The organism is Leptospira interrogans (assembly GCF_900156205.1).
Classification (GTDB): domain Bacteria; phylum Spirochaetota; class Leptospiria; order Leptospirales; family Leptospiraceae; genus Leptospira; species Leptospira interrogans.
The window spans coordinates 57672-108488 of the sequence record NZ_FTNA01000013.1 but is presented as its reverse complement, the minus strand read 5'-3'; the positions used below and the strand labels follow the sequence as shown (position 1 = coordinate 108488).

The window sequence follows — 50817 nt, the reverse complement described above, 5'->3', positions numbered from 1 at the left end:
CTCGCTCTTTACGAATCGCTCGGGATAACTCAATGCCTCGCTCTTTACGAATCGCTCGGGATAACTCAATGCCTCGCTCTTTACGAATCGCTCGGCAGGTTTTGGGACACGTTGTAAATTCAAAATTGTTCTATTCAGGTTTAATAGAATATTCTAATTTTATTTAGATTTTATCGAACATAAGTTTGACCTTTCTAAAATTAGAAAGAGCGTCTGCTTCTTAAATACTTTATATTTTTTGAATGTACTATTTGAAAAAATTATACCGGACTATATAAGCTTACTCCGGATTATATAACAGAATATTCAATCCAATAGATTACACATCAATAATAGAGTTTTTGAAAAATAAATTCTCCATTTGTTTTATGAAAACGATTGATGGAGGTAATCTTATTAATCACCACTTTCAATAATCCTAATATAACTTCAGTATACGAAAATAGGCGCATTGCTGGACCATACTTTCAACTCCGATCAACAATTTGAGGGACAAAAAAATTTCCTGATTTCAATTTGTTATAGAACGTGATCCGTAGAAGTCCCCACAAGTATTTGGATCTCAATATAAATCTGTCGAAATTACCACAAATCCTGTGTAAAGCTTACATTCCACAACACGATCTGTCAAACGACCAATAGAAGAGAGACGCTGAGCTTGAAAGAGGCTATACTTCAATCGCTTTTGCATTGAATTATATCGAACTAACGTTAATCGACACTTTATCACAACATTTATGGGAACTCAATTTTATAGGGGACAGTAATATCTTTTAAAGTTATATATAAAATTTATAAAGTTCTAAAGTATCACTCATTCTAAAAAATGAGATTGAGAGTTTATTGAAAAAGAAAACAAACTACTTTTCACACAATTCTTTGAGAGATTTTAAAGCCTTAGGCCACATTTCTTCGAACATGGATTTATATTCTTCGATCGTTTGCATTTCTATAATCAACTTTGTTTTTCCATTGGATTCTTCTTGAAACGTATAGTTTTCAAAAGCGGGGGTCCATTTTTTTACTTCCTCGCTTTCGGTATCGATTACCCCGCCGGATATAAGCCCGATATGTTCTATAGAAATAAATTGATAAGGTATATTTTCCCGAATCTTAGCATACATTCCTTGCGGCTTATCATTCTCATCCTGGGCCAAAAAACGGATTTCACTTTCTTTTTCCCAACTTCCTTCGAAATAGGAACCTTCATGAAACTCTTTAGCCCAAATTCTGTAACTCGAATCCTCAAGCATTTTATGCCAAACGGTTTTTACGTCTGCGTCAATTAAAATAGAAAAACGAATAGTTTCCATACATCACTCCATAGATTCAATTATCTTTTAGTGTCTATAAAATCTTTATAAACTTAAGAACAACAATCTTAAAATAAAATTTTTATATAAAAATTTCATTACAATAGATACCTTTGAATAAAAATTTATTTTATATAAAAAAAAATTATAATATTTATCTATAAAAATATATATTAACTTTATATTTTTATATGAGCTATAACTTTTAGAGTTTTTGAAAAATGAATTCTTCATTTTGTTTCATGAAATGGTTGTTTGAAGCAGTTCTATTAATCGCCGCTATGAAATTTTTCAACAACTCCACTATAAAAATCCACTGCGTTTTTTATTCGAAACTATAAACAAAGTACTAATATTCCGCACTCAAACAGTTCTTTACGGTAAAATTTTTACTGCTCAAATTTTATAAGTTAATTAACGAAATCACCAACTTTAATTGTTTTCAGATCTTATAGTTAAGTTCTTAGAATTTAACTTTCAAACCTCTAATAATTTCGCTTCTGTCATGTTTCCTTTTTCAAATGCGATTGTATAAGGTGTTTGTCCTTCGGAACTGATCAACTTTTTATCCGCTCCTTTTTTTAAAAGTAATCGTATAATATCTACGCTTCCGGATCGACTTGCGGCGATATGCAAAGGTGTAATTTCTCCCGGATTTTGAAGCGAATTTGAGTCCGCCCCTTTTTCCAAAAGAAGTTCCACGACTTCTTTTTTTCCGGTCGCTACCGCAGAATGTAACGCAGTATTTCCATAAGACAACTTACTCTTAGAAGTAAGACTAAGATCTGCTCCTGAAAATATTAAGAATTTTGCAATTTCTAAATGACCGAAATAAGAAGCGAGATGTAACGCAGACCAACCATCTGCAGATAGAAAATTGACCACATCCGTTGATTTAGAAATCAATCTTTTTGTTTCTTCTAAATCCCCCAAAGCTACTGCTTCGAAAAGGTTTCTACTGGGACTGATTTCGTAAATTTCTTTAGAAATATCTAATTTTCCATAATAAAGAGAGAATAAAACGGGAGTGATTCCTTCTTCGGTTAAACTCTGAAAAAGGTTAGGATCTCTTTTTAATAGTCCGATCACTTTCGCCTTTTGACCGCTCGCTATCGCCTGAAAAATTTCCTGCATAGATTACCTTTTCTTTTTTGAAAGAGGATTAGACCTAATTTTTGGAAAAAATTCAAGTGAATTCTTACTCAAGTACATGAAAATAGTATCAGAAAATGAATGAGCGATTTTACAAAGACGCAGAAATTTTCAAAAAATTATATCTAACCTGAAATCACCGGCTTTTTTATATGAGATCCAGCATTTTAAAATTTGAAACAGGTTCAGAATAGTATTATTTTCACGTCCCCGAGTAGGAATTCAACCTGGTTAAAAAACTGTGGAAAAAATTTATTTCGTTTCTCTGAAATGGTCTTTTTCAAAAGAATCAAATTTGTTTTTATAAAATCTAATTTTAGAGAAAAAATAAAACGGATCTATTTCGCCTAACCTGCGTTCCATCTAAGTAAAAGTATATACTTTATCGAATGTAATTTTTAAATCTTAAATCAATTGTATGAGTTCTTACACTTTCCGATTTTACTCAATAACTTATCATAAAGTATTTGTATTTTGCTTTAAAACAGTGTTTTATAATAAGAATTTACGACGCTCAATTTTATAGAGATGAGTAACTCTGATTAAAATCGCTTATAAATAGTAGACGTAAATCTTTTAAAAACTATACTACTTTAGATTTTCAATTTATTTTAATTCTATAATATCGTAGGGCTGAAGATCGACCGAAATCGGAGTGGGAGTCAACAATCGATTCCCTCTTTCGGTATCGAACATAGTCACTCCCGGTTGTTGAAACTGTGTATTCCCCACATATAAAATTTGATCCGAGGCCAATAGAACACTGGAAAGACTCGCGTCGTAACTTGTAGGAATCGTAAGTAAGGTAGAAATTTTTTCCCCCGTACTAGGATTGAATGCCTGTAAGGTTTTAGTAAATCCGGAATCCAATACCGCTACATAACCCATCGTGTCCGATTTAATTTGAACGGATAGTATATCCCCTCCCGCAATCGCCTCTGAATATAAAAATCTAGAAACAAAGGTTCGTGTCGATAATCGAAATGCGCTCACTCCTCCGTCGATCTGACTTTGAAATCCCATTCTAGCGGGAGTCGCAATGACAAGATGGGATTCTCCAAAAAGTTCCACGAGTTGCGGTTTTCCGACCGGATTAGAACTTGGGAAAGTATAAGTTCCGACCACCTGATCCGTAGATACATTCAATTCTAATAAAATAGAACTCGTGTTAGGTGGAAAGTACCCCGAAGGATCGTTCCGATCTAATCTTTGTAAACATACAAAGAGTGAGTCCCCTACTATTTTCAATCCGTTCATTTCCGGAATTCCGTCCGGAGAAGCCCCAAGAGAAAAAGATTCTGCATAACTTCCTAAATCAATAAAACCGGTAATCGTCATATAAGTCGGATCTATGATCATCAATCGATTAGATCCATAAAGACTTACGTAAGCTTTGGATGTGCTTGCAAATTCCATATCCACAGGATTAACTTTGGAACCGAGTGAAAGTTCTGAGGTGGTGATAAATCCGTAATTCGGGTCCAATACTTGAATGCTATCCCGATTCAATCTATTTAACACATACACTTTTCCGTTTCCAAATCGGGCAACCGCATCCGAATGGATCGGAGTCAATCCGGGATAAGCGTAGAAAAGAGTCGGATTGATCACTTTAAACCGCCCACCTCCCCCGAAGTCTGTGGTAACCACTCCTATATTTCCAGGTAAATTTTGAATCAGAAGCAGACTTAAAAATGAAGGCCTTTCAATGTCTCTGCAAAATACATTCAAAAAAAAGAATAAAATAAAAACCTTAAGTTTTGTTCTCATTTTAAAATCTCATACTCAGAGTTGTGTACCAGCTTCTTCCAGGTAGAGGATAACCGATCAAATCGGATATCCTTTTGTCTGTAAAATTTTTGACCTCAAAGGTTAACAGAACCTCTCTCGTTATCTCCTTTGAATTTCCGTTCAAATCGGAATCTTTTGATTCAGAGTAGATTACCCAAGTGAAAAAATAGTTCCAGATCTGTCTTTCCGGTATATAATTGATGTATTCGTTGGTTCTATCTCTGAACACGGCTCCGATATACAACAATTCTATTCCAGTTTCCAGTTTCTTTCCTTTCCAAGAAAACGTGCTGGAAAATTCGTGTCTGGGTCTCAAAGGAAGTATTTTTCCATGTAAATACGGAGAAGAAGAAGTATTGATCGCTTCTTGATACGTATAGTTGAATAAAAACTTAATTCCGTATTTCCAATCTCCTCTATGAGAAAATTCTAATCCTCTAATTTTAGCGGAATCCACGTTTTCCGGCCTGAGTGTAAACTGGGAGTTTGGAAGAAATAGAATCATATCTCTCATATCTTTTTTAAAATAAGAAATGCTCGATTTTGTTTTTAGGAATGAATGATTCGTTTTATATATAAAACCTGCGTCCCCGTTTTCGCTTTGTTCCGGTTTCAAATTAGGATTTGCGACGATACTTCCCTGTTCTCCAAACATTTCTAAAAAAGAAGGAATCCTATACTGTTTGGATATATTTGCTTGAAACTGAACATCCCAACTTTCTTTTTCGAATATCTTCCAAACAAAACCTAATTTAGGATTTGTGAATGTAGTTTTTTTGATATCACCCGAAAGTGGATCTTGTCTTCTATACCAGGGTTCTTCGGAAGGAAAACGATCTTTATAATGATCCCAGGTCACGGAAGGTATCAAAAGTATTTTTGAGTTCCAAATACGGATCTCGTCTTCCAGACGAAAAGAAGAATAAGTTCTTTCTTTTTTAGGCTCCACCCTTCCTACCAAGTTAGAGGAAGTTAACCTCTCTCGATCAAAGGACTCTTTTTCCAAAGACACAAATCCTCTCAAGATCTGATGATAATCAGTTAAATACAAAGTAGGCATGACCTGAAAACCCGCTTGTCTGATCTCTGCTCTGGAATTTGGGGTTCCTTTAGAAAATTCTGAAAGTGGATCGTAAAGGTCATCTTTAGCCGCAGTATAAAAACCTCTGGTTTCCAATCGAAAGGAATCGACAAACAGCCCTTTGGTGTCTGTAGCAAAAGAGCTGGTATTTCTGTCGTATTTTCGATGAACCCTATCCGTTTGATTTGAGCCAGGTCCTGGAAGTCCGTGGATCCTATGATTGAAATCGTTTAAGAATTTTAGTTCCGTTTTTCCGATTTGGTATTTTAAAGATCCAAAAAGCGCCGCCCTTTCAAAAGAAGCGTTTTTTCTTCTATCAATTGTGTCGTCTAATGTGTTTAAAACGACCGTTCCGTGATCGTTTTTGTAGGAAAAATTTTGATCAGACTTTTCACCTAACGCTAAAAAACTGGTTCCAATTCCTTTGTAGTTTCCAGTATGAGAGACACTCGCCTTTCCAGTATTAAACGAACCACCTCCCAGATTGATCCTGGTTTTTGGTTTTTGGGAATCTTTTTTAGTTACCAGATTGACCGAACCTCCGATCGCAGATCCCGAAAAACCAATCGGATTTCCGGATCTATATACTTCCACACTTTCTAAACTATCAAAAGGAAGATCCGCTAAATTTACTTCTCCTCCTTGAGAATTGTTTAGCGGAATACCATCCAAATAGATTCTGGATTGATTTGGATTTGTGCCACGAATAGAAAGAGTGGAATACGATCCCAAACCTCCAAAAGACCGAACCCTAAGACCAGCCTCTCTTTCCAAAACTTCCGGCAATGACGTATAACGCGCCGAAGTTTCGTCTAGTTTAATTGCAGTTTGAAATCCGCTCGGATTGGAACGAAAATTTTGGGAACTGGAGTCTGGAACTTTTCCAATTACCTGAACGGTTTCGGCTTTTGTAGCGGGAACTTGATTCTGTGCGCTTAAAGTCAAAGCAAACACAAGTAAAAATGGAATTACAGAATATTTTAATATTTGAATGTATTGATTTTTTCCCATTTTTAGCCGGAATAAAATGGGAAAGAAAAATCGGAGATTTCAATTAGAAATCTAAAAAACAAAAGCCTATTTTTCAAACCCGACTTTAGCTCCCGAAAGTCCCATTAGTTTGTTTTTTTACTTGTTAGGTCTTCTGGCTTTCGCCGATTTCGCAGCCTTCCCGCGTATTTAACGCAGTGGCATGATTGCGAAATCTCATTCGGCGATTACAGCTGCGGGTTCAGCTCCGGATTTGAACCGGATTCCCTTCCTCATCACGAGAATAAACAAGTTTTCCGTTCCAAGATTTCTAAATAGGACTTCGCAATCAAGAGAATTCTATTGCAAAAAAGGAAAGATTCGGCGAGAAACACTATAATGAATCGGACATGTTTGTAGATAAAAAATGATTTTGTTGAATCCAGGTTTTGATACTTCAAAGGATGATAAAAATCCATTTTTGAATTCTACCTTTGAAACAGAATTAAAAGCAGCGCGTTTAACCGCAACTTGTAACATTCAAAGATCATCGTTTATTACATTAACGTAAACATCTTTGAGGGCGAATTCGTAATTTCCAAATGTTTTTGAAAGTTCGTATAAATAAGTCGTTATTCAAAAATAGATGATAGAACATTTTGGAAGTAACTTTCGAATTCTCTTTTTCTCTTTGACCGAAAGAGAATTCGAACTCAAATCCAACTCTTTTAAATTCCGTAGTTCTCCGATTTCTTTTGGAAGCGTCGTAAGTGAATTGCTCCCTAAACGCAACCATTTTAAATTTTGTAGTTTTCCGATTTCTTTAGGAATTGTCGTAAGTGAATTGTTCTCTAAATTCAACTCTTTTAAATTCCGTAGTTCTCCGATTTCTTTTGGAAGAACGGTGAAAGTGGGACGATTGTCAGATAGATTCAATACTTGTAAATTTTGTAGCCGCCTGATTTCTTTTGGAAGTGTAATGAGAAGGTTCCTGCTTAAACTTAGCTCTTCTAAATTGTGAAGTTCCCCGACTTCTTCAGGAAGGGTTGCCAGCCAGTTTCCAAACAACCACAAACTTTGTAAGTTGCGTAGCCGACCGATTTCTTTAGGAACTGTCGTAAGTGAATTGCTCCCTAAATTCAACTCTGTTAAATTTTGTAGATTTCCGATTTGTCTCGGAAGATTTTTAAATCCTTGACCGTTCAAATGCAGAATACGAACATCCGAAGAATTTTGGAAAGCCTCTATTAAATTTGTGTAAGCTTTTACTTCCACAAGTTGCTCTTGTGCTTCTACCTCGTTGAAGAAAAAAAAGATAGAAATCAAAAGAACCATTCCGATTCGTTTAAAACGAATCTGTGTTGTAAAAAAGTTCATGCGACGGATTTTCCAAATCAAAATTTTATTGCAATGAACAAAAAAGGATACGCGTTGTTTCAGCGAAATATTTTTTTCAATGAAAGAAGTAATTTTACAATACTTTAAGCGATCGCGCTTTTTGTTCCAAGTTCTGAATGCCGAAACATAAGAAGACATCCACACTATTTTTATAGAACTTAGTAAAACGGCTCTCTTCTCCTACGGATCGTGTTCTGGATCTCTACATAGAATCGCTTTCGCATTGGTTAAGGTTCAATGAACTGTGGACAGATTCTAACTTTAAAGTTTGTAGGAAGTTCCCACAAAAATATAAAGGACTGAAAGTAATCTCAAAGATTTCATTTACGCGGGAGTTCCCACAATATTGGAAATTCAACAAAAGCCTTCCATCCACTGATTTTTTAGGAGTTCCTACAAAGATCCAAAAAATCTTGGAGTCACTTCAAAATGTAAGAGTTCCCCACAGTATAAAATAACTCTCAAAAACCTTTTAATATGAGGGAGTTCTCATGTTTTTTTCAACAGTTCTGCTTTTGCAAGAGTTCCCGCAGGAATGAAAAAACTTTCGAGTATAACCAGTTCTTCTTACGAAATCGATATTACCTGGAAAAAACTAAAAACTTGAAAGCTCATGGCTTGATCGTATCAGAAGAGCATTGCTCAACTTTTTCATTTGTGCAATTTTAGGGACGCGCTTTTAGGAATCTGTGGGAACTCTTACTGAAAAATTTCTTCGATGTACAAATCGTGCGGGAACTTCTACAATTTGAAAATAACTTGCGTGAATCCTACGCTTTTTCTCTGCGAACATACAGAACAATTTAAATCGATTTGTTTAAACAAAAATTCAGTATAACCAATGCGAAAGCGATTGTAGCGGAATCAACAAATTGAAATGACAAAAGAATTTCGCGTTTTAAAGAATAGAGTTGTTGAAAAATTCCATAGCAACAATTAACAAAACGCTTCAATCCACCGTTTCCATACAACGAAAACCGATAGAGAATTAATTTTTCAACAATTCTAATCATCCATTTGTTGATTGGAGCAAAAAGCCTCTCAACCGCCAAATTTCTGTAGATTACGTTGAGAGGAACCAAAGATGAAAAAAACTCAACCTTCACTCCCTATAGGTCGTTCGGTGTGCTCCGCTATCTTTGGTTCATTTAGTTCTCTATGGATCGCGTTTTAGGTCGTAGCTCAACTCATGTCACGTTCCCGGAAGAATCGTTCCGTCATCTGCAATTTTTGGTCCCTTGCCCGGAAAATCTTCTTTCGTAAGTTTTTTCATCAAATCGATCGTTTTCTTTTCTGGATCGTATTCTGGAATCGAAGCGGAATCCAGTTGTAACGGTAGGATCTTTCCTTTTACGAACTTTCCTTGAGAATCCACTTCCACTTCAAGAACCAAAGAATAACCTACGATCCCTCTCGAAGATAAGGCTCTATAGCCCATAAAGTTTCCGAGAGAATAAGCGATTAATCTTCCCTTATACAATTCCATAGCTCGCACCAAATGAGGACCATGACCGATCACTAAGTCGGCGCCTGCGTCAATCAGTGAATGACTAAACTCAACTAAGTTCCCTCTATATTCTCCGTAAAAACGTTCCATTTGATTTTTTACGTGTAGGGCCGGTCCACCTTCCGCTCCTCCGTGAAAAGAGATAAAAACGAGTTGCGCCTTTTTTTTTGCTTCCTTAACCAACGCTACCCCTTCTCCGATCTCATTTACGTTGTTATGCGATTTTAAATGAGAAAACCCAATCCAGGCCACGGAAATATCTTTCACGTTCATATACGTGATCATTCCCTTCTTTCCGGTATAACGAATTCCTACGTCCGAAAGATTTTTCTGAGTGTCCACAAAACCCTGTTCGTGAAAATCCAAAGAATGATTATTAGCAATACTTAAAATATCAAATCCTACTTCCTTTAAAACCTTAGCGTAGGCGGGAGGTGTTCTAAATGCAAAAATCATTTTTCTAGAAGTGTCTTTGGAAGTGTTCGGATAATCGGTAAGGGTACTTTCAAAATTTCCGAAAAGTAGATCCGCACCCTTTAAATAACTTTCCACCTTTCCGAATAAAAACGATCTAGGATCTTGTATATTCAACGGTTGAGGAAAATTTGTTCCTGGAACCATATCGCCCACTGCTTTGATCTTAATCGTCTTAGAATCACCTAAAAGCCCAAATGAAAAAAGAAATAAAACGGATAAAATGAATGTTTGTCTCATGTCATTTCATGAGTTTCAATCGGAAGCTGATCGTAAAGCAGAATTTCTATCAAAAGAATTCTAACCCTTCCCGATAGAATAATAGAATGGAAATAATCCCTTGCAACACTTGTGGCTCATCAGAATTCAAACCTCTTTTTTCCAAATCCAATCATAAGAACGAACTTTTTCATATCGTTCAATGTATACGTTGTTCTCTCGTTCAAGTTAGTCCTCAACCTTCTCCTAAAGAAGTAGCTTCTTATTATTCGGAAGAATATTTTTTAAAAAGAAGTGATAGAGGTTACGATAATTATTTTTCGGAAGGAATCAGAAATGAAATTTCCAGAGTGTTCGGCCTTAACTTAAAAGATTTGGATTTTCAAACTTGGGAAAAATCTTTGTCTACCACCAAACGCTGCTTAGACGTAGGTTGTGCCGCAGGCTATTTTGTAGACTATATGCAAAGTAGAGGATGGGATTCCTACGGAATGGATATCGCCCAAGCTCCCGTAAAATTTGCTCGAGATAAACTCAAACTCAAGGTAGAACAAGTAGATTTTTTAGAATGGAAGCCGATAAATGTGGATCAGTTTGACTTAATCACACTTTGGGCTTCGATCGAACATCTCCATAAACCAAAAGAAACATTAGAAAAAATTTATACACATTTAAAGCCTGGAGGCCGGGTGATTCTTTCCACTTGTAGATGGGGAATTTTAGCGAAACTACAAGGACCGTCCTGGAGGTATCTAAACGTTCCCGAACATTTATACTACTATTCTCTTCCTGGAATCGTAAAACTCTGTCGTTCTCTTGGTTTTCAAAAGAAAAAACACATCACTTATGGAAGTGGACTTACTGCCAAAAAGAACTCTTCTTTACTTTATAAAACCTTAAAGTATTTTGCAGATCCTACAGTAAAATTTTTGGATCAAGGTGATATGATGGCTCTTTGTTTTTCTAAATAACTTGAATTTTGAAAAACAAATTTAAAACGTTTTTCGGATTTTTTTAAAGATAGAAAAGATCATATTTCAAAATTATACTCAGAACTATTTAAAGCTAATATTTTGCATTGAAACAGTGTTTTTACGATAAAAATTATAACGATAGTCAATTTTATAAAAATCACCCAAAACAGAAATATGAGACACTTGAATAGAGTTGTTTAAAAATTCCATAGCGACGACTAACAAACCTGCTTCTATCGACCATTTCATGAAACAGAAGAGGGAGAATTCATTTTTCAATAACTCTAATGCAACTTGATCTTTCTGATCTAGTAAAATTCTAATTCTATAAAAATCGTTCTACAAAGTGCCCCAGATTCACCTTTTAAAAAAGAAAATCAAACCAGCATAACTTCACTCTTTACAAACCATCGATTAATTTTAATAAAGCCATAAAAAATTCCAAATCCAAGCGGATATAAAAGAAATTTTTTCCAGATAAAGTTTCGTCCAATTATTTCAGAAAAATTTAAAGTATAAACTTACAAAAACCACAACAACTCAAAAATAACTGCTTTAAATTTTTCCATAGAGGAATCTTAGAACAAACCGTAAACTTTAGTCTTAACAATCTATAAGTATACAGAGGTGGTTTTACAGCTCATTTGTTTTAGAAATTTGGGCTTTGGAATAACAGAATTTTTTCTTACGATTCTCTATTTTTAAGAAAAAAAGATTCAAAAAAAGGAAAGTAATTTTAAGTATATCAAGAAATTGGAATCCAATTTTTCACACAGAAAAGAATAGATGCGAATCGACATGTTTTATAAACTCGTATTATAAGGGTTTAGCTTTCCTTGAATAAAAAGATTTCCAATACTAGACATTTGAGGTATTTCCTTTGAAAAATAAAATTGAAAAGAATATCGTCTATGGATTAATCATAATTCTTTTTCTAAACCTCATCATGACAGGATCTGCATATTATACTCTACAACAATCCTTAGAACTTAGAAAATGGGAAACCCATACTCAAGAAGTTCTTTTAAACCTGGAAGAAACCCTTTCTTCATTCAGAGAAACTCATTCCGTCTTAAGGGCTTATATTTTATATCGAGATAAAGAATTAATAGATTCTTATTTCAAAAACAAAAGAATAGTTTTAGAAAAAATTCAAGAACTAAGAAATAAAACGGTCGATAACCCGGTAGAACAAAAACGACTTTTGAACATAGAATCCAATTTGAAAGAAAAGTTTTCTTATATGGAAGACATACTTTTAATCAAAAAATATAAATCATTTCAGGATTATGTTGAATTGTATCGTTCTCCTAATGGATTTACTTTATCGGAAAAAATCAAGTTCCTACTTCAGGAAATCAAAGACGAAGAACTTAGACTTCTAAACATACGAAAACACAATTCTAAAATCAACATGACCATATCGGTTACTCTTCTTTTTTCCGGAATTGTATTAAATCTTTCCTTTATTCTTCTACAGAACTGGCTTATCTACAAAGAAAGCCAACGTAGGCTAAAAACAGAGGAAATATTAGAAAAATCTAATCAAAATCTCAAACTCTATTCAGAACAATTAGAAAGGTCAAACAGAGATTTAGAAGCCTTTTCCTATTCGGTTTCTCATGACCTTCGTTCTCCCATTCGAGGTATATTAGGATTTTCTAAAATATTGCTTGAGGATCACGGAGCAGAACTCAGAGAAGACAGTCGTAGAATCGTAAACATCATCATTCGAAACTCCGAAAACATGGGGAAACTCATAGACGATCTTTTGGAATATTCAAGACTGGGAAGAAGGGAACCAATGTTCTCTGTCGTAAATATGAAAGTTTTGGTAGAGAAAGTGATTGAAGAAGTTATCAGTTATTATCCGGATATGAAAGCAGAAATTTCCGTCGCAGAACTTCCTTACGCAAATGCAGACACAAGTCTTCTCAAACAACTTTTATTCAATTTGATTTCCAACGCTTTTAAATATTCTCAAAAAAAAGAAATTCCTAAAATCGAAATAGGATCGTATCAAAATGGAGAAGAAACCGTTTTCTTTGTAAAAGATAACGGAGCTGGATTTGATATGAAATATCAACATAAATTATTCAACATATTTCAAAGGTTACATCATACCGATCAGTTTGAAGGAACCGGGGTCGGACTTGCCATCGTCAAAAGGGTAATAGAAAGACACAATGGTAGAGTTTGGGGAAAAGGTAACCTGAACGAGGGCGCTTGTTTTTATTTTACGTTAGGAGTCAATGATAAAAATGTATAATCTTCAGGATGAATTGATAGAGATCTTATATGCGGAAGACAATCCTCAGGATTCTGAACTTACTCTAAGAAGTTTAAAAAAACATAAACTTACAGATCAAGTCAAACACGTCCGGGATGGGGAAGAAGCTTTAGAATATTTATACGCAACCGGACGTTACGCAAATCGGGATAAAACGAGAGTGCCTTCTCTCATTCTTTTAGATTTAAAAATGCCTAAAGTGGACGGGATCGAAGTATTAAGAAGAGTCAGAAACGAAGAAAATACCAAGATGCTTCCGGTAGTGATACTCACTTCTTCTGCCGAAGAAAAAGATATTATAGAAAGTTATAAACTAGGGGTAAATAGTTACGTAGTTAAACCATTTGAATTTGATAAATTTGGAGAAGTAGCCAGTGAAATCGGATTTTACTGGGTCTTAATAAATCAAAGTGTAAGTCGCACTTAAATCGTTCGATCCAAAATATCAAAATCATTTGCACATTAAATTTAAGTTTTTAGAAAAAATTTACGTATTATAAAATTTAAATATTCTAAAATATACAAATTAGTCTTTTTTATTTTAAGAACTCCGTAAGTCAAAACGTAATTCAAAAATGGGTTGTTTAAACTTTCAAAACTTGTATTACCTATTCCTCTTTTTGCTTGTCAATTCCTACAAATGGGTCGAAATCTGTTTTTCAAACGATGAAATTTTACTTTTGGTTTCTTCCCATACTGATTTTTGTTCTAAGATGCGCTACTTATTCCACTTTTAGTTATTCTCAATTTGAACAGGAAAAACTCGTAAATCTGAGTGGTGTTTCTTCCAACAAACTCAGCCTTTTGACCACACGATATTTAAAAAGTAACGATCTATACGATAAATTCGAAGAATCTCCGTTAGTTGTCATCTATGACTTGGATTATGAATTGATGGCGAATAAATCCAGAAATCTCGCCTACTACCTTTCCGAACTCTGTTATTTTACAGGAAACTCACTGGATATGGAAGATCCACAGTTCGCAAAGATGTATGCTTCCGCTTTGGTTTATTCGTATACCTATCTGTTTGATAAAAAGGCAAATCCTACACCCGATCCTTTTTCCGCAGAATTTAGATTTGCTTTGTTTACCTACAATCGTTCTTTAGCTCAACTCGTTCGATTTGCTAAAAAAAATCGTAAGTTAACTAACGTCACCGATCTAAGTCTTCCTCTGGTTCGGGGAACCTTACAGATGTTAGGTGCTGAAGTAGAAACCGCTTGGAAACCTCAAAATTTTCTACAAATAGAAGTTGCTTACGACTATCGTGTCAAAGGATTTTCCAATCATATCAGCAAGTATGGAATCGGAACTCCCGTAATCCTCAACCGTAAATTTCCGGAAAATGAATCTCAGGAAAGAATCAAATACGAATTTATCAACGGAGTAGGACAAGCCTATCCCGCCACTGCCTTTGTAAGTTTGGAAGAATCGTATCTTGAAAATAAGGATCTTCTAAACTTGCCGGCCAAAATCCACGTCTATGATCCTGTCTTTCGGGATCGGATAACATTAGGCGGAATCAGCCTTCCGATGGAAAGTGATACTACTACCCCTCTCGCTTATATGCTTAAGATAGCACAACAAAGAGACAGTATATTAGCTATTTTTGATGGAGAAACGAGTATGTCCAGAAAGGGGCTTTATCTCGTATACCCTTATCACAAGGATAAGATACCGGTTATATTTATTCACGGCCTTGCTTCTTCTCCTTTCATTTGGTTTCCTATGATCAACGAACTTCTTTCCGATTCAGAAATTAAGTCAAAGTATCAATTCTGGGTTTATTGGTATCCTACCGTAAATCCGATCCCTCTAAACGCGGCTGAATTTAGAGATACATTATATGATTTAAGAAAGATCTATGATCCTAAAAACGAACATAAAAGTTTCGACAAAACCGTTTTGATAGGTCATAGTATGGGAGGATTGATTGCAAAACTCGCAGTAACACGAAGCAATAAAGAACAATGGTTAAATACAGCAGAAATTCCGAATTCAATATTCGATACGATGAGCGAAGAAATTAAAAAGGAAATCAGAAGACTTTTCGATTTTGAACCAGTTCCTTTCGTAAAAAGAGTGATTTTTATAGCAACTCCACATAAAGGTTCGAACTTGGCGGAAGGAATTTTAGGATCCATCGCTAGATTTCTTTTTATCATCCCCAAAGAAGTAACTAAAAAATTTGAAGAAGGTTATAAGTATTTAAGCGCGGACTACAAGAATAAAGATATAGTCCCCAAAGTATATGGAGTCGACGGACTGGCGCCTAAAAGTCTTTTTATGAAAGTAACCGGTCGCTATAAGCCGGAAGTAAAATTTCATTCTATCATAGGAAATTCTAAACTAGTGGATTTGGATTGGATCAGTGACACAGTGGTATCGTATGAAAGTTCCCATTTAGAAAATCCAGAATCGGAAATGTTGATTCAATCCGAACATTCCGTCCAAACCCATCTTCCCACTTTCTTAGAAGTAAAAAGAATTTTAAAGGAACACGTTTTAGTACCCGAACATTAAAAAATTCGAATTTATAGGAACTACTATTGACATTAGAACTACTCGAAAGTTCGCAAATTGCCAAATACAATCTAATTTGTAGGAACTACTGTATTTTATTAAAAATTTCTAAAGAAGAATCACGTAAAATACTTTGGGTTTTTAGGCAAGTTCTTAATGAAAAACGGAAGAAAATTAATTTTTCAATAACTCAAATCCATTTATTTAATTTATGATTTAAAAATGTTATTGTTACTTTTGCAATTATTTGTAATGGATTCCAAAATATATTAAAATATAAATCCACAAAAAACTCAGATAGAACAAAAAATTAAATATTTATTTTTTAGAATATTATTTTTTTCTTAACTCTTCTGCTTTATCAATACTTTTCTGACGATTTTCCAACATGGCTTTTTCTACCATCAATCTGGCTTCTTCAAAACCTTTTTCGTCTAAATTTCTAGGAATATAGATCGGTTCTCCGTAGGACACTACAAAGGTGGTAAACGGTTTTGGAATTCTATGTTTATCCCAGGTTTTTTCGGCGATCCATTGACGAGTACATTCGTAATGAAATGAAACGATAGGGACCTGGGAAACCTGAGCCGCAGCAATCAAACCAGGCTGCACCACAAGCGCAGGACCTCTAGGGCCATCGGGAGTAATCGCCGCAGGAAAATTTTTTTTAAGATGAACGATCAGTGCCTTTAAAGCCTTAGAACCGCCTTTGGAAGAACTTCCTCGGATACTATAATTACCAAATCTATGAACGACTTGATTGATAAAATCTCCATCTTTAGATTCCGAAATGAGAACTGCCATCCTCTCATTTCGATTGAGATAAGGAGAATATAAAACATTTGTATGCCAACCAGAAAGTATGTAAGGCTTTTTTTCTTTGCGGATTTTACGAATGCTTTCGTCTCCAATATTGATTCTACGAGAAGTCAACCCAATCAATCTTTGTAAGTTGACCACAAAAAACGGAATCAGCCAAATTAAAAATTTTCTTTTAAAAGATCGTTTTTTACCTTTATGAGATTCAGAATTTTCTTCCATATTAAGCACGAGGGTTTTTAACTTCCAAAATTCATCACCTCTTTTTCTAAACTGAATTCAAGGTAGAATTGCGAAAATATACTTCGTATTTAAAAAATCACAGAAAAAATTTTAGATTGAGAATAGAAAACAAATTCATCTTTCGGTTCTAAATCATCCTATACTATCATTTTCCCTTGAGTAAAAATATCAAAACACCACCAAATAAAACTAAACCGATCACAAAACAAAATAAACAATTTTACAGTTTTTTCCATTTCTTAAAAAAACAGATTCAATCTTGATCCATCAAGTTTTCAGAATTGATTTTAAAAATAATCTATATTACTACCACTCAGAACGATAAGACAGAAATCGAATTCAATAGTTTACATTTCAATAATAGAGTTGTTGAAAGTGGCAAGGATTCAATCGAGCGTTTCCAAAAAACAGAGATGGAAGATTCATTTTTAAACAACTCTAATTTTGTGAATTCAGTGTAGTAAAATTTGGGCAAATCCGGCGCGCTTTTTGCTCCAATTCCTTCGGAATTTTTCAAACTCAATGCTGCTCTCTACGAATCGCAGCATAATAATCGCTTTTGCATTGGATTACGCCGAACTCGTGTTAATCAACTCTTGATTACAATATTTATGATTACTCGGATCCATAAAACCATAAGAATCATAGCATGTATTTTTAAAATCTGCCTTCGAAAAAGACTTTTATGGAATCATAATACAAGAAGTAAAATTGAAAGAATTCAAAAATTCTGTGGACTTACTATCAAAACTACAGTACAAAGTTCGAAACAAAAATAGGTCACAAACAATGGAATCCAATTTGCTAACAACAGTATTTCTTCCTATCGCGTTAGGTATTATAATGCTCGGAATGGGTATGAGCCTTACGGTAGAAGATTTCAAAAGAATTTTCGTTCTTCCTAAAGCTGTTATCACCGGGCTCATTTTACAGCTATTCCTTTTACCTCTGACTGGATGGTTCATTGCGAACGTCTTTAAACTTCCAAGTGAACTATCGGTAGGACTTATGATACTTGCAATTTGTCCCGGAGGAGCCACTTCTAACCTGATCACTCACTTAGCCAAAGGAGACGTGGCGCTTTCCATAACGTTAACCGCAATCACTAGTTGTATCACGGTTCTTTCAATTCCGTTTCTACTTAATATATCTATGCATCATTTTTTAGGATCTGGGCAAATGATCAAATTGAATATTCCTCAAACCATATTACAAATTTTTATGATCACCGTATTACCAGTATCAATCGGAATGATTTTAAACTCTAAAAAACCAGAACTATCCCGCAAATTTGAAAAGACTGTAAAAGTTCTTTCCGGAATTTTTTTAGTACTGATCATCTTAGGCGCAATCGTTCGTGAAAGACAAAACATAATTCCATATTTTATCCAAGTTGGTCCGGCGTCTCTGGCATTGAATCTGATTACTATGTTCTTAGGTTATCTGGGAGCGACTCTGATGAAAGTCACTCATCCACAAAGAACATCGATTACCATAGAAGTAGGAATTCAAAACGGAACCTTAGGGATTACAATCGCAAGTGCAATTTTGAATAACCCTACAATGGCGATTCCGTCCGCGATTTACAGTTTGATCATGTTCGCCACGGGAGCGATTTTTTCCATTTGGACAAATAAAAGTTCCAATCCAACGTAAAACTTCCGTTGGTCTTTACGGATCTCTATAAAATTTATAGTATTCAATTTTATAGAGATCTACGATAGATAAGTGATACTATTTATTTTCATTAATCACTATAAATCGAATATAGTTCATCTTATCGCAAAACACCGTTTCAGTGCAAAATATTGGGTATTTTATTATATAACTTCCGAATAAGTGACTGTGATTGTTCTTTACGAATACAAAAATAAAAGAATAAAAAAGAAAAAATCGGAAACCCATTTATTGATTCGATAGACAAATCAATAAAAATCTTTCTAAAAACTCCCCGAGAACCAGAGATGGATTTTATGGAAGTCTCTGAATCCAAATGGAAACCATTTTTAGGAACTTGTATCGTATTGATAGGAGCAATTTTTTTTTCCGCAAAAGCGATCTTTGTCAAATTAGTCTATCGATACGATATTGATTCTATTACTGCACTCACATTAAGAATGTTATTTGCGATCCCTTTTTTTGCCTGGATCGCCTTTCGTTCTAAAAATACAAAAACCTCTGTAAATCTTACAAAAAAAGATTGGGGACTGATTTTCATTTTAGGTTTTTTAGGATTTTATCTAGCGAGTCTATTTGACTTTATAGGTTTGGAATATATCTCCGCGGGTTTAGAAAGACTTACGTTATTTGTATATCCCACGATCGTTTTAATCATCGGTTCGTTTTTATTCAAAAGAAAAATCAAAAAAGCGGAAGTGTTTGCGATCTTTCTCACGTATTCCGGAATCTTAGTCGCATTTATAGGAGACATTCAAACCGAAGGACCAAACGCTACCAAGGGAGTTTTGTTTGTACTTGCATCTGCAATCTCTTATTCCTTATATTTAGTAGGAAGTGAATCTTTGATTCCAAAACTAGGTTCGGTTCGATTTACCTCTTATCTCATGCTTATTTCCGGTTTGATTGTAGTGATCCATTTTTTCATTGTTCGAAATCCAAAAAATCTAATTCAACCACCTAACGTCTACTTATACGGATTAGCTTTAGGAATTTTAACTACGGTAATTCCTGCTTATCTGACTACGGAAGGAATTAGAATGATAGGCTCAGGACGAGCGGCAATTATCGGTTCAACAGGACCAATCTCTACAATTTTACTCGCGTGGATTTTTTTAGAAGAACCAATCACTTCTTCCGGAATCGCAGGTACAATTTTAGTTTTAACTGGAGTTCTTTGGATCGGTAGAAAAAAAACGGACTTGAAAAACGACTAAATTTGTTGATCATCCAAAAATCAGGCCCACCGTTTAACGTGAGTTAAGTGTAAGAGTTCCATAATTCATTTTTTCTGAAAAAAGTTGAAATCTGAACTTTACAGATCGATTCTTAAATTGTGGGAACTACTACGAATCACGGTTTTACTTAAGAATTAGATAATAAAGTATCAATTCAATAATTTACACATCAATAACGTAAATCCAACGTAAGAAAATCAGGGTAAATCCGGCGTCGCCGGACCGCACGTTCTGCCCCAGTTAATAAATTGTATGAAAGAAACAGAATACAATATCTTGTCTTTAGTTATAACTTATTAGAGTTGTTGAAAAATTAATTTTCTTCCGTTTTTCATTAAGAGCTGGTCCAAAATTCTAAACACCGACCTGTAGAACAACCATAGAAGCGATGTATTGAGTTTAGGAAGATGTTTGCTTGAGTTTTTCGAACGACCCACTCAGCGAATGACCCTCTAAAGATCGGCATTGATGTTACTGAGATTTTCAAAATGTAGAACTCATACGAAATTTGGAATAGAATTGTTGAAAAATTAATTCTCCATTGATTTCTATTTTATGGAAACGGTCGATTGAGGCGTTTTGTTAATTGTTGCTATGGAATTTTTCAACAACTCTAATATAGAAAAGTAGAATGTGATGTTTTTTGCGAGAACATTAAAAACTTCTAAAGAAATATAGTTTATATATTTGTAAATTTTGGAATAAGCTCAAAGTAAATTGTGATCTTTCATAGAACTGTATAAGGTTTGAATTGTTACTTTTAAAATAGCCGCGATCGGAACGGCAATCAACATGCCCACAAGCCCTAAAGCCGCACCACCTACTGTAACCGCACCAACTACCACAATCGGATGTAAAGAAACAGAACCAGAAATTACGATCGGCTGAATCAGAAAATTATCTATCATCTGAGCGACCGCTACCACAATCAAAATCGAAGTCAAAAGTTCCGTAGTCCCGTCCCCACCGATTACAAGAGCAAAAAACAGAGGAGGAATCGCACCCATAATCGGACCAAGATAGGGAACCGAATTAGCAACTCCTAAAAACAAACCAAAGATATAAAAATAAGGAAGTCCTATAAAATAAAATCCAATTCCGGAAACCACACAAATGATCGCACCTTGAATCATTAAACTTTTGAGATAATTTGTAAGTTGTTCGTTGATTTTATACGTAACCATCAAAGCCATTTCGAAATAACGATTGGGAATCAAAGAAATTAAACTTTTATACATTCCGTTTCCGTTGAGTAAAAATAAAAAAGCAAACAAAGGAGTGATGATCAAATAACCGATCAAAGTCGGAATATAAGATACAAATGCCTTCACTTGTTCATGCATTAGTTCCGCAATTTTTTTAATAAGTTCATCCGGGCGAATGGTTTCGTTCCAACTCGATGGGAACTCGTTAAACTGCAAATTGACGGTTACGGTTAAATACTTAAACTTAGCGTCATCCAAATCCTGTTTCCAATTTTTCAAAAGAGGATTTAAAGTAGAAACGATAGGGGGAGCAATCGAGTTGATGAAAAAATAAATCGGAACGCTGATTACAAACATTAAAATCGCGATGGAAAGAATCCTAGGAACTCCTAAACTTTCTAAGTTATTGATCGTTCCGTTAAACGCATAAAAAATCAAAAAGGCCATTACGATCGGAACCGCAAGTAAATGGAGCCCCCACAGAGAAACAACGATCGTAAAAATAACGATCAGAAAAAAACTAGTCCGAATAAAATATTCGGAAAGTTCTCTTCTTTCTCCCTCACGCATTTTTCTGTTTTCCCCGGAAGTACGCTTTTTCCAAAAGTCCGTTGGTTCTATGCAATCTTTCCACGATCACAGTCGATAAACTCATTAGAATTTCGATTCCGATCCTAGGTTTTGTTTCTATAATTTCTTTAAGATCCGGTTGAAAAAAACCAAGTAGAGTCGTCTTTTCAAGAGCAAAAGCACTCGCAGTTCTTCTTTCTTCCGTAAAAAGAGAAAGTTCTCCAAAAAACGCGTGCCTATCTAAATGAGCAAGATCCAATTCAATTCCATCCCGAACGGAACGAATCACTACCGAACCTTCATAAACTAAATAAAAACCGGCTCCTACTTCCCCCTGTCTAAATACGGTTTCTCCTTCCTGATATTCTCGAACGTGAATCATCCTAGCGATTTCGATTAAGGTTCTTTTTTTCATCCTTCCAAAAACAGAAGTTTCCCTGAGAAATCGAATGATCTCTTGATTACTCGCTTCTTTACGAATGAATAATTTTTTCCAGATAGGAAGATCAAGAGCCTTCAAAAAATTATTTCTCCTCTTCTAGTTTCATCGTAAAGATCAAAATCGTAAGACCAATCGTGACACAAGAATCGGCTACGTTAAACGCAGGCCATCTAGAAAACAAAAGGAAGTCAGGCCAATCAAAATCCAAAAAGTCTACGACTCCGATATATTCTCCCATATTAGGTTGAAAACCAAAACGAAATCCTGTTCCCGGAATTTTTACAAAAAATTTATCTAAGAAATTTCCAAAAGCTCCCGCCATCACTAAGTTCCAGCCCCAGGGATTTCCTAAATCGTGATTCTTCCATCTATAACCAATTAGAAACACAATCGCAACTCCAGTAGCGATCAAAGAAGGAATCGCGTTGTCCTGAAACGCACCAAACACAAAACCGGTGTTAAACGTAAGAGTCATTCTAAAAAAACTTCCGAATACTTCTAAATAACGATGGGGTTGAAAGTAAAGAATGACTAAAAACTTAGTCACAAGATCCAATACGATTCCTAAAAAAATAACTCCCAAATAAATAGGGCGATAGACGTCTAAAAATCTTTTTTCAAAATATTTCACAAAGAGGTTCCTTTCTTTTTAAGTTTATTTTTCCAAAATGAATAGATAAGTATAAATCCGAAAATCACAGAAGACGTAAAAAATCCCCAACTTTGAATCTCCATTCCTTTTTCGAGATAATCATTTCCAAAATGAATTCCTGCAATCAAGAATCCAGAATATAAAATCTGATGTCCCAGAATATACATCTTCCGAGTGTGTCTTTCGACTTCCCGAAGTTGAATTCCCTGTTTTCCTCGATTGATGTTCTGGAGTACTTTATAAAATTCTCCCGGAATGGAAAGTGTATTACCTAAAAGATTTTTATCTTCGTTTAACAAAAGAAACTCCAGTCCGCCTTCTTTTCCGGAGGCGACGGTCCGGAACGGTTTTTCTCCGTAGTCTAAAACGGTTCTATAAGGATCCAAAATCGAAGTAATCCCTACCAATAAACCCAGGACACGTTCTAAGAAAATGAAATTTTCAGGAATCTGAATCATTCTAAAAATTTCTTTCAAACTGGAATTGATCTCTTTTAAAAAAAGTTGATCTTCTCGAGTATGAATTTGACCCAGAGAAAGATTTCGGAAGTAGTCCGTATCCGCTACAAACCTTCCCAATTTCTCCAAAGAATAACGAACCACTTCTTCTAATTTATCTCTATCTGCAGAAGCAGACAAAGCCCCCATTTCTTCCAAACCGTCTACTACCCCAAAGTAATCTTTGGCAATCGCACATAGAAATATTTTTTTAAGTGCGTATGCTCCTCCAGAATTGATCTCCCCCACTGCTCCGAAATCTAAAAAACAAAGTTTTTCTTCCGGTGTGTAAATTAGATTTCCTGGATGAGGGTCTGCGTGATAAAAACGATATTGAAAGATCATCAAAACATAAGCGCGTACTAAAAGTTCCACCGGTCTAGACTTTGCCTGACCTTTTAAGACCGGAGTCGCTCTTGTGATCTTGACACCTTCTATAAATTCAGTTACTAAAACACTTTTTCCAGAAAATTGACGAATGACTTTTGGAAAGATATAATCGGGTTCTTCTACAAAAAATTGTCTCATCCTATCGTAAGAATCCGCTTCCAGTTTCAGATCAGTTTCCCTCGTAACCAACCGAGTAATCTCATCGTGAATTTTTTTATATTCAAAACGAAATAGATAACGATTGATTCTTTTTAAAAAAGAACGAATGTTTTTGAGATCGTTTGCGATTAACGTTTCAATTCCAGGATACAAAACTTTAACCGCAACTTTTTGGCCTCCGATCGAAGCCACGTGAACCTGAGCCGTGGAAGCGCTTGCTTCTGGAACGTTGGAAATATCCGGAAAAACTTTTATAATTTCTTTTCCAAACTCAGATCGAAACCTTTCTTCTATTTCCGAAAACGGATGAGGAGGAACTCTGTCTTGAAGATCTTGCAAAGATTCCGTAAACGAGTCTGGAAAAATATGAGAAAGATTCCCTAAGTATTGACCGAGTTTGATATAAACTCCACCCATAGATAAAAAGAAATTACGACAATCTTCACCTAACGTACGAAAGAATTTTTCGTGAGCATCCGTATCTCTATAAGAAGGAAAAAAAATTTTTCCTAATTTAAAAAACCAGAATATACTCCAAATTTTTTTCCAAACAAAAGAATTAGCGTTCCAAAATCTCCAAGAACTACTGTGTAACTTGTAGGACAGGGTTTCCTGAGGTCCGCTTGTTCCGGTTACGAGCATGGATAAAACTTCTAAACCTCTAGGATTCTTTTTTCGGCTTTTCTCCGGATCGTATCCAACAGGGTGAGAATTTGAAGATTCTCTTCTATATCCCCTGTAATCGAGGAAGGTTTTCCAGACAAATGCAGGAAAATAGAATTGTACAAATTAAGAAACGGATTTGAGCCTGCGGAAGATTTTTCGGAAATTGAAATCGGAGTCAAACTTTTAAATCCTTTGTATTTTCGGGAAGGTTTGGATTTCCAAAAACGAACCTCGTCATTCCCAACTAAAAAACGGGCGTTCTCTGTTTGAATATCCAGCTCAAATTGAAAATAATTTCTCATTCCTCCCGCTTCTAAAAATACGGTTTCTCCCTGGGGATAAGTCATAAACGCCAAAGCCTGTTCTTCTACGGTAGAATGACGATAAGATCTTAAAACAGAAACGACTCGGTCCGGCATTCCTAGATACCAAATCAAAAGATCCACCGCATGAGTTCCATCATGAAAAAGAGGACCAGTTTTATCTAAAATCGCACGGCCTGGATCTCTTGCAGAAGTAAGGACAGAGGCGCGTATAGTTCTTACCGGACCAAACGTTTTTTCTTGAATCCATTTACGAATCTGGATATAAAGCGGATGATACCTTCTTTCATGATTTACCCATAAACTAGTTTTTGTTTTTTTACAAAGTTTTGCTAGCTTGCGCGCAAGAGGAAGTGAATGACAAACTGGTTTTTCTACCAACAAACGTCTAAACCCAAAATCGATCGTTTGCTTTGCAAGTTCGTAGTGTGTTTCAGAAGGTGTAGCGATTATAACAAGGTTTGTATTTCTAAAGTCAGCAATTGGAATCTCCCAATCTATTTGACCAACAAATTTTATGTTCTTTTGGTTCGGTTCTAAATTTGTATCTCTCCTCTGGAATATAAAAGCGAAATCTTTTCTATTTAGATTAAAACGAAAACTCTCAGCCCAACTTTTAAAATCGGAAAAACATACTTCTTTTGGAATATTCCAATCTTTGCAAAAATTATTTCTTCTCTCTTCTGAAGGATCGATCGCTCCTATCAGAAAGAATTTTTTCCTTCCCCAGGTGGAAAAAATTGCACCCGCGTGTGTACAAGGATGATTTCTGAGAGAATCCTTTTCTAAAAGAGACGCAATTCTTCCAAGACCTATGAGTAAAACTGGAATCATAAGTTGAACAAACCATTTCGTGGATTCTATCCGGAATCAAGAGTTATTTTGACTTGACCAAATGAGATTTTAAAGGGATTCTTTGGGCCATGACTTTGAAGACCGGAATACAGAATGATTTTGATCTGACTGAATCATCAATGAAAAAGAACGTGTAACTCCAACCTCACTCGCCCCATCAAAGACTTGTAGCGAAACGTTTTCTCATAATCCAAAAGTATTTAGAAAAACATCCGGTCGGAGAAACGATCTTATCTCCTGTGACGTAATTTTAGAGGAAGGATTCAATCGACTCTTATATTTATAGGAAACTCAAAAAAATCAATCTATGGTCCCCAACTCTGGCTTGTATTTCCAGAATTACAATGTATTGAAATATTTTTTTGTGAGAATGGACGACTCTACTATCTTCATTCATCTACAAATCTTTTTCCACCCGAATCAGAATCCAAATTTTTAAAAGATTGAGTCCTTATCCTGTATGTTTTATTTCCAAATGTAATCTTTTAAAAAACGAATATAGAATTTAGATACCACTAAATTTGTGGGAACTACCACAAATCGTGATTTTACAGTTAAACTTTAAAAATGTGGGAACTACCACAAATCGTGATTTTGCAGCTAAACTTTAAAAATGTAGGAACTACATGATTACACCGAACTCACATTAAAATATTCCATTTAAGATTCATTCTATTTTTGTAATCATCCCAAATGATATTTCCAATAAACAGGAAATACTCTCTTTCTAAAAACGGAGACCCGTAATCATTTTCTTCTCATTCATTTATGATTCGACCAAGGAACCGCTTTTTCCAATTGAGAACTGAGGCGAAATAAAATATCTTCTCTTCTTCTAGCCGCAGTAAATAAAAGCCCCAAGGGAAGCCGATCACTCGTCTGGCTTAGAGGAATGGAAACAGAAGGTTGACCAGTAAGATTAGCGAGTTGAGTAAACGGAGTTCTAGAAAGGCTTTTTTCCACGAGTTCGTCCACAAGCCCGGAAGCGAATAGAATTTTTCCTAAACCAAGATGACCTACTATTTGCATCGCTATCTTTTCGCCTAACTTAGGTTCTAATTCACCTATTTTAGAAGGAGGCATGGCAGTCGTAGGAGTCAAATAAACATCGTAGGTTTCGTGAAAAGTTTCCATTGCCAAGGCGGCCTTATCCCATTCTTGTAAATTAAGAACAAACTCACCCCCAGAAATAGTTCTACCTAAAAGGCCTAAAATCCAAGTGACAGGTTCAACGTCATTCATTCTGACTTTTCGCCCGAGTATCGTTTCTAAGCTTTTTAACTGAGCGGCAACCTCACCGAAATACATCGTGATAAAAGATCTCCCGATCGCCTTACCGTCGATAGGTGCGTCCTTTTCTTCTACCTTATGACCAAGAGAATGTAGTAGTTTTGCGGTTTGGATCACAGATTCCACACAATCCGGATGAACCTTAGTCCCAATCGGAGATTGGGTGGAAAAAGCGATTTTGAGTTTGCCAGTAGATTTTTTAATCTCGGAAAGATAGTTCGTCTTCGGTTCCTCAAAAGAAAAAGCTCCCGACTTTTCAATTCCGCATAACGCGTCCAAAAAAGCCGCGCTGTCTCTGACAGATCTAGAAAGAATATGATCCACAGAAGCACCTTGCCAAAATCTACCAAAATTAGGACCAACTGGAGTTCTCCCTCGAGTAGGTTTCAAACCGAACAAACCACAGTAACCCGCAGGAATTCGGATCGATCCCCCACCGTCAGAAGCGGTTGCAACCGGAACCATCCCAGAAGCGACCGCAGCCGCAGAACCACCAGAAGAACCACCCGGAGTTCTTTCTAGGTTCCAAGGATTTCGGGTCGGACCGTATAACTTCGGTTCTGTGATTCCCATAAGAGCAAATTCGGGAACATTCGTTTGTCCTAAAAAAATGGTTCCTGTTTTACGAAGCCTTTTTATAAATTCAGAATCTTGGGGCGAAATATAATTTCGAAACGCTTTAGAACCACAAGTCAGAGGAGCGCCTCCAATAGAATGAACCATATCTTTTACAAGAATCGGAACTCCCCGAAAAGGACCGTTCGGAAGTTTAGACTTTGAAGTTTTTCTTGCTTCTTCGTAAAAACGGGTAATTACTGCATTCAGCCCAGGATTTATGGTTTCAATTCTTTGAATGGCAGATTCAACGAGCTCAATAGGATGAATTAGTTTTTTTCGGACAAGAGTGGCCAGTCCTATAGCATCGTAATATGTATATTCCGGAATAGGTTGAGGCATAGGAGACTCCGAATACAATTTAGGAACCTCAAAAAGAAAAGAGGGTCAAGATAAAAAGGAAGTTTTTAAGATTCCTGTAAAAAAGAAGTTCCCAAAATGTGGATATACACGTCGCAAAAAATTCGATTTTAATTGTTACACGAGTATCTTACGATGATTTCCAAAATTCATAACATTCCCTATTTTTTTTTAATGGTTCCGTTTTTTCTATTGGCTGATCCGATTTTGGACAACGAATTTTTAAGATCCGTTCAAGAGGGAGATCCTAAAAAAACCCAACTTTTAATCCAAGCGGGAGCATCTGTAGACGCAACCGATTCCAGGGGAAAAACCGCTTTGATGCTTGCAGATCATAGACCAGAAGTCGCCGAAGTTCTCATCCGCGCCGGTGCAAACGTAAACGCTCAAGATAAGGATGGAAATTCAGTATTGATGGAAAGTTTATCTGGACTTTTAGACGTAAAAGTTTTAGATATAGATGATCTCGCTGTTCCTAAACGATTGATTGAATCCGGAGCCAAGTTAGAATACATTTCTAAAATCAGCGATAACAAGACCATTTCCGTATCGATTTTAAACGTGGCTATACGTCGTGGAAATCTAGTATTGGTACAGTTTTTAGTAGACAATCACGCAGACGTAAACTTTGACAAAGGAAACCCGGAAGAATTCCCGCTCTTTCTTGCATGCGGAGCAGGTTCCTCCACGGCTAATTTTGCAATCGTAGAATTTCTTTTGAAAAATAACGCAAAACCGGATTACACAAGTCGTCTTCATGAAAAAAATCAAGACGGTAAACAAATCCAAGTGGGGGTAGACAACGCTCTTCATTTTCTTTCAGAAGAATCCAATATAGACCCAAGAATCCCGGAACTTCTAGTAAAAAGTGGGACAAATTTAAATCATAGAAATGCGGAAGGGATCACTCCTCTATTGAAGTCCATACTAAAAAAGAGAATCTCCCTATCCGAAAAATTACTCGAACTCGGAGCCGATCCAAACATTGCGGACATACAAGGAAGAACTCCATTAGAAGAAGTAAGAAAACAAAAATTGACTGATCTAGAAACTTTGATTTTGAAAAAAATTGGGATAAACGAAAAGATTTCTCAGTAGTTTTTTAAGAGCAATCTACATAATAAAATCATAACGTGTGCAGGACGTAAGAAATCCGTTTTACCATAGGTCAATTTTTTCGTAAAAAAATAAATGTGGGAACTACCACAAAACGTGATTTTACAGTGAAACTTCTAAAATGTGGGAACTACCACAAAACGTGATTTTACAGTGAAACTTCTAAAACGTGGGAACTACCACAAAACGTGATTTTACAGTGAAACTTCTAAAACGTGGGAACTACCACAAATCGTGATTTTACAGTGAAACTTCTAAAATGTGGGAACTACCACTTAAATTTTTTGATAAAAATGCTATGCCAAAGGTTTTATTACCTTCAACCCAACTGCTTTTGCTAGCGCGATCTGTTTTATGTCTAAAGAATAAAATTCTTTGACTTTAAAAAAAATCGCCAGACTACATGCAAAATATCTAAAAAACAAATGCCTAACTTGCAAGTAAATTTTCTGGAAAGATCCTTTGCGATTTGAAAAGATTCTGATCCGGAAACGTTTTCGAGCTCTAAAACTCCATTTGTAAAGTCAGACTCGAAATCTGTTCTCAATAGTTTGATTTCTTGAATTTAAATTTCTTTACGAAACAACTTTAAAAAGGATTTGGAATTTTGATAAATCTTTTCGGATTAAAATTCTATTTTTTTCGAGAATTACTGAAATACAAATTGTATCCAATATTACTCTAAAGTTGTAACGGTTCGATTCCTCACATTCACTTGCAGAATCTTCGATTTTATTTTTCTATATTCCCATTGAACCGTAAATTCGTCCTCATGTAGAAATACGTTACGATCCAAGTAATAAACAAGACTTTCATGCCACTGAAATTCTTGCGAAGAACCAGAAGGAATCGTCTTTGGACCGTCTATTTTTTCTAAACCGTTATAAAGATTTAAAGGATAGTTTTCCTTCCCATTAAAATAAAATTTTATGAACTTGGATCTGTTTTCAACACCTAAATCTGGAATTGGATTTCGACTTTGATTCGTGACTTTTATTTTAAATCGGATCAAGTTCTTATTCTGCTCGTCCTCAAAAAAGGACACGGAATTTTCAACTATAACCTGATCTTTTTGAGACATGCTTATATTACAAAATTGAAATATAATTATAAAAGTAAAAAATGGTAAGAATCGATTCAAGGTCAAAATAAACCATTCACACCGTTAATCATTACAGTTTTGATAACTTCTTTGTCTTTTTCGGATTCGGCCACCTTCCAATTAATACCGGAAGAAGTAGACAAAAGACTTCTACCAACACAATTACGACCGAGAGCCGAACCCACTCCGCCAATTCTAGCGATAAAAATATCGTATTCGGAAGAAAGTTTAGCATAACGTTCCAAGTCCTGAGCGTGAGTGGAATCGGATTCTAAAGTAAAATCGACGTGAAATAGAAGATTCACGTTTTGGGACTTTAATTCTTTTAAACGTTGTGGATTTTGAATTTCTTTTCCAGCCACGATCCCAAAACGAAAACCTCCCATAATAAAAATCGTTTCTGAATCTCCAGCAGAAGCAGAATTTTCTTCCGGAAAAAGTTCCCGTTTATCATACCAGTCTACGACCATTAAGTCTTGAACAATCGGAACGCCGATCCTCAATACTCCGGAAGAATCTTTCCTAAACATCGAACCGCCGATAATTATACCTTTATAATATTCAGAAATTTGCAATAGTTCGTCGGACAGAATCTTGGATTTATCAGAAAGATTTTCCGGAGAAGAATATAAATCGTAAAACGGAAAAAATTCCGGTAAAAGTAAAAAGTCCGATTTTTCCTTGGAAAGTTTGGATTTCTGTTCGTTCGAAACAGGACGGTTGATGTGTTTTTGAAAAAGTGTAACCTTTGCAGATGCCAAAATAAAATTCGCCTTTTAATCGTCTAAAATAGAAGGGTCAATACCTAGAGAGTCCGAATCCATTTTTTCTGGAATTCCCATCGACTCGGCTCCATCCCCAGCTGCAGGAACTCCTAAGTCCGGTTCTCCGGAAGAAGGTTGCTCCGTTTTGATTCCAAATTCCTTTTCCATTTCCTCCGGAGAAAGTTCAGTCACACCTCCAAACAAGTCTCCGTTTTCAAGACGGCCAGCAAACGCAATTGCAAAACAATACGATTCCATAATACACTGTTTGATCGGTTTTTTATTCAACCTTCTTTTAGATTCCATCATATCTAAGGTTATAATATCTTCCATGTTGGTTACGATTTCTTTTTTGGATTTCATATCCGCGATGAGTTTTTCCAAAATTTCCGCAGTCTTTTCTACAAATTCCTTAACGGTAACTCGAACATTTCTAGATTGCTGACTTCTTTTTGTTTCTAAGGCGGTAGTTTTTTTAGAAGCCTCGATATAATTGGCCCCTGGATTTTTAAGATGATTCTTTAGTTCTTTATAATATTGATCATAAATTCGAAACTGTTCGATAGAAGCTCTGGTAGTTTCGTAGTGATCGATCATTTTCTCTCTATAATCCACCTTGGCTCCGTTTACGATCGTAGGTTTTATATCTATCTTTTTAGTGGTCATCACAAAAGAATATTCGGTGTCGAATTCCTTAAAAAAGAGCCAGGTTAAAAACGCCTTATCTGCGGAAGGAATTACTTCGTATTCCCCTCTTGGATCATGTTTTTTACGAAGTTGGTCGAGAGGGAGCGTTCTCATCAATTTCAAACCGTATTTGAGTTCTTTACTGAGAGAATCTTCCGGATTGTTTTCCTCTTTTTTTTCTTCTACGGGAGCATTTTCTTCGGGAACCGCACCGCCAGAAATTTCATCTAATTCTTCTCCTTGTTGTCTATGACCCGGTTTTTCTTCGGGAAGAATTCCCAGGACTGCTTCCATCGAATTACTTAAGAGAGGAATATTTTTATTTTCGTTTCTAAGAACCACAAGATAAAATTTTTCGAATAGAGTTCCAAATAGATAATCGAACTCTTGAAGAGCACGTTTTTTCTTAGTATTGTAAATGGTGGTAGGTTTTCCTTCTAATTTTTCCAGAGCAGAGTATCCTAGATTAATGGCCTTAACGTAACTCCCCTGAAACGGATAAACATAGTATAATTTTCTAAAAATGGAATACAACGGATCTTTGACTCTAGAAATTGCAACGGGCAAGTCCGGAGCCGCGTTATGCGGTTCTATTATTTGATTTACTTCCTCATTGTCGTAAATCTTATGCATTCTTCCTAAAAGTTCGATATAAATCGGATTTTGAGCGTCTAGTTCTTTAGCAATTTTACCAGCATAAGCAGGATTTCCAAGTATATCGTTTCCTACAAAGTTCAATTCTAAAAGGGATTTTTTACCGGAAAGATTAAACTCGGATAAAAAGGAAGGTAATAAATCGGAAGAAGAAAATCCTGTAACTCTGCCCATCCAACATTTCAATCGAACAGAAAGACGATTGATAAAGTTTCCCATTTCGTCTTCGATCGCCTTTCTGTCTTTGGGATTTGGACCTTTGGAAACCGATCCACCTCTTGCAGAAGAGGCGCCAGAACGAGTAGATCCAGTACCTTTTCCACCGGCTTGACTCCTCTGACCTTGTCGAATGTTAGGTTGTCTACCGGACGCAGACTCTTCTTTTTTTGGATCCTTTTCGCTAACTACTTTTCCACCGGCAGATTGGAATTTATTAAACATTTCTTTTCTGGCTTTATCATCCAGATTATTAACACCGATAGAACGTTTTGTTTTATCAAACTCTGCCATATTCAATCCTTGCGTCTTAGTTCAAATTTACAGTTCTAAGAAATAAATCAAGAAAGTTACTACTTCATTTTACTTCTTGACAGACCTTTCTTCCAGGTGTTTTTTCGATCTGATGCTAATCCGAAGCGAGATACGAGAGAATCATATCGTTCTTACGGTTCTTGAAGATATTCTCATGGATAACTCTAGGGATTTTCATTCTGAATTTGAAGAATCTATGAAAACCGGAAACCCCGAAATCATCAGCTTTTTTTTAGGAAAGGTTAAATTCATAGACTCCTCAGGGATTGGTATCATTATTAAAGTAAGAAATCAAGTCCGTGAAAAAAACGGAATCGTAAACATTTTTGGTCTGAACAAGTCCCTAAATTCGGTGTTTCGGTTATCCGGTTTAGATAAAATCGTGAACCTTTATACTAGCGAAGAGTTTCTAAGTAAATATCCTATTTTTCAAGAGTTTGTAGATCAAAATTCCAAATGAAACATACATTTAAATTTTCCTTTTTAATTTTTATTTTTTGGTTCGTTCAGTGTTCTTGGGTTCAAGAAAGGGATTTTTACTTTTGGCCAACCAATCGAAATCTAATTTATAACTCCGAAGAGGTAGCTTACTTTCACATTTCACCTTCCAAAGTGGAATTGTTCGAAACCCTAATCGCACCTGGGCCTTTTACCCATCCTACGCAACTCACTCCCGAGCAATGGAAAGATCTTTTAGGAAACTTAAAGTATATTAAAAAATCCTCACTTGGTTTTTTTACGGATTACACGTTTTCAGACGGAGAATTAGAAAACATCTCAAGAGATCTACCTTATGTTTTAAAATCTCTACCGGAAAATAAAATACTCGTATTAATTTCAAAATACGATGACATTCAATCTGTCATATCCTTAGAAGAAAGAACCACCGCTCTCATTTGGGGAGAAAAAGACAAGATCAACTTAGTCTTTGGTAAAATCAAAAGAGAAATCGTAGATAAATCAGTTGGATTGGATTTTGCACTCTGGACCGATATAAAAGCAATCAGTCTCTCTCACATATCCGATGGAACTGAGATAGCAGACAACGGAACTGTACAATTCCAAACGGTTCGAAATATTCCAAATCGGAAATGGGTAATTTTTAATTCGGAACAATTGGATCAATATAAGTTTAAACCTAGAAAAAGAAACGAAATCCGTAGACTTACGGACGAAAACGACCGTCCAGGTGGTTGATTTTTGTTAAACGACATCGGATTTTTTAAACTCTTTGTAAAACTTTTTTTAGAATCTAAATCTAGCTCATTCAACGTGAGTTCGGTCTAAGAAAAAATTTTTTAAAAGTATGATTTTAGAATTGGTTCGTAAAATCATGATTTGTGAGAGTTCCCACATCATTTTACAGATAAGCCGAATTTTGTGTGAGTTCCCACAATTAGAATTTAAGACGTGTTCAAAAGACAGAATTACAAATTAATTCATATCTTACGAAATATAATATAATCTTAATGTATTTAAACGCGTAACTTCAACCACTTTTATTCTTCAAAGAAAGGGTTTTGCCACACTGTTATCCTCAATCTTCTAAATGCGCTGAAATTCAATATTCAAGCTAACCTACAACAGACTTACAACGACCACAAAGATCTCCTTCCTTAGAAATATCTTCCGTATGTCTCCAACAACGGGGACATTCTACTTGAACCGGTTTTAAAACTTTTACGGAAAATTTTTCGTTTTCATAAAAGGATAAAACGTCCAAACCAGGATTCTTCTCGTGAACTTGGGAAACTACAAAAAGAATTTCTAATGTTTCTTTTGGCAAAATTTTGGTTAAGTTAGTTCCGTTTTTAGAAACAATTTCCAAACCAGCTTCGAGAGACTTACCTAGCTTGTTTTCTTGTCTTGCAATTTCTAGAGCTTTCTGAACAACTTCTCTCACTTGTAGCACAGATTCAAACTTTTCTTCTAAGTTTTGATTTTTCCAAAATTTTAAATCTGGAAAATTCTGTAAAAATACAGAATCTTTTTTTCCATTGGAAACCCATACTTCTTCGGCGGTAAAACTGAGAATCGGCGCTGTAAGAATACATAAGGTTTCCAGAATATACTGAAGTGCTGTTGCAGATGACTTTCTAGTTTTGGAATTTCTAGCATCGCAGTACATTCTATCTCGAATCATATCAAAATAATCCTGGGATAATGTTACTGTACAAAATAAAATCAACTTCTGGTAAATCTGATGGAATTGATAGGCTTCGTAATTCGCAATCACGTCTTCCGCAAATTGAGAAAGTTTAGAAAGATAAAATAAATCTAATTCTTCTAATTCTTCAAAAGGAAGATTTTGTTCCGAAGTATGACCGTCCAAATTTCCCAAAAGATAACGAAATGTATTTCGGATCTTACGATACTGCTCGGAAACGATCTTTAAGGATTCTTTACCCACTTTAATATCATCTCTGAAATCTAAGGAACTGACCCATAAACGAAGAATATCCGCTCCATAAATTTGAATTACATCCGCAGTAGGATCAATTCCGTTTCCGAGAGACTTAGACATAGGATGACCTTTTTCGTCCAAGACGTAACCGTGAGTCAAAACTGTCTTATATGGAGGAATTCCTCTAAGAGCCATAGAAGGCCAAAGAGAAGACTGGAACCAACCTCTGTGTTGATCCGAACCTTCGAAATACAGATCGGCGGGAGGTTCGTCTTTACGTTCACCTAACACTGCAAAGCTGGAAACACCCGAATCGAACCAAACATCTAAAATATCATTTCCTTTTTTGAAAGAGTCGCTTCCACATTTTCCACACTTGGTTCCTGGGGGAAGAAGGTCCGCTGCCTTTTCGGAATACCAGATTTCGATTCCTTTTTCTCTTACCATCTTTGTAAAGAATTGGATCGAAACGTCATCAATATGAGTCTGTCCACAGGATTCACAAGTGAACGCCGGAATCGGAACTCCCCAATTTCTCTGACGCGACAAACACCAATCCGGTCTTGTTTCTACCATAGAACGAATCCGAGTAATTCCCCAAGAAGGGATCCATTGAACTCCGTCTATCGCGGAAAGTGATTTTTCGCGCAGCTCGTTAAAATCCATTTTAAAAAACCATTGAGGGGTCGCGCGGAAAATTAAAGGTTTTTTACTTCTCCAACTATGAGGATAAGAATGTTCAAACTCACTGTGATGCAGAAGTAAACCTTTGTCTTTTAAAAGCTGAATGATTTCCGGATTTGCATCGAAAACTTTCTTTCCCTGCATCAAAGGAAATTCGTCCGTATATTTCCCGTAATCGTCCACAGGAGAAAACGGCTCCAACCCAGCGGCCAAACCTACTTTGTAGTCATCTTGACCATGTCCGGGAGCAGTATGGACACAACCCGTTCCAGCATCTAGAGTTACATGATCCCCAAACAAAGAGATAGAGATACGATCCATAAAAGGATGTTGAAATTTAAGAACGGAAAGTTCATCAGAAGAAATCGACTTTACCTTGTTAAGCGAAACTCCAGTCGTAGAGGTTACACTTTCCGCAAGACCATCCGCAAGAATGAGTTCCTCTCCTGACTCTGTTTTAAAAAAAGAATATTCAATTTTTCTGTTAAAACAAATTCCAAGATTTGCAGGAAGTGTCCAAGGAGTTGTAGTCCAGATTAGACAAAATTTTTTTTGTTCTCCTACAATCGGAAACTTTACGTAGATAGAAGGAGAAACGTGAGGATAGTATTCTATTTCCGCCTCCGCGTGAGCGGTAGCTAAATCGATCGACCAATAGACAGGCTTTTTACCTCGATAAACGTAACCTTTTTGAAAAAGTTCACCAAATACTTCCACGATTTTCGCCTCAAAGCCGGGAGACATCGTTTTATAAATTCTATCTTCTTCCCAAAAACATAAAAAACGACTTAGATCCTCTCCTTGTTTTCCTACAAATTCTTCTGCATAATTTCTACAAAGACGTCTCAGTTCTTCTGGTCCGGTTTCACGCGCTTTCTTACCTAAATTTTTTAAAACCTGAACTTCAATTGGAAGACCGTGACAGTCCCAACCAGGAATCATGTCTGCATAAAAACCGGCTAAAGACTTGGATTTAATGATAATATCTTTCACGATCTTATTGAGTGAGTGTCCAAGGTGAAAATTTCCGTTCGCATACGGAGGACCGTCGTGAAGAACAAATTCTTTTTTTCCCTTTCTTTGCTCTTTCATTTTACGGAAAATTTGCCCGGACTTCCAAGATTGTATCTGAGCCGGTTCTCTTTTGGCCAGATCTGCTTTCATCGGGAAATCGGTTTTCGGAAGAAGAACCGTGGAAGAATAAGGATTTTCTTTTTGGGTTTCGCTCATAGTTGTATCAATAGTCTATTCTTGTATTTGGGAGAACTGCTTGTAATTTATCAGCATCCTCCCCCTTTAATGAAGTTTTTTTAATATTCAATCTTTTTAAATGAGTCAGATTTTTCAATTTATTATAGTTAGAAGGAAGCACTTTGATTCCAGAGTTCAAATTAAGATCCAATTCTTCCAAACTGGAAAGAGAAGCTAGAATTTCAACATCCGTTTCAGTCAACGTAAGCTTGTTTTGATCCAAATACAGGGTTTTAAGCAAAGGCAGAAACAAAAGTTCCGAAGGTAGAAAAGTAAAATCGTTATTACCCAAGAGTAATACTTTCAAATTCTTTAATTTAGAAAAAGAAGATGGAACCGTATTTAGATCATTTCCGAAAAGGTTAATTTGTTCCAGATTTTTACAAGCTCCAATCCAACCAGGAAGAGAATTCAAACTGTTCAAACGTAAATCCAGCTGAGTCAAATTCGGAAAAGAGCAAACTCCTTCTGGAATCGAGGTTAACTTTTGCATTCCTAAATCTAAGATTTGAATCGATTCCGATTTTCTTTTTGCTTCTTCTAAAATCTCTACCGCGTTTTTTTTACAATCGATCCCAAAAAACGAAACCCAAAGAAAGAAATAGAGCTTAAAGATTTTTTTTAAAGATAGGAAATTCATTGGTTTGATCCTTTTTTATAATGCAAAAACCGCCTCTAAACCTTTTTCATAAGGTCCGCTCAATTCCTGGAAAGAAATTTTAATTTCGGCGTCTTTGATTTCTAAAATTCCGGAAGAATTTGTTTTTCCTATCGGATAGAACTTTAATCCATAAGCTTCAGTCTGTTTACGAATGTCTTCTTTCGATAACGAATCAAATCCTACCAAAACCGCTGTCGAACTTTCTCCAAAAAGGGTCAAATCCAATCTGTTCCGTCTAAGAGACGTTAGGTCAGACTCAATTCCTAACCCCGAAAAAAGTACCGTTTTAGAAAGTGCTACTGCAATTCCTCCCAAAGAAAGATCTTTCGCAGATTTTAAAATTCTACTTTCATTCAAGGAAAGGATTAGTTTACAAAGTTCTAATTCTTCTTTAATATCCAACTCGGGAATACTTCCGTTGATTTGACCGTGGATTTTTTTCAAATATTCACTTCCCCCGAGAGAAGGACGAAAATTTCCCAGAACCGCAAGTTCAACCCCGATTTCTTTCGGAAAATTGAATATAAGTTTTTCCTTATTTTCTAAAATTCCCACCATACCAATCGTAGGAGTTGGAAAAATTGGACCTTCCGGAGATTCATTGTAAAAAGATACATTACCACCCGTCACAGGAAGTCCCAGAAAACGACAAGCGTCGCCCATTCCACGAATACATTCAGAAAATATATAGTAGTTTTCAGGAATATAAGGATTTGCAAAATTAAGATTATTAGTCACTCCGTAAGGAGTTGCACCGGTCACATACACATTTCGAGCTGCTTCACATACGGCAAATTCCGCACCTTTATAAGGATCTAAATACGTATATCTGGAATTACAATCGGTTGCAGTTGCAAGTGCTTTATTTGTACCGGGAATAGCGGAAAGTCCCCCGTCTAAACCGGGACCGATGAGTTTTACTAAACCAACTTCACTATCATATTGTTCCGTGATCGGTTTTCTAGAACACACATTCCAAGAAGAAAGAATTTTGAGCAATATCTCTTTTGAATTTGCACCTTTGGTCACGTCGGGAATCTCATCTGGTTTCCAAGTTTTGACCGCATCCAGATATGAAGGACGTTTGGTTTCTCTTTCGTAACGGGGAGCTCCTCCACCTAACACAAGTGATTCGGCAGGAATTTTAGCTTTCAGTTTTCCGCCCATATAAATTTCGATCATTCCATCTGCTGTAACTTCTCCGATCTTGACCGCGTTTAAATTCCATTTTTCGAATATTGATACGAGTTCCGATTCTTTTCCCTTTTTAGGTACGACCAACATTCTTTCTTGAGATTCGGATAACATCGCTTCGTATGCGTTCATTCCGGTTTCTCTAAATGGAACAAGATCTAAATCGATCTTCATTCCGGTTTTTCCTTTGGCGCTCATTTCGGAAGTAGCACAAGAAATTCCGGCAGCACCCATGTCTTGAATTCCTACGAGAAGTCCTTTCTGAATCGCTTCTAAACTTGCTTCCATCAAGAGCTTTTCCATAAACGGATCCCCTACTTGCACCGCAGATCGTTTCGATTCAGATTCTTTGGAAAGATCCTTGGATGCAAAAGAAGCTCCGTGAATTCCGTCCCTTCCGGTCGTAGCTCCTACGATGTAAACAGAGTTACCAACTTGTCCACCCGTAGTCGCACTCGCCATCTGATCATGACGCACAACCCCGACGGTCATTGCATTTACGAGTGGATTTTTGGAAAAACATTCATCTATAAAAAGTTCTCCACCCGACACTGCAATTCCAAGTGAGTTTCCGTAGTCTCCGATTCCCTTTACCGCACGAGAAAGTAGATATTTATTTTTAGGTTCATCCGGATTTCCAAAACGAAGTGAATTGAGAGATACGATCGGACGAGCGCCCATCGTAAAAATATCTCTCATAATTCCACCTACACCAGTCGCTGCTCCCTGATACGGTTCTACAGCCGTAGGATGATTATGGCTTTCTATTTTGAAAACCACTGCTAAGCCGTCACCTATATCCATTGCTCCAGCGTTTTCTTCTCCTGCTTTTGCAAGTAGTTTATCTGAGGTTGTCGGAAGAGTTTTTAATTTTAGAATCGAGTTTTTATAAGAACAGTGTTCCGACCACATCGCGGAAAAAATTCCAAGTTCGGTAGAATTTGGAATTCTTCCTAAAATTTCTTGAATCTTTTGAAATTCTTCTTTGGTAAGCCCGTGCTCCAGGGCGTCTTCTAAGGAAACGACGTCTTTTTCCATCGTTTGTCAGTATTTTTTCTAAGTCGCACTCTGAAAATCAAATATTCCATAAAATTAGGGCGTAGTTCGGACCCAATTTCCCGTTCGTAGTTTTGTAGAGTAAGAATGGAATACTTGGAAATTTTCTTTTTTAAAATAAGAGAGTGTATGTTAATTCTTAAACCTGTAAGAGTTCCCACAGTTTTAAAGAACAAGGCGTCTTTTGTCAAAAAACGACTGTAAATCTATATGAGGTAAATTAGATCCATTGATTGAGACAAAAACCTTACAGATTTTTAGAATTTAACTTTTCAAACCAAATCCATTTCGTCGGAACAAGTTTAAAATTAAACACTTACTACTCGGACGCATAAAAATAGTACCAAGTTATTAACGGCCTAATTTACGAAAAAATAGTAGTACTTAAAAAATACCGCAAATTCGGGATTTACGGCATTTTAAAGTAAGACCAAAATATTCAAATTTTTGAAACAATCTAACACAAGTATTCTATTCATACGTCCGAGTAGTAAAAAAATCTTCATAAAACCTAAATAACACGAGTTTTGTATAACGAATTAGAAAGAGATGATTAGCTATTACCTGCAAAGCGATCATAGAAGTAATGTGCTGACTTCAAAAAACGTTTCATTAGCTTGTTCCAAATCCTCAAAAAATTTTACGCGATAACTCTTTAGAAATTTTTAATAAAATGCAGTAGTTCCTACAAATGAGATCACATCTGGCAATTTGTGAATTTTCGAGTAGTTCGAATGTCGTTAAATTTTGATAGTAGTGTTCCCACATTTTGTGAAACTCAATCGGACCTCAGCAAACACCTCTCTAAACTCAATGTATCGCTTCTATGGTCGCTCTTGCAGGTCGGTGTTTAAGATTTTTTTTGGACAAGCTCTTAGGTTATAAAACAACCAAAACGCAACCTCTACAGAACAACATACGTCCAATTAGTTCAACGCAACCAATAAACGGTATTAGAGTTGTTGAAAAATTCCATAGCGCAGATGAACAAAGCTGCTTCAATCGATCATTTCATGAAACAAGATAGGGAATTAATTTTTCAACAACTCTAATGAGTTTTTATTCACTACTGATCTCTATAAAATTGAGTACCGTTAATTTTATCACAAAACACTGATTTTATGCAAAATATTAGGTACTTTATTATATAGTTATGAGTAATATTTTTCTACTCTGAATTTGTGTGAAATAAGAACATATCTCATAAGATACATAGAAAATAACAAAATCGAAAAAAATTTTATGAATATTCTAAAAACATAAATTATTAAAGTTCTATTTTTAAAATACTTCTGTTTAAAACCTACAAAACAAATTTACTGTTATAAATTTAGATTTTCAAAGTTGTTTTAAAATTTGGATCATAGTAGAAGTATCTTGATAATCTGTATTTTTATATAAAAGATTTCCATCAGCGTCCAAGATCACAAAAAACGGGAGACCTATTTTTAATTCCTCAAAACGAGGATCTTTTGCATACGTTTCAAAAATAGGATCTTGGTCTTTGATTTTCAAAAGAACAGCACCTTGCAAAGCATCGTTCAAAGCGGAGTCACTTTGAGTAAGTTCCTCGAACGTTTTACAATTTGTACACCAATCAGCATAAAAATCGATGAACACTTTTTTTCCGGTCTCTGTTCCTTCCGCATAAGCCTTAGAAGGAATTCGATGCCAAGAAAGGTTTCCCTTCGTTTCCATCTCTACAACGGAGATGGAATTGGTTCTTTCCAAATTATACATCAGTAAAACTACAAGTCCTACAGCGGATAATATAATTCCTCCTAAAAGGAGAGTTTTTTTCATTTTCACATAACGATTCCATTCATCTGGAAGAAAAAAATAGAGACAAAAAAGTAAAAACAAAATTCCAAACGCCGCCAAAGGAATAGAAGAATCTGGAATCCCCCAACCCGAAAGAGATTTTTGAAAATACGTATAAGAAAAGTATAATACAAATATTCCTAAAATCCACTGAATCCAACGCATCCATTTTCCTGATTTTGGTAAACTCAAACCAAAAACGCCTATCATTAAAAAAGGAAAACCTAAACCGACCCCAAACAAAAACATCTTAAAAGAAGCAAGAAATACAGAACCGATCGATATTACACCAGCCCCCGCAGTGATCTGCAAAAGAATCGCTACCACAACCGGTCCTACACAAGGAGACGAAAGAAGTCCCGCTCCCATCCCTAGTAAAAATGTTCCGCCACAACCTTGTCCTGTTTTTACTTCTTTAGATCTAAAAAAAGGAAGATGAATTAGATCCAATGATCCCAGTGCCAATAAAAAAATAAAAATAGAAAGCCCCAGGTTTACGATAGGATAACGTAGGATAACGTTAAACGCCCCCCCACTAAAACCCGCAATCAGCCCAAAACAAGAATAAGTTACAACCAAACCAAGATAATAAATAGCAGGGTGAAGAATTTTTGGAGAACCTTCTCCTCTGGCTCTTATAATTCCTACTGTAATCGGATACAAAGGATAAACACAGGGCAATAAACTTGCCAAAATTCCACCCATGACCAGGATCAACCCGGTTGTTGGACCGTCGCCGGAAATACCTTCTACAACTATTTTTCTCAGAGATTCAGATACAGCTTCTGCGGAAATAGGAAGAACACATCCGAATAAGCTGATGCTCAAGATCGAAAAACGTATTATAAAATTCTTATATATTAAAATTTTAGATAACACAAATGAAAAGACCAAAAAAGAAATTTGGTTCCGAGAACTATGCTTCAATTAAAAAACCTGAGGTCAACCTCATTCCCATCAAAGTAATTTCAGAACTCGTAAGTTTAGACTCAGAGCCAATTTCAAAAAATTCTTTTTTTAATCGGAACCCAAGACTACAAAATGCCCTATAACCCAAAATTAAAAAGTATCAAAGACATCCCCAAAGTATTTAGAAACAAAACAAAGAAAAATCATAGGTTTTGAACTTATTTTAATAAATATACTTTAGGTCGCAGTAATCCGCATTCGCACATTTTTAAGGTTGTACCATAAAATCCAGATCGTATGAGTTCCCACAGATGACCGTCTTATGTCTGATTTTTAGAAACGATTTGGATTCGATTGTTACAAACACTGCTGAAAATTAAGAGTGGATTTTTGGAAAATATAGAAGTTCTTATAAATTGATCGATCCTAATATTGAACGAGAATTCGGAGTAAAAAATCCGTTTTATCTTAGGTCAATTTTTTCGTAAAAAAATAGATGTGGGAACTCCCACAAATCGTGTATTTACCAGTTACTACTCGAACAAATATTATGCTGTACTTGTTTCAAAACTTAGAATATGAGATTTTTTCAAAAAAGCTAACAATTTTAGGTTTGGCATAATTTCGCGAAGACTTCTATATCTTTAAAAAAATTACTCATTCATTTTTAGCACCATTTTGCGTCCGAGTAGTAAACTTTGAAAATTGTGGGAACTACTAAGAAATACAAAAAGAATCATCGTCTAGTCAGTTTTTTAGACAAAACCACTGTTTTACGGCCATCGTCAAAATTTAAATCTTATTTTAACGTGAGTTCGGCCTAAGAAAAAATTTTCTAAAGGTACAATTTCAGGAATGGTTTGTAAAATCATGGTTTGCAATAGTTCCCACATCATTTTATAGACAAATCTAAGTTTGTGGTAGTTCCCACATTTCAGGAATCGATCTGTAAGGTTCAGATTCAAACTTTTTTCAGAACCATGAGTCCCTTACACTGAATTCACGTTCATTTAAAGAAATTCAAAAACTCTCTTGTTTTCTAAGATTCCATTCTCACCTAAAAATCGAAATTTGCCGAAAATCATTTTGAATGCGTACGGGAATGATCAAGTTAATCTATTGTATTTTAGGAATACTTTTGAGCATTCCTATTTCGCCAGAAATAGATTTAGATTACAACTACGAGTACGAAAAAAACGGTCCTTATACTAAATTCTCCGATTGGGTGCCTTATAAACTTCATAAATGGGAACCAAAATTTTTAGAAGACTATTATCAACTTTATGGTCTCAAACTTCATTACGGTGAAAACGAACTTAGAAGAGACATTTACTTTTTAAAGATAGGACTTAAGAAACGGTTCAGACATCCTAAGAACGCTCTTTGTCCAGTTAAAGACGAAGACGAATATTATAAATATCGCAACCTTCTTTTTATGCATATAAACCTTCAGATTATGCGTTCTTATATGAGGATAGCCTCTCAATTTGATAAGCGACATTTATATTTTTATAACTTGGATTTTGCATACGACTTAAACCGTTCTTTCGAAGTGGCCGACGGTTTTTACAAAGAGGCAATCCCTTATTGGAAAGAAGCCCAAAAATACGCGGATCGTTCTTCCGAAATCGACTCTGATCTGGATTTAGGAACCATGGAAACGGAACGTTATGAGATCATAACGGGCAAATTGGATTTCGGAAAGATCATAGACGATCACTTGGCTCGTCTGGACAAAAAAAGAAACACGGTAAAGGAATATTTAATCCAACATCCGGGCGCGAACAAACCGCTCCTGGAATAGTGATCAACTCAGCGGAAGCTTCCTACGGATCGCGTTCTAAGTGGGAGTTCCTACAACAACGTACAACGAGATTTTTTCTTGAAAATATAAGATATTTCTGATAGAGAGTTCGATTAGCTCTTTGATAAGTTTATCAACCGTAAATCTTGAAGTGGGTAAAAGAAACGCCGATGCCAATGATAATTTAAGCGACGCTAACTACTATAGAGTACCGTTAATTTTTATCGTAAACCACTGTTTCAACGCAAAATATTAGGTACTTTATTATATAGCTTAATAACTATAAATAGTTTCAAATTCATTGAAAAATATCCTACTATTCATGCACTCTAAATACGATCGGATCGGACACGATAATTTCAGATTTTTTAAGAGAAGGATATCTGTGGCGTTTCACTACGAATTGATATGTCCCGGTCATTGTCAAATCACACTGACGAGAAACGGAAATTGTATTCACCAATTCTTTTCCTGAATTGAGTGCACCCATAATCTCTTCATTTTGACTCTTTTGCGCCATCCATTCTCCATGTTGAGTGCGCAGCGCTTGAGGTGGTCCACCATTCTTATTCTTAAGATACGCGTAACATTCCAATATGTAGTTGAAATCTTTCCCAAGGTCACCGAAACCATAGCTCTGTAATTGGCCGGACACATTCCGGAACCGAATGACTGCCTTGATTTTTTCATCCACATTAAAATCTTGTTTGGATAAGGATACTATCAAAACGAAGTCTTTAGACGGTTTTGTTTCTTTCATTTCCTGTTCGATTGGGAAGATCGCAGATAGACTCAAAAAAATTAGTATCAGACAAAATGGTCCCCCCTTCTGGGCTTGAAAACCGTGGGTTAGATACATGTTACTGCAAAACAAGAAAACCGACAGACTGAACTAAAGTCAAAAGGAAAATATATGTAGGAACGGATTTTCACAAAGAAACAATCAGTATCGCGTATTTAACGAGCAAAATAAATGAAATCGTAAAAGAACAACAGATAAAACATGATGAGGGGCAAATCAAAAAATTCATCAACAGACTCAAATCGGAATATAACGAAATTCATTGTTGTTACAAAGCAGGAGTAACGGGCTATCCGCTTTACAGATATTTAAAGTCTTTAGGGGAGAATTGCACACTGGTAGTACCCGGAAAGATCCCAATACAAAACTCGGACAAAATCAAAACGGATAAAAGAGACTCGATCAAGTTAGCGAGATTATTGCGAAGTGGGGATTTGGAGCCGGTCTCAAAACTTCTTGTACTCAGAAATCATAATACTATATTTGTGAAATGGACAAATATTATTCAGAGATACTGGATAAGCTGTGACAAAAAATAGCGGAAGGGCTTGACACAAGATACATGGGAGGAAGCGACACATTGAGTTTATGTAGAGCGCCCAAAACTCAACAGAACACTTCCTATGGGGCGTGTTCTGGGCCCGATGTTTTACAGTGGATCGTCGCAGTTACGACAAAGCTCGGGTGGCATTTCCTTCGTGAATCGATTCTTGTTCTAAATCCATTTTTTTCGAATGGGAAATTTTCCTCAAATCACACTCAGGAACAAAAAAAGCCCGAGAAAACCCGGGCTTTTTAAATTCCATTCCAATTTGAAAATTTCCAAGAACACTCCCCAAAAGAGAGCCGCCCTAAAAATTAACTTGAATCAGCAGGAATAAGTAGTCAAAAATTCGAACGGATGAGGTCTTCCTTCCCAAGGCCAAATTTCAGTTTCAAACTTATACGCTTTATAAGTCTGGATAAACTCTTCCGTAAACACGTCACCTTTCTTCAGAAATTCTTTATCAAGAAGCATATGCTCCACAGATTCCCTGAGAGTATGAGGCATTTGCTGAATTCCTTTTTCACGAATTTCATCTAAAGAGAGTTCAAAAAGATCTTCTTCCCGAGGAGGCCCCGGATCGATTTTCTTTTGAACCCCGTCGATACCCGCCATAAGCATCGCCGCAAAAGCAAGATAAGGATTAGCGGAAGAATCAGGAAAACGGAACTCAACTCTTCTTGCCTTGTCTCCGTTTACGAAAGGAATTCTACAAGAAGCAGAACGGTTCTGAGCCGAATAAGCTAAAATAGAAGGAGCTTCAAAACCAGGAAGAAGTCTCTTATAAGAATTTGTAGAAGCATTTGTAAAAGCAGCACAAGACTTAGCGTGAGAAAGAACCCCACCGATATAATGCATTGCAGTATCACTTAAATTTTGATAACCTTTACCTGCAAAAAGGTTCACACCATTTTTCCAAATGGATTGGTGACAGTGCATACCGTTACCATTGTCTCCATAAAGAGGTTTAGGCATAAAAGTAGCCGTTTTACCATATTTGTGGGCGACCATCTTTACAACATATTTCAATTTTTGAACGTTATCCGCCGCTTCAATCAAAGTACCAAATTTCACTCCGATCTCGCCCTGACCTTGAGCCACTTCATGGTGAACAACAAAAGTTTCCATACCGATCTGGTGAAGAGTTTTCACAATGTCCGCTCTCAAATCCACTTGAGAATCAACTGGAGCTACCGGAAAATAACCTCCCTTAGTACCAGGACGGTGACCAGTGTTTGTAGAACCAGGAAAATCAGTATGAGAATTCCAAATTCCTTCGGAAGAATCAATTTCATAATATTGAACATTGATCGCGTCTCTTACTTTGATATTATCAAAGATGAAAAATTCATTTTCAGGTCCGAAATAAGCGGTATCCGCAAGACCAGAAGACTCAAGGTATTTGAGAGCTTTTTTCGCGATAGATCTAGGACATTTTTCGTAAAGTGTACCTTTATAAATATCGAATACGTCGCAGAAAACTACAAGTGTAGAATCAGCAGTAAAAGGATCTAAAAAGATCGCGCTTGTATCCGGAATCAACTGCATATCGGACCGATCAATCGGTTGCCAAGCTGGGATAGAACTTCCGTCAAACGGTAAGCCTTTGAAAGAATCTTCGTTAATGGAACCGGCGTGATATGATACGTGGTGCCAAGCTCCTTTGATATCCGTAAAACGGAAATCATAGAATAGAACGTTATTCGCCTTTGCATAGGCAATAACTTCACTAGGTGTTCTGGACATTCTGTTCTCCTAATTGTTTTCGATTATAATCATGAATCTCTAATTCAAGCGTAGAGTCGTTTACACTTTTTGTGCAAATATTGTACCAATGAATTGAAACTCGATGTTTTTCAAGAAAAAGAGAGAAACTCTCTTTTTACTCCGTTTTAAGATCGAATTCGGAATCAAAGTAAAATTCCTTGAAAGACAGGCAAGCTCTAAAATACACTACGGTTGCAGATTTTATCGTTTTTACAGTTCCATTGGCAACTCGCACAAATTTTGTACAACATCCGTACCGATAATTTACATTCTGCATAAATATTGTTCAGCATTTGAGAAACTCATGAGACAAATTCATCTTCTAACCGAAACGGAATTAAAACAAAGATTGGATCGAGAAACACTCGAGTCTTTATTTGAAAATTCTAGCCCGTCCGCTTTAAAAGAATTTTCGATTCAATTAAAAATCTGGGCTCAAGAAAAAAATGCAAAATACTGGATCGAATTTCCAGATTCCATTTTTGATAAGGTACAATTTCAAAAGTTCGAAAAGACGTTTTTCCGTTCTATCTCTCGACTTGGAGAAATTACATCCAAGTTTCCATCTAAAATTTTTCCAGCATATGTTTGGGGGGAATCGTTTTACTTTCCATTTGTTTCGAACGAACAATCCACTGTGATTTCTAAAATTGCAAAAATCGAAGAAGTCATTGAACAGGTTTGTAAAAGAAAGAATCAAAAAATAAAGAGCACTTCCGTATTTAAACTTGAATTTCAAATTTTATCCGAAGATATTTTAACTCTGGAAAAAATATTAGAGTTTCCAATCCCAGAAAATTTTACGGAAAAGATATACGAAAGACAAGAAGGATTTTTTTTAGTCACTCCTAAATTAAACGGAGTTCAAAGTCTTTTTGCAATCTATCTATTCTCCAACATTTCCGAAAAAATCAAATTCAATTTTTCTAAACTACTCATCGATCTTTCCGAAAGTAAAGAAATTATACCTACTTTGTTTTCCCGTTCTGGTGCGATCATTTCCGCAATAGACTTTGAAAATTCTCCTAATTTCATCAAAGACAAAAACGGAAATTTTTACTATTTAGAGATCTCAGTTCCACCTTGGCTGAGTCCTTCGTTTTTATTTTTAGTTTTAGATTCCACACTTTTGGATGTTTGGGAGAATTTAAATTTGGATCTACAAATTCCAACTTCCTTTCCTAGTTTCCAAAGAAATGAATCTTGGAGAGAACTCACCGAACATAGATTTGCTTCCCGAATTTCCAGACATATAGGGGAAGAAGAATCTTTTTTTCATTCGATTCTTCAAAGTGAATATGATACGGCTAGAAACATTTTTCTTTCTATTTTAGAAAACAAAAAGAAAAAATTAGAAGAATCGGAAATTCCGGAACTCTTGAATCGTCTGAAGTCGATTCAAGAATTACTAACGATTTCTTTAGACGAAAACGTTCAAAAAGACTGGAAATCGATTCAAATCGAAATTTCAAATTCACTTTTGGAAAAATGGAAAGAAAAGAAAGAATTAGAAAATCAAAAAATAGCAGAGACTTTTTCGGTCTCCGCTTGGAAAATTCTGTTTGAAATTTGGAAATCTCAGGCCGGAAGGAAACCTTGACAGTGCAATTCCCTCGAAAAAAATAGCACTGGAACCGATTGAATCGGGTCTCAACAAAGCGGCGACGTAGCTCAGCTGGTTAGAGCAACGGAATCATAATCCGCAGGTCCGGGGTTCGAATCCCTGCGTCGCTAATCGTTTCAAAGGAGAATGACGTTGAAACATTTCTTTCTATTAATTCTTTCTTTTCTAATTTTAGCAGGTTCTCTATCTGCTCAATCCGCGTCTTGTAATGAAGTTTGCGGTTTTTATTCTGGCTGTGTGGATCAAAACGCACCTAGAAAACTCAGCGCCGAAGAAAAAAACAAAGTGAAAACCGGCTGCCTCAATTCCTGTAAAAAACACAGCGCCGCTGTTGCCGCTTGTTTTGAAAATCATAAGAGTCAATGTAAACCGTTTAACGAGTGTATCGTAAGCACTTACAACACGAATAAAAAATAAATTTGATAATTCATAAAACTTTTAGAATATAAGAAGTTTTTGATTTTTCTTAAAAGAGCGGAGCCTTTCGCTCTTTTTTTATTCTGGTTCAGAACGATATAATAAAGAATCTAATAGTTTACACTTTGAGCTTGTCCCCAAACCTCAAAAAATTTTACACGATAATTCTTTAGAAATTTTTAATAAAATGCAGTAGTTCCTACAAACTAAGTCGCATTTGACAAATTTGCGAACTTTCGAGTAGTTCTTATAATCGTTAAATTTTCGCAATAGTTCCCCACATTGGACGGTTTTTGGATAAGCTCTTTAATAACGTGAATTCGGTATAAAAAACATGAGTGAATGGCTGCCAATACATTGCCGGACCGACCTCTCGCTCTGGTCAATAAATTGTAGTATTATACAATCTATCTTAAACGCACTCATAGTAGAGTCGTTGCATTGGGTTTTTATTCGCCCAGATTTTCTGGGCCACCAAACTCACGTTAAAATATTTTGTTTTCTTTTAAAATTTTTTTTTCTATAAATCGCCCCGTTTAGAAAGGTCGAAGAACCGTTTCTTGTATGGATATTCTTTTATTCGATGACGGTCAAAAAATTGAGTCTGCTTTAGTAGAAAATGCTGTTGGTACAGATTCTCTTTTGGTTCCAGATGTTTATTGGAATCGTTTAAATGCTCAAGAAAGAAAATCCCTTCGGGACAAACTTCCCTTTTTATTGAGAAAATATTCTAAACAGATCGCTTCTATGAAACGTCTTCATTATAAGGCGGGTAAAATCAAATACAATCGGGGCGTTGGTAAGATGAAAAAGTTTAGTATTCGGGTTCATACCGGGGTTTGGTCGACTTTGGGTGTGTTGGCTGCGGCTCATGGTGTTTCGAGGTGTTATCTTTTTAACTATATGCTCTGGTTGGAAGAGCTTGGTGAAGAGGAGAATTTTTTTGTGAAAACTTGGAACCTAGGAGTTCCTAGCTTTCACTGGACTTACAAAATGACTTGGAAGATTGACAGGAGACAAAATCTCATTTCGAGAGAACTAAAACTCGAACCAAACCCAATGACAAACAGATATCCTTACTATTTAACTTCATAAGTTCCGTATAACAAGTATTAAACACAGAAACCACGTTATCTAAAAATTAGCCTGGAATTTTCTTGGGATGTTTTAGCATAAACTTATAGAAACAAAACGATCCCAAAAAATAAAAACGAACTCTAAACCGCCGCTTCCGTTACCTTCTCTGCAATCGAAGATGCTTCATCCAACTTTAAAGAAAGAATCCTAGAAATCCCCGGCTCTTCATTTGTAACTCCAAAAAGAGAATTGG

Annotated in this window: 39 protein-coding genes, 1 tRNA gene, 2 pseudogenes and 1 riboswitch (1 of these 43 cut by a window edge); of the genes and pseudogenes, 15 read left to right on the top strand and 27 right to left on the bottom strand. The window is 36.0% G+C overall.

The annotated features are described in order from the left end of the window. Nucleotides 1-860: 860 nt before the first annotated feature. The 7 genes from BW942_RS12160 to BW942_RS12125 form a co-directional block, all read right to left on the bottom strand. A complete protein-coding gene (locus tag BW942_RS12160; RefSeq protein ID WP_000447937.1) occupies nt 861-1313 on the bottom strand; it encodes an SRPBCC family protein in 453 nt (150 codons plus the stop codon). A gap of 477 nt (nt 1314-1790) precedes the next feature. Next, complete coding sequence (locus tag BW942_RS12155; RefSeq protein WP_001155666.1) at nt 1791-2447, bottom strand: ankyrin repeat domain-containing protein; 657 nt, start codon at nt 2445-2447, stop codon at nt 1791-1793. Between the two features lie 624 nt (nt 2448-3071). After that, nucleotides 3072-4235, bottom strand: coding sequence for a YncE family protein (locus BW942_RS12145; RefSeq protein ID WP_001259341.1), 1164 nt, complete (start codon nt 4233-4235; stop codon nt 3072-3074). A gap of 1 nt (nt 4236) precedes the next feature. Beyond that, a complete protein-coding gene (locus BW942_RS12140; RefSeq protein WP_000517759.1) occupies nt 4237-6348 on the bottom strand; it encodes a TonB-dependent receptor plug domain-containing protein in 2112 nt (703 codons plus the stop codon). A gap of 106 nt (nt 6349-6454) precedes the next feature. After that, nucleotides 6455-6634: riboswitch (cobalamin riboswitch) on the bottom strand. Between the two features lie 32 nt (nt 6635-6666). Next, nucleotides 6667-6846, bottom strand: a complete 180-nt coding sequence (locus tag BW942_RS21510) for a hypothetical protein (RefSeq protein ID WP_000942239.1) — start codon at nt 6844-6846, stop codon at nt 6667-6669. 96 nt (nt 6847-6942) lie between these two features. Next, on the bottom strand, nt 6943-7842 hold the full coding sequence (locus BW942_RS12135) for a leucine-rich repeat domain-containing protein (protein WP_000100633.1): 900 nt from the start codon (nt 7840-7842) through the stop codon (nt 6943-6945). 1054 nt (nt 7843-8896) lie between these two features. Next, nucleotides 8897-9925 carry a CapA family protein gene (locus BW942_RS12125; protein ID WP_001250026.1) on the bottom strand — a complete coding sequence of 343 codons (1029 nt, stop codon included), beginning with the start codon at nt 9923-9925 and terminating at the stop codon, nt 8897-8899. Between the two features lie 86 nt (nt 9926-10011). Here BW942_RS12125 and BW942_RS12120 point away from each other — a divergent pair, with 86 nt between their 5' ends. From BW942_RS12120 to BW942_RS12095, 4 genes are all read left to right on the top strand, one after another. Next, entirely contained in the window at nt 10012-10875 is an 864-nt protein-coding gene (locus BW942_RS12120) for a class I SAM-dependent methyltransferase (protein WP_000402845.1), read from the top strand. 883 nt (nt 10876-11758) lie between these two features. Next, nucleotides 11759-13147 carry a sensor histidine kinase gene (locus BW942_RS12105; RefSeq protein WP_000790893.1) on the top strand — a complete coding sequence of 463 codons (1389 nt, stop codon included), beginning with the start codon at nt 11759-11761 and terminating at the stop codon, nt 13145-13147. Continuing rightward, the gene (locus BW942_RS12100; RefSeq protein ID WP_000282526.1) at nt 13140-13595 is read left to right on the top strand and encodes a response regulator; all 456 of its coding nucleotides are present in this window, start codon (nt 13140-13142) and stop codon (nt 13593-13595) included. Before BW942_RS12105 ends, BW942_RS12100 begins: the two co-directional genes overlap by 8 nt. Before the next feature lie 239 nt (nt 13596-13834). Beyond that, nucleotides 13835-15694 carry an alpha/beta fold hydrolase gene (locus BW942_RS12095; RefSeq protein WP_000675225.1) on the top strand — a complete coding sequence of 620 codons (1860 nt, stop codon included), beginning with the start codon at nt 13835-13837 and terminating at the stop codon, nt 15692-15694. Between the two features lie 333 nt (nt 15695-16027). On the opposite strand, the gene BW942_RS12090 is transcribed toward BW942_RS12095, so the two are convergent. Both BW942_RS12090 and BW942_RS12085 read right to left on the bottom strand, forming a co-directional pair. Further along, nucleotides 16028-16735 carry a lysophospholipid acyltransferase family protein gene (locus tag BW942_RS12090; RefSeq protein WP_000392265.1) on the bottom strand — a complete coding sequence of 236 codons (708 nt, stop codon included), beginning with the start codon at nt 16733-16735 and terminating at the stop codon, nt 16028-16030. 334 nt (nt 16736-17069) lie between these two features. After that, the gene (locus BW942_RS12085; RefSeq protein ID WP_000053900.1) at nt 17070-17279 is read right to left on the bottom strand and encodes a hypothetical protein; all 210 of its coding nucleotides are present in this window, start codon (nt 17277-17279) and stop codon (nt 17070-17072) included. Nucleotides 17280-17545: 266 nt separating this feature from the next. On the opposite strand from BW942_RS12085, the gene BW942_RS12075 reads away from it, so the two are divergent. Both BW942_RS12075 and BW942_RS12065 read left to right on the top strand, forming a co-directional pair. Beyond that, nucleotides 17546-18412 (top strand): bile acid:sodium symporter family protein, encoded by an 867-nt coding sequence (locus BW942_RS12075; protein ID WP_000445511.1) that lies wholly within the window; start codon nt 17546-17548, stop codon nt 18410-18412. Nucleotides 18413-18720: 308 nt separating this feature from the next. After that, entirely contained in the window at nt 18721-19650 is a 930-nt protein-coding gene (locus tag BW942_RS12065; protein ID WP_000347004.1) for a DMT family transporter, read from the top strand. Nucleotides 19651-20378: 728 nt separating this feature from the next. Here BW942_RS12065 and BW942_RS12060 read toward each other — a convergent pair. From BW942_RS12060 to BW942_RS12030, 6 genes are all read right to left on the bottom strand, one after another. After that, complete coding sequence (locus tag BW942_RS12060; RefSeq protein ID WP_001206646.1) at nt 20379-21446, bottom strand: AI-2E family transporter; 1068 nt, start codon at nt 21444-21446, stop codon at nt 20379-20381. After that, the gene (locus BW942_RS12055) at nt 21439-21966 is read right to left on the bottom strand and encodes a cyclic nucleotide-binding domain-containing protein (RefSeq protein ID WP_000645315.1); all 528 of its coding nucleotides are present in this window, start codon (nt 21964-21966) and stop codon (nt 21439-21441) included. Before BW942_RS12055 ends, BW942_RS12060 begins: the two co-directional genes overlap by 8 nt. Nucleotides 21967-21970: 4 nt before the next feature. Beyond that, the gene (locus tag BW942_RS12050; RefSeq protein ID WP_000873141.1) at nt 21971-22519 is read right to left on the bottom strand and encodes a lipoprotein signal peptidase; all 549 of its coding nucleotides are present in this window, start codon (nt 22517-22519) and stop codon (nt 21971-21973) included. After that, nucleotides 22516-24228, bottom strand: a complete 1713-nt coding sequence (locus BW942_RS12045) for an ABC1 kinase family protein (protein WP_000961616.1) — start codon at nt 24226-24228, stop codon at nt 22516-22518. The genes BW942_RS12050 and BW942_RS12045 overlap by 4 nt, the downstream gene beginning before the upstream one ends. A gap of 11 nt (nt 24229-24239) precedes the next feature. Further along, nucleotides 24240-25409 carry a Gfo/Idh/MocA family protein gene (locus tag BW942_RS12040; RefSeq protein ID WP_000613386.1) on the bottom strand — a complete coding sequence of 390 codons (1170 nt, stop codon included), beginning with the start codon at nt 25407-25409 and terminating at the stop codon, nt 24240-24242. 783 nt (nt 25410-26192) lie between these two features. After that, nucleotides 26193-27677: an amidase gene (locus BW942_RS12030; RefSeq protein WP_001136112.1), complete on the bottom strand. Its 1485-nt coding sequence runs from the start codon at nt 27675-27677 to the stop codon at nt 26193-26195. A gap of 153 nt (nt 27678-27830) precedes the next feature. On the opposite strand from BW942_RS12030, the gene BW942_RS12025 reads away from it, so the two are divergent. Beyond that, nucleotides 27831-28793: an ankyrin repeat domain-containing protein gene (locus tag BW942_RS12025; protein WP_000623889.1), complete on the top strand. Its 963-nt coding sequence runs from the start codon at nt 27831-27833 to the stop codon at nt 28791-28793. A 314-nt stretch (nt 28794-29107) separates the two neighbouring features. On the opposite strand, the pseudogene BW942_RS22125 reads toward BW942_RS12025, so the two are convergent. The 4 genes and pseudogenes from BW942_RS22125 to BW942_RS12005 form a co-directional block, all read right to left on the bottom strand. Continuing rightward, nucleotides 29108-29403, bottom strand: a pseudogene (locus BW942_RS22125) (PIN domain-containing protein); the annotation flags it as partial. 84 nt (nt 29404-29487) lie between these two features. Then, the gene (locus tag BW942_RS12015; RefSeq protein ID WP_001982520.1) at nt 29488-29892 is read right to left on the bottom strand and encodes a hypothetical protein; all 405 of its coding nucleotides are present in this window, start codon (nt 29890-29892) and stop codon (nt 29488-29490) included. A gap of 62 nt (nt 29893-29954) precedes the next feature. Further along, on the bottom strand, nt 29955-30674 hold the full coding sequence (locus tag BW942_RS12010) for a carbon-nitrogen hydrolase family protein (RefSeq protein ID WP_000135393.1): 720 nt from the start codon (nt 30672-30674) through the stop codon (nt 29955-29957). A 15-nt stretch (nt 30675-30689) separates the two neighbouring features. Continuing rightward, nucleotides 30690-32528 carry a hypothetical protein gene (locus tag BW942_RS12005; protein WP_000807170.1) on the bottom strand — a complete coding sequence of 613 codons (1839 nt, stop codon included), beginning with the start codon at nt 32526-32528 and terminating at the stop codon, nt 30690-30692. Between the two features lie 112 nt (nt 32529-32640). Here BW942_RS12005 and BW942_RS12000 point away from each other — a divergent pair, with 112 nt between their 5' ends. Further along, entirely contained in the window at nt 32641-33009 is a 369-nt protein-coding gene (locus BW942_RS12000; protein WP_000908508.1) for an STAS domain-containing protein, read from the top strand. Further along, entirely contained in the window at nt 33006-33746 is a 741-nt protein-coding gene (locus tag BW942_RS11995; protein ID WP_000683163.1) for an LA_1326/LA_4305 family lipoprotein, read from the top strand. The genes BW942_RS12000 and BW942_RS11995 overlap by 4 nt, the downstream gene beginning before the upstream one ends. A gap of 376 nt (nt 33747-34122) precedes the next feature. On the opposite strand, the gene ileS is transcribed toward BW942_RS11995, so the two are convergent. The 4 genes from ileS to BW942_RS11965 all read right to left on the bottom strand — a co-directional run bounded on the left by ileS (nt 34123) and on the right by BW942_RS11965 (nt 42499). Further along, nucleotides 34123-36867 carry an isoleucine--tRNA ligase gene (ileS, locus tag BW942_RS11990; protein WP_000005312.1) on the bottom strand — a complete coding sequence of 915 codons (2745 nt, stop codon included), beginning with the start codon at nt 36865-36867 and terminating at the stop codon, nt 34123-34125. Between the two features lie 7 nt (nt 36868-36874). Beyond that, complete coding sequence (locus BW942_RS11985; RefSeq protein WP_001010184.1) at nt 36875-37528, bottom strand: leucine-rich repeat domain-containing protein; 654 nt, start codon at nt 37526-37528, stop codon at nt 36875-36877. Nucleotides 37529-37543: 15 nt separating this feature from the next. After that, nucleotides 37544-39781, bottom strand: coding sequence for a phosphoribosylformylglycinamidine synthase subunit PurL (purL, locus tag BW942_RS11980; protein ID WP_000409822.1), 2238 nt, complete (start codon nt 39779-39781; stop codon nt 37544-37546). Nucleotides 39782-41137: 1356 nt separating this feature from the next. Beyond that, the gene (locus tag BW942_RS11965) at nt 41138-42499 is read right to left on the bottom strand and encodes a protein-disulfide reductase DsbD family protein (protein ID WP_000949344.1); all 1362 of its coding nucleotides are present in this window, start codon (nt 42497-42499) and stop codon (nt 41138-41140) included. Nucleotides 42500-43619: 1120 nt separating this feature from the next. On the opposite strand from BW942_RS11965, the gene BW942_RS11960 reads away from it, so the two are divergent. Then, on the top strand, nt 43620-44333 hold the full coding sequence (locus tag BW942_RS11960) for a hypothetical protein (protein ID WP_001258973.1): 714 nt from the start codon (nt 43620-43622) through the stop codon (nt 44331-44333). 316 nt (nt 44334-44649) lie between these two features. On the opposite strand, the gene BW942_RS21790 is transcribed toward BW942_RS11960, so the two are convergent. Further along, nucleotides 44650-45192, bottom strand: a complete 543-nt coding sequence (locus BW942_RS21790) for a hypothetical protein (RefSeq protein ID WP_000281551.1) — start codon at nt 45190-45192, stop codon at nt 44650-44652. Nucleotides 45193-45242: 50 nt separating this feature from the next. Between BW942_RS21790 and BW942_RS11950 the strand changes: the two are divergent. Continuing rightward, nucleotides 45243-45563 (top strand): annotated as a pseudogene (locus BW942_RS11950) (IS110 family transposase); the annotation flags it as partial. Between the two features lie 240 nt (nt 45564-45803). On the opposite strand, the gene BW942_RS11945 reads toward BW942_RS11950, so the two are convergent. Both BW942_RS11945 and glnA read right to left on the bottom strand, forming a co-directional pair. Then, complete coding sequence (locus BW942_RS11945) at nt 45804-45974, bottom strand: hypothetical protein (protein ID WP_001975166.1); 171 nt, start codon at nt 45972-45974, stop codon at nt 45804-45806. Between the two features lie 29 nt (nt 45975-46003). Further along, nucleotides 46004-47425 (bottom strand): type I glutamate--ammonia ligase, encoded by a 1422-nt coding sequence (glnA, locus tag BW942_RS11940; RefSeq protein WP_000091770.1) that lies wholly within the window; start codon nt 47423-47425, stop codon nt 46004-46006. Nucleotides 47426-47750: 325 nt separating this feature from the next. Here glnA and BW942_RS11935 point away from each other — a divergent pair, with 325 nt between their 5' ends. The 4 genes from BW942_RS11935 (at nt 47751) to BW942_RS11920 (ending at nt 50582) form a co-directional block, all read left to right on the top strand. Then, entirely contained in the window at nt 47751-49046 is a 1296-nt protein-coding gene (locus BW942_RS11935; RefSeq protein ID WP_002080824.1) for a hypothetical protein, read from the top strand. 60 nt (nt 49047-49106) lie between these two features. After that, a tRNA-Met gene (locus BW942_RS11930) sits at nt 49107-49180 on the top strand. Nucleotides 49181-49196: 16 nt separating this feature from the next. Continuing rightward, nucleotides 49197-49487, top strand: coding sequence for a Cys-rich protein (locus BW942_RS11925; protein ID WP_000172772.1), 291 nt, complete (start codon nt 49197-49199; stop codon nt 49485-49487). Nucleotides 49488-50051: 564 nt separating this feature from the next. Beyond that, the gene (locus BW942_RS11920) at nt 50052-50582 is read left to right on the top strand and encodes a DUF1564 domain-containing protein (RefSeq protein WP_000353573.1); all 531 of its coding nucleotides are present in this window, start codon (nt 50052-50054) and stop codon (nt 50580-50582) included. A 122-nt stretch (nt 50583-50704) separates the two neighbouring features. Here BW942_RS11920 and BW942_RS11915 read toward each other — a convergent pair whose 3' ends face one another. Next, nucleotides 50705-50817, bottom strand: the end of a protein-coding gene (locus tag BW942_RS11915) for a chromosome segregation SMC family protein (RefSeq protein ID WP_000281020.1). The gene runs 2662 nt beyond the window's last position; only the last 113 of its 2775 coding nucleotides appear in the window; its start codon lies beyond the right edge, outside the window — the gene reads right to left on this strand; it ends in the stop codon at nt 50705-50707.

Coding starts and splice junctions, on each gene's coding strand:
- BW942_RS12135 (WP_000100633.1), bottom strand. CDS start 7,842: ATGTCTTCTTATGTTTCGGCATTCAGAACTTGGAACAAAAAGCGCGAT.
- BW942_RS12095 (WP_000675225.1), top strand. CDS start 13,835: ATGAAATTTTACTTTTGGTTTCTTCCCATACTGATTTTTGTTCTAAGA.
- BW942_RS12000 (WP_000908508.1), top strand. CDS start 32,641: ATGCTAATCCGAAGCGAGATACGAGAGAATCATATCGTTCTTACGGTT.
- BW942_RS12160 (WP_000447937.1), bottom strand. CDS start 1,313: ATGGAAACTATTCGTTTTTCTATTTTAATTGACGCAGACGTAAAAACC.
- BW942_RS12125 (WP_001250026.1), bottom strand. CDS start 9,925: ATGAGACAAACATTCATTTTATCCGTTTTATTTCTTTTTTCATTTGGG.
- purL (WP_000409822.1), bottom strand. CDS start 39,781: ATGGAAAAAGACGTCGTTTCCTTAGAAGACGCCCTGGAGCACGGGCTT.
- BW942_RS12060 (WP_001206646.1), bottom strand. CDS start 21,446: ATGCGTGAGGGAGAAAGAAGAGAACTTTCCGAATATTTTATTCGGACT.
- BW942_RS12155 (WP_001155666.1), bottom strand. CDS start 2,447: ATGCAGGAAATTTTTCAGGCGATAGCGAGCGGTCAAAAGGCGAAAGTG.
- BW942_RS11985 (WP_001010184.1), bottom strand. CDS start 37,528: ATGAATTTCCTATCTTTAAAAAAAATCTTTAAGCTCTATTTCTTTCTT.
- BW942_RS11925 (WP_000172772.1), top strand. CDS start 49,197: ATGACGTTGAAACATTTCTTTCTATTAATTCTTTCTTTTCTAATTTTA.
- BW942_RS12015 (WP_001982520.1), bottom strand. CDS start 29,892: ATGTCTCAAAAAGATCAGGTTATAGTTGAAAATTCCGTGTCCTTTTTT.
- BW942_RS12145 (WP_001259341.1), bottom strand. CDS start 4,235: ATGAGAACAAAACTTAAGGTTTTTATTTTATTCTTTTTTTTGAATGTA.
- BW942_RS12040 (WP_000613386.1), bottom strand. CDS start 25,409: ATGATTCCAGTTTTACTCATAGGTCTTGGAAGAATTGCGTCTCTTTTA.
- glnA (WP_000091770.1), bottom strand. CDS start 47,425: ATGTCCAGAACACCTAGTGAAGTTATTGCCTATGCAAAGGCGAATAAC.
- BW942_RS21510 (WP_000942239.1), bottom strand. CDS start 6,846: ATGTTACAAGTTGCGGTTAAACGCGCTGCTTTTAATTCTGTTTCAAAG.
- BW942_RS12025 (WP_000623889.1), top strand. CDS start 27,831: ATGATTTCCAAAATTCATAACATTCCCTATTTTTTTTTAATGGTTCCG.
- BW942_RS11995 (WP_000683163.1), top strand. CDS start 33,006: ATGAAACATACATTTAAATTTTCCTTTTTAATTTTTATTTTTTGGTTC.
- ileS (WP_000005312.1), bottom strand. CDS start 36,867: ATGAGCGAAACCCAAAAAGAAAATCCTTATTCTTCCACGGTTCTTCTT.
- BW942_RS12045 (WP_000961616.1), bottom strand. CDS start 24,228: ATGCTCGTAACCGGAACAAGCGGACCTCAGGAAACCCTGTCCTACAAG.
- BW942_RS12140 (WP_000517759.1), bottom strand. CDS start 6,348: ATGGGAAAAAATCAATACATTCAAATATTAAAATATTCTGTAATTCCA.
- BW942_RS12090 (WP_000392265.1), bottom strand. CDS start 16,735: ATGGAAGAAAATTCTGAATCTCATAAAGGTAAAAAACGATCTTTTAAA.
- BW942_RS11920 (WP_000353573.1), top strand. CDS start 50,052: ATGGATATTCTTTTATTCGATGACGGTCAAAAAATTGAGTCTGCTTTA.
- BW942_RS11960 (WP_001258973.1), top strand. CDS start 43,620: ATGCGTACGGGAATGATCAAGTTAATCTATTGTATTTTAGGAATACTT.
- BW942_RS12075 (WP_000445511.1), top strand. CDS start 17,546: ATGGAATCCAATTTGCTAACAACAGTATTTCTTCCTATCGCGTTAGGT.
- BW942_RS12065 (WP_000347004.1), top strand. CDS start 18,721: ATGGATTTTATGGAAGTCTCTGAATCCAAATGGAAACCATTTTTAGGA.
- BW942_RS12120 (WP_000402845.1), top strand. CDS start 10,012: ATGGAAATAATCCCTTGCAACACTTGTGGCTCATCAGAATTCAAACCT.
- BW942_RS12030 (WP_001136112.1), bottom strand. CDS start 27,677: ATGCCTCAACCTATTCCGGAATATACATATTACGATGCTATAGGACTG.
- BW942_RS21790 (WP_000281551.1), bottom strand. CDS start 45,192: ATGTATCTAACCCACGGTTTTCAAGCCCAGAAGGGGGGACCATTTTGT.
- BW942_RS12100 (WP_000282526.1), top strand. CDS start 13,140: ATGTATAATCTTCAGGATGAATTGATAGAGATCTTATATGCGGAAGAC.
- BW942_RS12005 (WP_000807170.1), bottom strand. CDS start 32,528: ATGGCAGAGTTTGATAAAACAAAACGTTCTATCGGTGTTAATAATCTG.
- BW942_RS11935 (WP_002080824.1), top strand. CDS start 47,751: ATGAGACAAATTCATCTTCTAACCGAAACGGAATTAAAACAAAGATTG.